This window comes from Streptomyces geranii, from assembly GCF_002954775.1.
GTDB classification, from domain to species: domain Bacteria; phylum Actinomycetota; class Actinomycetes; order Streptomycetales; family Streptomycetaceae; genus Streptomyces; species Streptomyces geranii.
Map to the genome: position 1 here is coordinate 1 of NZ_PJME01000069.1, position 42638 is coordinate 42638.

Sequence of the window (42638 nt, forward strand, 5' to 3'; positions counted from 1 at the left end):
GAAGACCCAGGGCACCACCCTCGAAGGCATCAACGGCGAGCAGTTGCTGGACATCTGGTCGGACATCGACGGCGATCTGTCCGGGGGCGAGGACGACTGAACCGGGCGGCCCCGCGCCGCCCCCCCCCGGACCGGCCCCCCCCCCCCCCCGGGGGGGGGGGGGGTTCGGGGGGGGGGGGGGGGGGGCATGATCGGCCTGGACGGCCTCGTCCTCAAACGCCGGACGGGCTGAGTGATGCCGGCCGGGGCTTGAGGGTGCGGGCTGGGGCTTGAGGGGCGCGGGCCGTGGCTTGGGGGGTGCGGGCTGTGGCCCTGCGGTGCTGGCCGGGGCTTGAGTTTTCAGCGCCGGCCGGCATCTCCAGCCCGTCCGGCGTTTGAGGACGAGCGCGTTCAGCGCGATAGGCGGGGGTCTGGGGGCGGCAGCCCCCAGGGATGGGAACGGGTAGGGGCGGCGGGGGCGAGGAAACTCTGGTCAGGTCGGCTCCCCCGCCCCCTCCACCAGCGCCGTCTGGATCAGTGTCGCCTTCCGCCGGACCACGTACTGCGCCCTGCCCGGAGGCAGGTTCCGCGGCTTTGTGTTGCCGAAGACGTAGCCCTCACTCGGGGGGCAGGACAGCAGGACGCCCGGTGTGTTCACCTCGTCCAGGCGGCGTAGGAGCTGGTCGTTCAGGCCTCGGCCCGCTCCTGTCGCCGAGCGGACCGCGATCACGTGGAGGCCCAGTTCGTGGCCCAGGGCCAGGTGGTCGAAGAGCGGGGTGAAGGGGTGGTCGTAGTTGTTGCTGCCGACCACCATGTCGTAGTCGTCCACCAGGACGAACAGGCGCGGGCCGTTCCACCAGTCCGCCAGGCGCATGCGTGCCGGGGTGATGTCCGGGCCGGGGAGGCGGGTCTTCAGGGCGCGGGCCGAGCCGCCCACCAGTTCCTTCAGGGCGTCCACGGAGACCGCGTGGCCCAGTTGGTATTCGGTGGGGACCGCGTCCACCAGGTCGCGGCGGTAGTCCACCACCAGGATGCGGGCCTCCGCCGCCGTGTAGCGGGCCGTGATCGCCTGGGCCGCGAGGCGCAGCAGGTTCGTCTTGCCGCTTTCCGTGTCGCCTACCGCCACCAGGTGCGGGGTCCGGCTGAAGTCGTGCCAGACCGTCGACAACGTCTCCTCGTCCTGGCCGAGGGGGAGGCGTAGGCCTTCCGACAGTTCCGGGGTGGGGAGTGTCGACGCCAGGAGGCGGTGCGGGAGCATGCGTACCGGTGGGGCCGGTGGGCCCGTCCACGCCGTCGCGATTTGGTCGACCAGGGCCGTCACGCCCTCCGCCAGGTCCTCCGCGTTGTCGCTGCCGTCGATGCGCGGGAGTGCCGTCAAGAAGTGGAGTTTGTCGCCTACCGTGAGGCCCCTGCCCGGGGTGCGGGGCACCGTGGCCGCCTTGCGTACGTCCACCACCGAGTCCATCGTGTCGCCCAGCCGCAACTCCAGGCGGGTGGCGCTCTGGTCGCGGATCTGGGCCGACAACTCCACCCAGCGGGTGGTGGTGACTATGAGGTGGATGCCGTAGTTCAGGCCACCGGTGGCCAGTTGATTGAAGGTCGGGAGCAGGCTGTCGAAGTTCTGCTTCACCTGGGCCCAGCCGTCCACCACCAGGAAGACGTCGCCGTGTGTCTCGTCGGCGAACTCCCCCGCCGCCCGGCGGCGGCGGTAGGTGGCCATGGAGTCGATGCCGTTGTCGAGGAAGAACTGCTCGCGCTGGTTGAGGACGCCGGTGACCTCGGCCACCGTACGGCTGATGCGTTCGCTGTCCAGGCGGGCCGCGACCCCGCCGACGTGCGGCAGGCCCGCCAGGGAGGAGAGGGTGCCGCCGCCGAAGTCCAGGCAGTAGAACTGCACTTCGGTGGGGGTGTGGGTGAGGGCCAGGCTGGTTATCAGGGTGCGGAGCACTGTCGACTTGCCGCTTTGTGAGCCGCCCGCTATCGCCACGTGGCCGCCGCCCGCCGACAGGTCCACCACCAGCGGGTCCCGGCGCTGGTCGAAGGGCTTGTCCACCAGGCCCACCGGGACGCGTAGGCGGCCCGCGCCCGGCCAGCCGGTGGCGCTCAGGCCCCGGTCGGGGGTGGGGGTCAGGCCGGGGAGCAGGGCGTCCAGGGCCGGGGGTGCGCCCAGTGGGGGCAGCCAGACCTGGTGGGCCGTCGGGCCGTGGTCGCGCAGGCGGTCCAGGGCCACCGTGAGGAGGCTGTCGGCGGACTCCGTCTCCTCCTCCTGCTGGGGGTCGGGGACGGCCGCCGGGGTGCGTGGCACGACCCAGCCCGCCGACCAGGGGACCACCTGGCTGGCCACCCGGGCCTGGACGACGGCGCCGCGCCGGTGGCGGTACGGGCCGGAGACGTACGCCGCCCGGAAGCGGGTCAGTGCCTCGACGCCGCTCTTGAGGAAGCCCACGCCCGGCTGGGAGGGGAGTTGGTAGGCATCGGGGACGCCGAGGACGCCTCGGCTCTCCATCGCGGAGAAGGTGCGCAGGCCGACCCGGTAGGAGAGGTGGCTCTCCAGCTGGTGCATACGGCCCTCGTCCAGGCGCTGGGAGGCCAGGAGCAGATGGACGCCCAGGGAGCGGCCGAGGCGGCCGATCATCACGAACAGGTCCATGAACTCCCGGTGTGCGGCCAGGAGTTCGCTGAACTCGTCGACGACGACGAAGAGGCTGGGAAGGGGGGCCAGCGGGGTGCCTGCTGCTCTTGCCTTCTCGTACTCCAGGGCCGAGGAGTAGTTGCCCGCTGCTCGCAACAGCTCCTGGCGGCGGATGAGTTCGCCGTGCAGGGCGTCCTGCATGCGGTCCACCAGGGCTACTTCGTCCGCGAGGTTGGTGATCACCGCTGAGGTGTGCGGGAGTTCGTCAAGACCCAGGAAGGTCGCGCCGCCCTTGAAGTCGACCAGGATGAAGTTGAGGGTCTCGGAGGAGTTGGTGAGGGCTAGGCCCAGGACGAGGGTGCGCAGCAGTTCGCTCTTGCCGGAGCCGGTGGCGCCGATCAGCATGCCGTGCGGGCCCATGCCGCCCTGCGCGGACTCCTTGATGTCGAGTTCCACGGGTGCGCCGTCGGCGCCGATCGCGACGGGTACGCGCAGCCGGGCGGCGCCGGTGTGTTTGCGCCACAGGGTCGGCGGGTCGTGCCGGTAGAGGTCGGGGATGCCGAGCAGGGTCGTCAACTGGACGTCGGCGGCGAGGGGTTCGGCGGAGTCGGCGGTCAGGCCCATGCGGTACGGGGCGATCAGCCGGGCCAGCGACTCGGCGGCGGCCGGGCCGACGCGGTCCGGACGGCCGAGGAGGGTGGTCTGTTCCTTGCGGGTGCGGTCGGTGCGTACGAGGCGGACGGCGGACGGGGTGACGTCCAGCCGCAGGGTGGTGCGGCCGGGGCGCCAGGTGAGGGCGCCGGACAGGTCGAGGACGATGGTGTTGCGGAAGCCGGGGCCGTCCAGGCGGTGACCGGCCGGGACGGTGACGCCGTCGACGACGATCACCGTGAACGGCTCGTCGCGGCCGGGGACCGCCTCGGGGTCGAAGACCGGGCGCTCGGTGAACTCGGCGCCGAGCAGGTCCTCCAGGTCGTTGAAGGCGGTGGCGATCATGCGGGCGGGTCCCGCACCGTCCTGTTCCTGGGGGTGCAGGTTGTGCGGCAGCCACTTCACCCACTCCCACTCCGCGCGCCGCTCGTCGGACACGCACAGCGCCACCCACAGCTCCTCCGGCGGGTGGAACAGGGCGAGTTGGCACAGCGCGGCCCGCACCATGGCCCGTACGGCCGCGTCGTCGCCCCGGGTCAGGACGCGGGACCAGGAGCGGAGGTAGAGGGCGATGGGCTGCTCGGGGACCGTGCTGTAGGCGCGGACGAAGCGGCGCAGGGCGTGGGCGGAGAGGGGTTCGAGGTCCTCAACGGGCTTGGTGGAGAGGGGGTTGAGCCGCATGGCGAACTGCTGGTCGCCGACGGCTATCCGGACCTCGCCGAAGTCCTCGTCCTTGACGCGCCGTTCCCACAGGCGGGTCGTCCGGACCATCGTGCGCAGGACCCTGGGGTCCGGGTGGCGCCAGGCCAGCGCCAACTGCTGTTCCACGACGGCCCGGTGGACCTTGCGGCGGGTCTGGGTGAGGTAGCGGAGGTAGTCGCGGCGCTCACCGCGCAGACGTTCCTTGCGCTCGCCCGCCTTGCGCATCACCTGGCCGACCATCATGGCGGCGGAGGCCATCACCATCATGCCGAGGGCGATGTACATGAACGCGCCGTTGCCGCCGCCGGGCCGGATGAACATCAGCATCATCGACACGGACATCATGGCCATCGGGAGATACGTCCAGATGGCCGAGCTGTCCGCGACGACCTCGGGAAGCGTCGGCGGTTCCTGGAGAGTGAGTTCGCCCTCGGGCATGTCCGGGCCCCGGCGGCGGGCCGGCCTGCGGAACAGAACCACGCTCAACGCACATGCTCCTTCAAAGGGTTGAAATGCCGTCCGGGCCGAAAACAGGTCGTAATTCGGCCAACGGGGGCGTGCCCGCGGGTACTTGTGACACGCGAATGAAACGGGACCCATAATTCCGTTCGATCGGCGGTCAGTAGTCTGCATGCCATCAACTCGTACGTCCAAGTGGACGTGGACGAGTTCACCGCCCGGAATCTTTTTGGAGACGTGAACCCCACGATGACCGACAGCTCCGTTGCGGGTCTGTGCCGCCTCACGGTACGGGCCCCGGCCAGGACCATCGATCTGGCGGTGCCCGCCGACGTGCCCGTCGCCGATCTGCTGCCCACCGTGCTGCGTTACGCCGGTGAGGAGATCGAGGAGAGCGGCCTGGAGCACGACGGCTGGGTCCTGCAACGGCTGGGCGGGGCCCCGCTGGACGAGGAGAACACCCTGGAGGCGCTCGACCTCAAGGACGGCGAGGTGGTGTACCTGCGGCCGTTCACCGAGGCGTTGCCCGAGGTGCGGCTGGACGACCTGGTGGACGGGATCGCCAACGTCACCCGGGACCGGCTGCACGGGTGGAACGAGGCGGCCGGGCGCCGGCTGCTGCTCGGCATGACGGTGGCCGCCCTGACACTGGGCCTGCTGGTGCTGGCCTGGCCCGGCGGCCCGGCCTCGGTGCGGATCGGCACGGCGGGGGTGGCCGGGCTGCTGCTGCTCGCCGGGGCGGCCTCGGCGAGCCGTGCGGTCGGGGACGCGGCGGCAGGCGCGACCCTCGGGTTCATGGCGGCGCCCTATCTGGCGCTCGCGGGCTGGCTGGTGCCGGGCGGGGAGATCGCCGGTCCGGACGCCCACCAGGTGCTGGGCGCCCGCCTGTTGGCCGCGGCGGCGGCCGGAGCGGGCGGCGCCGTGCTGGCGCTGGCCCTGGCGGCCGTACGTACGCCGCTGTTCGTGGCCTCGGCGCTGGTCGCGGTGGCCGGGGCGCTGGCGGGCGGGCTGATGAGCGTGTTCGACCTGGCCGTGGACGGCGCGGCTGCGGCGGTGGCCGGGCTGGCGGTGCTGCTGGGCGGTTTCGTGCCGTCGCTGTCGTTCAAGCTGGCCGGGATGCGGATGCCGGCGCTGCCGACGAACGCGCAGCAGCTCCAGGAGGGCATCGAGCCCTACAACGGGCGGGACGTGGCCACCCGTACGGAGCTGGCGAGCGGCTGGATGACCGGCCTGTACGCGGCGACGGGCGTCCTGTGCGCGACCTGCCTGGTGCCGCTGACGCGGAACCCGAACCTGCCGGAGACCCTGACAGCGGTGGTCCTGGCGCTGCTGCTCCTGCTGCACGGGCGGGGCATGGTCAACGTGTGGCAGCGGCTGGCGCTCGTACTGCCGGGCTCTCTGGGTGTGGCCCTGCTGGCGCTGGCCCTGGCCGTGGACACGGCCCCGGCGGACCGTCCGCTGCTGGTGGTGGGCCTGCTGGCGCTGGCCACGGTGCTGGCGGTCGCGTCGTGGACGGTGCCGGGGCGGCGGATGCTGCCGTACTGGGGGCGCGCGGCGGAACTCCTGCACTCCCTGCTGGCGATGTCCCTGCTGCCGCTGACCCTGTGGGTGCTGGGCGTGTTCGCCGCGCTGCGCTCGCTCACCGGTTGAACCGGCGCGGCCCCTCGGCCGTGTGAGAGCTGTACCGCCCTGTCGCCGGCCCCGGCGGCCGGCCCCCTCGCCCATGCCCACCCCCGGTTCACCGGAAGGACCCGCAGTACATGCAGTCCAAGCGCGATCAGGTGCAAGCGCACACCTTCATCATGAGCAGGCTCACCTCGGGGATGCTGCTCGCCGATCCGGACGCCCCGGAGAGCCCGCTGGGGCGGACCACCCGGGGGGCCGTGGCCGGGGTGCTGATCACCGTGCTGATCGCGGCGGGGGCCGTGGTGTTCGGGCTGATCTCGCCCGGGGGAAACGATTCGTGGCGCAGTGGTGAGTCGCTGATCGTCAACCGGGAGACGGGGGCCCGCTATCTGTATCTCGACGGGCGGCTGCGGCCGGTGCGCAACTACTCCTCCGCGCTGCTCATCGGCGGCGCGGACCTGGAGACCACCGATGTGAGCACCGCCTCGCTGCGCGGGACGCCCGTGGGGGCCGCCGTGGGGATCGCGGGGGCACCGGACTCGGTGCCCGGTGCCGGGGATCTGGAGTCCGGGGCCTGGCAGGTCTGTTCGGCGCTGGGCAGCGTCACGGCCGCCGACGGCACGGTCACCACACGCGCGGTGACGGCTCTGGTGGCCGGGGCCGAGGTGGCGGGCACCGCGGTCGGCGTCGGGGACGCGGTGCTGGTCAGCGGCCCGGACAAGAAGACCTATCTGGTGTGGCAGGGCAGCCGGCTGCCCCTGGACACCGAGTCCGGCGCGCTGCTGTCGCTGGGGTACAGCTCGGTGACCCCGCGGCCGGTCTCCGCCGCCTTCCTGGACGCCCTGGTGCCGGGCGCCGCGCTGGCCCCGCCGCAGGTGACGGGGCTGGGGTCGGCGGGTCCCGCGCTGGGCGGTACGGCGACCAAGGTGGGGCAGGTCTTCCAGGTCACGGTGCCGGGCGACGCCTCGGGCGGCGACTCGGGGGACGGCTCCGGCGGGCAGTACTACCTGCTGCGCGACGAGGGGCTCGTCCCGGTCACGGCCACGGGTGCCGCGCTGCTGCTCGGTGACCCGGACGTCCGGGCCAAGGCGTACGGGGGTGCCTCGCCCACCGCTCTGCCGGTCGGCGCCGACGTCCTCAAGGACCATCAGGCGCCCGGCAGCACCGGCGTCGACCCCTCGGCCTCCGGGCTGCCCGACACCCCGCCCCGCGCGGTCCGGGTGCCGGTCGGCTGGACCGCGTGCGCGCAGGTGAAGCCCGGCTCCGACGGGGTGCGGGTCAGCTCCCTGCTGGTCCGGGCGGGCGACCTCGCCCCGGTCACCCAGGCCAGTGGCGAGCCGGTGGCGGCGCCCTGTCTGCCGGTGGACGCGGTCGTCGTACGGCCGGGTCACGGGGTGCTGGTGCGGGCGCTGAGCGCGGGCGGCGGCGCGGTGGGTGCCGCGACCTACCTCGTGGGCGACGACGGGGTGAAGTACCGGGTGGCGTCGAAGAAGGCGCTCGCCTCGCTCGGGTACGCGGAGTCCGACGCCCGCAGGCTCCCCTCACCGCTGCTGGCGATGCTGCCGACCGGGCCCGACCTGAGCCCCGAGGCGGCGACCGGAGCCGCGGCGGTTTCGGCGGCGGGACCCTGCGGGTTGCTTTCAGGTAAAAGCAGTTGATCTGTGGCCGATCCAACTACCGCCAGGAGGCGCCGTGTTGCAACCATTTCACGGGCAACTCTAGTCTCTTGAGGTCGAGACAGTAACGACGCGTACCCAATCCCGAGGACGGAACGATGGCAGGCAACGGCCAGCAGTCAAATGAACAGGCCACCCGCAACGGCATTCAGGCACTGGAGTCCGCGTTCAGCGGCATCCTGAAGTCGCGGCAGGACGTCGACCAGACGCGCGCCACTCTCTCCAGCGGCTACCAGGGCAGCGACGGCGGCCAGTTCGGCTCGCTGCTCAAGCAGTGGGACGACCAGTGCAACAGCATCCTGCGCAGCCTTGAGGACATGGTCGACAAGCTCAACCAGAGCCTCAGCCAGCACGGCAAGACCCAGGGTTCGTCCAACGAGCAGATCAACGCGGCCTACTCGCAGTCGCAGGCCGCCTTCGACCAGCTCGCCGGCTGACACCCGCTCACGCACGCCCCACATTCCCCCCAGCGCAGGAGAGGTCTCTCATGGGTGACAACCTGACCGACGGTTACATCTACGTCGACTACAACCACATGAACAACGCCGCCGACGACATGGTCCAGCAGACCAAGGCGATCGCGAACACCCTCGCGTCGCTGGAGGCCGAACTCGGTGAGCTGGTCAAGTCCTGGTACGGCGAGGACGCCAACATGTACCGGCAGAAGCAGCAGGCGTGGGACACGGCGGTGAAGAACATGGAGACGCTGCTGACCTCGCACTCCTCGCTGCTGACGGACATCTCCGACAGCTACCGCTACAGCGAGAACTCGCTCTCCCAGCTCTGGTCCGAAGTCCAGATAGGCCGCTGACGCCGGACGAACCGGACGGCCGGCCGGCGGGGCCGCGGCCCGTCCGGTTCCCCCGTCGTCCCCGACACCCCAGCAGGAGGAAGCCATGGCGGATCTGACCCGTCTGGACGCGGCGTCACTGGGCACGTTCAGGACGAACGACCTGGCCGATTTCATCGCCGATCTCAAGGCCATCATGAAGGACGACGCGAACGGCGTACGGTCGCTGCACAGCGTCGTCAAGGGCCTGCTCCCGCCGGAGCACTTCGGTGAGAACGCCGTCCTGGGCATCGGTCTCATGGGGGCCGACGACGTCACCTACGGCAAGACCCTGGTGTCCTCGGTCCTGTCGTCCGCGACGTCGATCGACACGATCCTCGACCTCCAGGGCGACCTCTTCGACGACATCGACGACAACCTGGAAACCACCATCCGCACGCTGCTGAAGACCCAGGGCACCACCCTCGAAGGCATCAACGGCGAGCAGTTGCTGGACATCTGGTCGGACATCGACGGCGATCTGTCCGGGGGCGAGGACGACTGAACCGGGCGGCCCCGCGCCGCCCCACGCCGTACGTCCCCCCTCCCCCCACCTCACCCAGCGGAGCCCGCCATGCCGGCCAAGCACGACCCCGACGACACCTGGGGCCAGGCAGTCACCCTCGTCACCGGCTACGCCGTACCCAGCCGGAAGACGCTCTTCGACACCCTGAGCAGCAAGGATCACATCCCGCTGATGCGGGGCGGCCTGGAGATCCTGGTGTCGACCTCACTGACCGCGAACAACTTCACGGCGCTGGTCGGCTGGCACACCCAGCAGGGCGAGGACTACGACCTGGCGTTCGTCGACGCCGGCGGTGACGGCAAGCACGACTACGGCACCCTCTACCAGGCCACCCTGGTGTTCATCGGCGTACCGGTGGACGGGAACGGCCGGGCCCGGCTGCTCGACGGCGGCGAGTCGATGAGCGGCGGCAAGTTCACCGGCAGCCAGGGCGACGAGTGGGACTTCACGCCGCTCGGGCAGTACGCGGGCGGCTCCAGGGCCGCGCTGCAGAAGCTGCTCACCGACGGGACCACCCGCGGCTTCTCCTACAACGGCTACGACGTGCTGAACGGCGAGGCCGTGGACGCCAACTCCTTCGAGCGGACGGGGCTGGCCTTCGACCGGACGATGGCGTTCTTCAAGAACCACGCCACGACGCTGGCCCAGTGGGAGACCTCGCTCGGCGAGGAGAACTCGGCGTGGCGGGGCCAGGCGGCGGGCCTGTTCTGGCATCTCATCCACCAGCTGCGCACCAACTACGACGACTACGTCGACCAGTTGGGCGGCACCGGCTTCACAGCGGCGCAGAACTTCAGCAGCGGCCACGCCCCGCAGTCGAAGCTCAGCGAGGCACTGGCCAAGGCCGAGGCGGCCCTGCGGACGGCGGCGACGGATCTCAACACCGCGTGGACCACCTGGGCCAGCGACGGCCGGCACGATCCGCACCGCATCCTGATGGAGGTCCTCGACAAGGTCTCCGCGTGGGTGCTGGAGAACAACATCAAGCAGACCACCGTGTACGCGGACGAGTCGACGTACTCCTATCGGACCAGCGACAACTTCAAGCAGAACCACCCCACTTACGGGAATCTGAAGGACTACCCCGGGGCCTGGAAGAAGATGGCCGACGACGCCGTCGCCGTCTGGGACCAGCATGTGGAGGACGTCCTCGTCGCGGCGGCGAGCACGGTGCTGACCAACCTCAAGACGGCGTGGAGCGAACTGGAGGACGCCTTCGAGGAGTTGGAGACGAAGGACACCTCCACGCTGACCGAGCAGTACGAGGAGGACCGGCGCGACATCCTTGAGGAGCAGGCGAACCAGAACCAGGAGAACCTCAACAACTCGCTCACCAACCTGGGCGAGAACCTGAACAACCTGGGGAACGGCCTCGGGGACGGCCTGAACAACCTCGGCGACAACCTGGGCAACAGCCTCAACGGGCTGGGCGACGGGCTCGGGGACAGTCTGAACAACCTCGGTGACGGACTGGGCGACAGCCTGGGCGGTCTGGGGGACGGCCTCACGAACCTGGGCAACGGGCTCGGCGACGGACTGAACCTCGGCGGGCTCGGCGACGGGCTCGGCAGTGGCCTGGGCGACGGACTCGACACCGGCCTCGGCACGGGCCTGGGGCTCGGCCTCGGGCTCGGCGGCACGGACGACGGCAACGACGCGACCAAGGGCTCCACGGTCACCAACCCGGACGGCAGCACCACCACGCTCAATCCGGACGGCACGCTGACCACGCGCTACCCCGACGGCACGACCCAGCTCCTGGACCCCGAGACCGGCATCATCAAGACGACCGCGCCCGACGGCACCGTCACCACCGGCGACCTCACCGTCCCCGGTGGCCACACCAACCCCGACGGCAGTGTCACCAGCCTCAACCCGGACGGGACCATCACCACCAGGTTCCCCGACGGCACCGTCACGACGATCGACCCGGACACCGGGCAGCTGACCACGACCAACCCGGACGGGTCGGTCGAGACCGGCAACATCAGCACGTCCGGCCTCGGCGACGGCCTGGGCGACCTCGATCTCACCAGCCCGCCCACCCTCATCCCGCCGACCACCAGCAGCAGTTCCCTGGACCTGAGCGAACTGGGCAACCTGGGCGACGGCCTGGTCGGTTCGTCGAGCAGCCTCGGCTCGTCCCTGGGGGACGGCACCTCCGGGCTCACCTCCAGCAGCCTGCTGGGCGGCGACTACGGCAGCGGCAACTACGCCGACTACGACGACGGCGAGGACAGCACCAGCGACCTGCTGTCGGGCGGTGCCCTCGGCGCCCCGCTCGGCGCGAGTGCCGGTGCGGGCGGGTCGGCGGACAGCTCGGGCGGGGCGGGTTCCGGCGGGACTCCGCTGTTCCCGGGCATGGGCGGGATGGGCGGCATGGGCGGCGGCGGGGCCGGCGGTGGCGGCAACGGCTCCTCGGAGCGGGTCCGCAACGTCCTGACCGAGCCCGGCGGCACGGGCGGCAGGCGCGGCGGCGGCCGGGGCGGCAGCCGCCGGGGCGCGACGGAGGACGAGGAGCTGACCGTGACCCGGGGCCGCGGCACGTCCACCAGCTCCGGCGCGGGCTACCCGGTGGGCGGCCCCGGCGGCGCCGGCCAGGGCAACCGCTCCACGGAGAGCGGCGACCGCGACCGGCAGAGCTGGATGGCGGAGCCGGAGGACGAGGACGTGTGGGGCACCGACGAGGGCGGGGCGCCCGCGGTGATCGGGCGGTGAGCGCGCTGGTGGGTGTGGTGCGGGTGCTGCGGGCGCTGAGCGGCCTGAGACGAACAGTGGTGGAGGAGGAGTCGCGGTCATGAGCGACATGCGGGAGACCATCGAGCAGCGGCTCGCGCAGGCCATGGCCGATCTGGAGTCCACCCAGACCGCCGTGGCGCGGGCCGAGCGCGAACTCGCCGATGCCAGCGCCACCGTGCGCTCGCCGGACCGTTCGGTGCGGGTGACCGTCAGCGCGCAGGGCGATCTGACCGAGCTGAAGTTCCTGGACGACAAGTACCGCACGATGTCCGCCACCCAGCTCGCGGCCAGCGTCCTGGCGGCGGTCCAGGAGGCGCGCGGGGTGATGGCACGCCGGGTGATGGACACCTTCGAGCCGTTCACGCGCCCGAGCGACGCGGTGCCCGAGATGACCGGCGTGAACGTCGACTGGCAGAAGATCTTCGGCCCCGGAGTACTGGACGGTCCGAGGGCCGGGGACGGCCGCTCGTCGTCGAGCCGGCTGCGCGACGAGATCAACGAGGACACGGAGGACTGACCCGACATGGCTGAGGGAAACGCGTACTACGCCGAGCCGGACCGGCTGGCGGCGGGGGTCCGGCAGATCGACGCGATCAGCTCGCTCGCCCACGAGATGCTCCGTGACTTCACGACCACCGTGAACGACACGCGGGGCTGGCCCGGCAGGGACGACAGTTTCGCGGAGGAGGTCATCCCGGCGGAGCTGAGGGAGCGCGAGACGGCCGTCCAGACCGGGTCGTCCCTGGTCGAGGCCGTGGTGAGCGTCGCCGACGGCACGATGACCAACCTGGAGAACATCCGCAACACCCAGATGGGTGTCATCGACTCGATCAACTCCGCGGGCAACCGCGGCGGAAGGCACTGACCCTGCCATGAGCATCATGGTCTCGCCCGAGCTGAACAACCTGCTCTTCGTGCTCATCGGCGAGAAGATGCTCCAGGCCGACGAGGATCTCGCGTACGCGAGCCACAAGCCGTACCGGCGGCTCGGCAAGAACGTCCGCGACCTCTCCGACCTGATCGAGGAGTCCGTCAGGGGCGTCGGCACCGCGCTGCCGCCCCAGGTCGGACAGCAGTACGTGCGGGCCATGCGGCTGTTCGTGGACAACGGCGGTACGAACTATCTGCGGGAGTTCGCCAAGCAGTTGGACGACGTCGGCACCGGCCGGGTGAAGACCTCCATGGACATCATGGAGTCGAAGTGGCAGATCATCGCCGAACTGGTGCGCCTGCTCATCGAGTTGGCGATCATCACCGCGCTGTCCTTCTTCACCGGCGGTTCGTCCGCCAGCCAGATCGCCACGGCGAAGGCCCGCAGCCGCGTCTCGATCCTGGCCACGCTGGACCAACTCCTCAAGCGTACGCATGTGATGCCGAGCCTCTCGGAGGCGTTCGACGAGGCGTTCCAGACGTTCGTGGTCCGGCTCGCGATGATGACGATGGCCCCGGAGGGCCGCCGTCCGGACGGCTTCGACTGGGGGCAGATCCTCCAGGACGGTGTCTTCGGCGCCTTCACCGGCATGTTCCATGGTGCGTTCGACTCGATCACCAAGAACCTCGGCAAGAACATCAAGAACTGGCTCGACGGCCCGGGCACCAACCCCTTCGACAGGCCCAACACCAAGAACATCACCGACGACATCACCTCGAAGTTCGACGATCCCCCGAAGCTGTCCCCGGGCGACAGGTTCGGCCGGGGCGTCGGGGACGGCGCCAACGAGTTCCTGGTGGCGGGCGGTGCGGAGGCGGTCGCGGAGATCTTCGTCAACGGGATCTTCAACGGCAAGTGGGAGGGGAGCTGGGAGACCTTCGTCGGCGCGGGCGTCAGCTCCGTGGTCACCTCGGCACTGTTCGAGGGCGCGTCGTCGATGGGCAACAAGTTCGGCTCCAACTTCGACTTCAGCAGTGTGAACGTGCTCCCGGTGACCGGGGACGAGGACGGCAAGAGCGTTACGGGCAAGGGCAGTTCGACCGGCTCCGACAGTGGTGAGAGCGACTCCGAGACTGGTCCTACGACGGTTGTCGGGGCCCTCGGCGGGGTGGGTACGGTGTCCACCGCGTCCTCCGGCGGCACTGGGACGCCGTCCACGGGAGGCAGCGGGGCATCCTCCTCCGGCGGGGCTCCGGCGAACAACTCGGGCAGCAACTCGACCTCCCCGGGCGGGACTCGGGGCAACCAGTCGTCCGACAACGGCACGGACACCGACCGGCGGGACGCCGACCAGGAGACCGACGGCTCCGCCGACTCCCCGGCGGCGTCCGGGTCCACCGAGTCGACCGAGCCCACCGCCACCGGCTCTCAGGGCAACTCCACCCAGCAGACGCCGGGTGCCGGATCGGACACCCCGACGTCGTCCTCGCCATCCGTACCTACGACCGGTTCGGCGACACCCAGCGGGAGCGGGGCTCCGGAGCCCACTCGTACGACGTCTGTTGATGACGGTACGCAGGAGCAGACGGAGGGGGCGGAGGGCACGGACAGCGCGTCCGAGGCCGAGACCGGCTCCGGGTCCGGGTCCGGGTCCGAGACCGGCTCCGGGTCCGGGTCCGGGTCCGGGTCCGGGTCCGGGTCCGGGTCCGGGTCCGGGTCCGGGTCCGGGTCCGGTTCCGGTTCCGAGTCCGGGTCCGGGTCCGGGTCCGGTCTGGGGGCGGTCGCGGCCTCCCCGGTCCCGGCCTCCGGTGCTCCCACCACCGCCCCCGTCTCCAACTCCGCTTCCCCGACTGCCACTTCCTCGGCCCCCGCGCCCACTCCCGCCTCGACTCACGGCTCGACGACTCACGGTTCGCAGCAGCAGCCTGCCGCGTCGCCCTCGCAGCGGGGATCCGGTGCCGACGCCGGTACGTCCGGTTTCGACGTACGCCGGTCCACCGCCGCCGACGGCGACCCGGTCACCGAGGTGACGGTGGAGGTGGACTTCACCGGCGCCGGCCTCGACAGCCTGCCGGAGGCGGAACGGCAGGCAGCCCTGGACCGGATGGCCGCCGGTGCGGAGGGCGTCTTCAACACCGCCCCGGGGCACCGGCTCGCCAACGGCGACCGCGTCCAGGTCACCGTCGTACCCGTGCCTCCCGGCGGGCGCGCGCACCTCAAGGCGGACTCGGAGCTGGATCTGGTCGAGCGGATCGGCGACCGGCTGGGCCTCGGCCCGGACCAGGAGGACGTCCCCGGACCGGAATCCGTCCGTACGGTCGGCACCCCGGATGCCGACATCGACGTACCGTCGCGCGTCTCCACGGAGTCCGGCCGGACCGTGGACCTCTCGGACGCGGATGCCAAGGTCTCGGAAGAATCCCAGGAGTCTCAAGAGTCTCAGGAGTCGCGGGAATCCCAGGTCTCCCTGGGCGCCGATCCGCCGGCCCCGGTCCGGGTCACGGCCACCTCGCAGGCGTCGTCCGATGTGCTGGCCGGGCTCTCCCCGGCCGCGCCCTCGGCGGCGGCCGACGGCGACAGCGACGACGGTGACGGTGACGACACCGACGCGGTGCGGCCGTCCGCCGTGGACAAGGGGAAGGGCCGGGCGGTTCCGGCAGGGCCCGTGGACGGTGACGACGTGTCGGTGGAGTATCCGGCCGAGTCGCCCGACGCCTACCGGCGGGAGCTGGCGGAGTACGACGCCGAGCGGACGCTGGCCGAGTACGGCTCGGCGCTGACCGCGCTGGGGCAGGCGCAGGCGGCCTTCGAGGAGGCCGAGTCGCGGCGGGCCTCGGGCGAGAGCACCTCGCACGGCGAGGAGTGGACGGACGCACAGGGCCGGTTGCACGACGCGCGGTCCCGGGTGACCGATGTGATCAACCACATGACCGTGCTGGAGGTCGACGCGCCGTCGCAGGAGATCGACGACGCGGGCCTCGTCGAGCGGCCACGGATGCGGGGCGGGGCCTTCGGTTTCCTCCGGAACCAGCCGCGGCAGGATCTGCTGGCGAACCCCGCCGGGCCCTCGCTCGTCTATCCGCCCCGGCGGAACATCGTGCACAAGGCGTTCCGCTGGATGAAGCCCGACCGGGCGGAGACCGCCCGGCTGACCGCGATCTCCCAGGCGATCAACACGACCGGGCCGGTGCCCGGCATCCGGATGAACGGGGCCGGGACCGCCTTCAAGACCGACTGGGACCCGGTCACCTTCGGCAATCTGGACCAGTTGACCCGGATGACGCTCAGGTCGGAGATCAGGGACTCCATCAACGAGGCCCATCCGGGCATGCAGCAGCTGGACACCGCCGAGTGGTGGCAGCGGGTGGGGCAGCTCGACCACCGTACGGAGGGTTTCTGGCGTGGCCAGGAGGCCCGGACCCAGGCCATGGCGGCCGAGATCACCCGGCAGCTGGACAACCGGACCCCCTCGCTGACCCCGGCGGAACTCGCCACGGTGGACACCACCCTCCAGAACGCGCCGGACGCCATCGGCGGCGCCACAGCGCTGCTGAACACCCACCCGGGTCTGATCCTCGGGGAAGCGCACAGCGCCTCGACCAGCTGGCCCTTCCTGATCACCAACATGGCCGCGCTCCAGGCGCAGGGCGTGGGAACGCTCTACGTGGAGGCGCTGCGCGGCGACAGCTTCCAGCCCTCGATCGACGCCTATCTCCAGGCCCCGGCGGGCACGCCCATGCCCGTCGAGCTGCGCAGAATGGCCACGCTGTACGACGCCTCGCACAACTCGCTGCCCGGGAACGGGCTGTTGGCGACCCTGGAGGCCGCCCGCGCGCACGGCGTGCGGATCGTCGCCCTGGACGGTGTGCCCGCCGCCTCCTCGATGACGGGAGGCTGGGGCAGCTACGAGCGGGCGGTGAAGTTCAACGCCTACGCGGCCCTCACCGTGCAGCGCGACCGGGCCACCCGCAACGACGGCTATGTCGTCGTGATCGGCAAGGCCCACTCGGACTGGCACCTGCCGCCCGCGACGGCCCACCCGGCGAACGGCCCGGTGCTGCCGCCCCACTACCCGGGCCTCTCCCAGCTGTTGCACGTCCCCTCGGTCGAACTGAACGCCCAGGCGACCGACTTGAACCGCCTGCTGCCGACCGCCGTGCTCCCGCCCGGCGTCTACGACCCGACCATCGACCCCGACGCCCCCAACTCGCAGACATCGGAACCCGGTTGGGACGCGGCGCGGGCCGAGGCGGCGCCCGAGGCGCGCTCGCACACCTGGGTCGACCCCGTGTCCAGGCCCAGGGGCGCTGACGGCAAGGTCACGCAGTACGTCGTACGGTCCGGATTCGACGTACGCCGCTTCACCCACGACGGCGAACCGGTCACCGACCTGACCGTCCACGTCGAGTTCACCAACGCCGACTCCGTGCCCGAGGAACAGCGCAAGGCGGTCTGGGACCGGATGGCAGCCGGGGTCGAACGGGTCTTCAACACCCCCGGACACCGGCTCCCCGGCGGTGGCGGACGCATGCACGTCACCGTCGTACCGGTGCCCCCGGGCGGACAGGCCCACCTGAAGGTGGAGTTGGCGGCGCCCGCGGACGGGCGCGCGACGTCCCACCATGTGTGGCGCACGGACGGTTCGGACCAGGACTTCGTCCACGAGATCGGCCACCAGTTGGGGCTGCGCGACGAGTACCGGGACGCGACGTCACCCCAACGTCCGCGTGTCGAGGGCAGTTTGATGGGCGACTACGGGCGTCCCGTGCCGGGCTCGGTCACCACCGAGGCCGCCGCGACCGAGACCGAGGAGCACTACGCCCAGGGCGGTCTGCGCCCCCGCCATCTCGCCCTCATCGACGCACTCGTCGGCGACCCCGACACCCAGCCGTCCCGCCCCGGCACGGGTCCCTACACGGGTGCCGCTCCCGGCGCCGATCCGCTCGCCCCCGTCGCGGGCACCCCGGAACACAAGCTCTGGCACCAGCTTCTCGACGCCCCCGCCGACGAACGCCCGGCGCTGCTCGCCGCGATCGGCGAGGCGCGCGGCGGGTCCGAGCCGACCTCCGACGAGGTCGCCCTGCGCGGCCATGTGCGGGACGGGCTGAGGGAGTTGCCCGGGGTGACCGTGACCGTGGAGGACGCGGCGAACTTCGGGCACCAGGCCGCCGCCACGATGATGATCGAGTCGCTCGGTGAACTGGGCTACGAGGGCCGGATCACCATCATCGCACCCGGGAACGTGCAGGACCGGCTCAGGACCCTGCTCTCCCCCGCGACGGCCGAGCGCGTCGACTGGGTGGCGGACACCTTCGTCACGACCAGGGAATACGACACCGGCACCCGGCGGCGCGACGGCCACTTGGTGCTGGTCGCGGCCAACGACGCGCTGGTGGGGGACGACGAACTCGCCGCCGGTTTCCTCAACTACACCGGTGCGGACCAGGCGATCGTGCTGCGGCCGTACGCGTGGGACAACGGCCACCGCTACCTCTACACCCGGGGCGGCCCTGACGAGGACACCACCGTCACGGACCTTGAGGACAGTACCGGCATCGCGAAGAACGCCCTGTTCCGGTTTGAGGTCTCGCCGGTGACCGGTCCGGCGCTGGACGAGCTGATCACGGCCGCGAACCTGTCCCCGGCCCGGGAAGCGGGTCTTACGGCCGTGGCGCACGCGGTCGACAGCGACGCGATGGAGCTGATGCCTGCGTACGGGCTGCACAACCTGCATCCCTCGGAGCGGGCGTCGACCCTGGCCGCCCTCGCGGAGGGCGTCCACGCGGCGCGGCTCGACAAGCCGGCCGTCGTCCTGGCCATGGGCAACGCCACGGTCGACTTCGCGCCGCGCCATCAGGCGCCGTGGCTCACTCAGTTGAGGCTCGACGACCCCGCGCTGTCCGCGCGGATCGCGGCGGCCGGTGCGGGCGAGGTGATCGTCGTCGAGGCGGGGAACCTCTCCCAGGACCTGTTCCGGCAGGTGTACGCGATGGGCTCGCTGCCCGCCGTCGTCGAGGGCGCCAACACCACCAACACCCTTCAGGTGCAGGGGCGTCCGTATTTCTCGGTGCGCACCAGCAACACTCCGTACGATCTGCTCGGCCACCAGGCGCGGTCCGTGGCGCCGGAGGTCGCCGGGGCGGTGGCGACGCTGAACAGCGTCACAGAGGCGCTCACCGCCGAGAGCGAGTGGGGGTCGCGGCTGGCTGAGGCTCCCGCGTGGGCTCGGGCGGGCCGGGCGGAGACCATCGTGAAGGTGTTGCAGGGTCTGCATCGGGGGCCCGACGACCACGGCGTGGAGAAGCTGTGGATGGGCGTCGACGAGATGGACCGGCTCACGGAGGCCTTCGGCCAGGGGGTCGACGCCATGGTGGCGAACGCCCTGGGGCCCGACCACGCCGAACAGGAGCGGATCGAGGCCCTGTTGTCCCCGCCCGAGCTGGGTGAGGACGCTCACAAACGGAAGCTCAGGCTCGCCGAGACGTGGGTCGCGCTCACCGACGCCGACCGGGACGCCCTCGTGGCGGCGGCGGAGGGGGCGCGCCAGCGGAGTCTGACGGATCTGGGGACGGACTCGGCGCAGTACTCGGTGGCTCCCACCGCCAAGCACGTGAAGGCCATCGCGTCGGCGATCACCCAGGCGACCCGGCCGGACACCCAACTGGGCGGCTACTTCGCCCGGTTGACCGATCAGGCCCGTAATCCGGGCAACGACCAGGTGCTCCAGTCGCTGGGCCGGGTGTTCCCGGCGGCACGGGAGTTCGCCACGCCGGCGAGCGCCTTGAAACCGGCGACGTTCTCCCCGCGGCCCACCGTGGGCACCTCGTCCACGAACCGGGCCCAGACCCCCGTCACGGAGCCGGAGCCGGAAACGGCCGCGGGCAGCACGTCCACGGCCGACAGCCCGGAGACGAGCACTCCGACGCCGCCCCAGCCGCCCCTCGCCGCACCGGCGACGAACGAGGCCGAGGACAGCGACGGCGAAGTCTTCGGCGACTTCACCGACTTCGACCCCACCGAACCCTGGGCGACCACCGCCCCCGCCACAACCGGCCAACCCGCAGCGAGCACGGACACCGCTGAGGACAGCGACGGCGAAGTGTTCGGCGACTTCGGCAACTTCGACCCCACCGAACCCTGGGCGACCACCGCCCCCGGCAACACCGTCACCGAGTCCACGGCCGACCAGCCCACGCCCACCGCAGACACCGCCGAAGACAGCGACGGCGAGGTCTTCGGCGACTTCACCGACTTCGACCCCACCGAACCCTGGGCGACCACCGCCCCCGCCGCGCAGGCCCCCACGCCCCAGGAAGTCGCCGCGAGCGACGCCCGTGCCGCCCTGACGGATGCCGAGAACCGCGTCGTCCAGGAGGCCGCCGAGATCGCCCGTCTCGACGCGCGGGCCGCCGAGCACACCGCGCGCATCCTCACCCTCGACCGGCACATCCCCGAGGCGAGGAGCCGTACCCGGAACGCCGACGCGGTCGTCGCCCGGATCGACGGTGTCCGCTCGGCCCGCCGGAACCCGCCCGCGTCCTCGGCCCCCGCCCAGGAGCGTCCGGACCAGACCCGGGCCAGGCAGGCCCACCAGGCCCTGGCCACGCTCCAGGCCGACCGGGCCGCGCAGGAGCGGTCCCTCCGGGATGTCCGGGACGCGCTCGCCCGTACACGGACCGCCATGGAGGACCTGGAGCGGCGCCTGCCCGAGTTGCGCGCCGCCGACCTGCGTGCCCAGCAGGCCCTCGCCGCCGTCGGCGCCGATCCGCTCGCGCCGACCGTCGGGTCCCGCGACGGGCGCCGTGAGCCCGCTCCGGTGCCGGTGCCGCCGGCGCCTCCCGGCTGGGAGGACGCCCGGGGCGCGGCGGCCCCCGAGAGGCGGTCGCACTCCTGGGTCGACCCGGTGTCGACGCCCAAGGCGGCGGACGGCAGGACGACGACGCAGTACGTCGTGCGGTCCGGGTTCGACGTACGACGCTTCACGCACGACGGTGAACCCGTGACCGACCTGACGGTCGAGGTCGAGTTCAGTCACGCGGACGATGTCTCCGAGGCCGACCGGCAGCTGGTCCAGGACCGGATGGCGGCCGGGGTGGAGCAGGTGTTCAACGCGCCCGGGCACCGGCTTCCGGGCGGCGAACGGGTCCATGTGACCGTCGTGCCCGTGCCGCCGGGCGGGCACGCCCACCTCAAGGTCGAGCTGGTGGCGCCGTCCTCCGGGCGGCCCACCTCGCACCATGTGTGGCGCACTGACGGTACGACGCTCGACTTCACCCATGAGATCGGCCACCAACTCGGCCTGCGCGACGAGTCCCAGGACGCCACCGCACCCCAACGCCCGCAGATCGAGGGCAGCTTGATGGGTGCGTACGACCTGCCCGCGTCCGAACTGCCCGGGTCTGATCTGCCCGGGTCTGATCTGCCCGCGTCCGATTACGCGCAGGGCGGGCTCCGGCCCCGTCACCTCGCCCTCCTCAACGCGCTGATCGGCGAACCCGATCAGACCCCGGCCCCCACCCCGGGCACGGCTCCCGCCTCCCCTGACACCACCCTCGGCGCCGACCCCCTCGCCCCCGTCACCGCCGCCGAGTTGGCCCTGCGCCGACGTGTGCGGGACGGGCTCTCGGAGTTGCCCGGCGTGACCGTGGTCGTCGACATCGCGGCGAACTTCGGGCATCAGGCGGCGGCCACGATGATGATCGACTCGCTCACCGAGCTGGGCTACGAGGGCCGCGTCACCGTCATCGCGCCGGACGATGTGCGCCGACGGCTCGACCTGCTGCTCTCCGCGCCGATGCGGGCACGCGTCGACTGGGTGACCGGCTCCTTCGACCCCACCGCCTCCTACGAGAGCGGCAGTCAGCCGCGGGCCGGGCACCTGCTCCTGGTCGCCGCCAACGACGCGCTCGTCGACAACGCCGAACTCGCCGCCAAGTTCCTGGACTTCGCCGGTGCGGACCAGGCAGTGGTGCTGCGGCCGTACGCGTGGACCGGCGGCCACCGCTACCTCTACACGCGTGACGCGTCCGACCCGAGTCGAGCCGCTGTCACCGACCTCCAGGGCCCGAACGGCATCCCGGACAGCGCCCTCTTCCGCTTCGAGGTCCCGCGCGTCACCGGGGCCGCCCTGAACGACCTGATCACCGAGCAGGTCGCCTCGCCGGAACGGGCGGCGGGCCTCAGGGCCATCGCCACCGAAGTGGACGGCCAGGGCATGGAGTTGATGCCCGCGTACGGCCTGCACAACCTGCACCCGGCGGAGCGGGCCTCGACCCTGGCGGCCCTCGCGGAGGGCGTGCACGGGGCCGGGCTCGCCAAGCCCGCCGTCGTACTCGCCCTCGGCAACGCCACCGTCGACTTCGCACCCCGCCACAACGCGGCGTGGCTCAGGCAGTTGTCCCTGGGCGACCCCGAACTGCCGCGCGTGCTGGCGGAGTCGGGACCGGGCGACGTAGTGATCGTGGAGGGCGGGAACCTGTCCCAGGAACTGTTCCGGCAGGTGTACCAGATGGGTTCGCTGCCCGCTGTCGTAGAGGGCGCCAACACCACCAACACCCTTCAGCTGCAAGGGCGTCCCTATTTCTCGGTGCGCACCAACAACACCCCCTACGACCCCCTCGGCGACACCCCCGAGGACTCGGCTGCGGTCGAGGAGCTGGAGGCGGTCACTGCAGCGATCGTCGCCAGGAGCGCTTGGGGGGAGGCTCTGGAGGATCTCCCCTCGTGGGAGGCGGCGGGCAGGGCCGAGACCGCGATCAGTGTGCTGAACGCCCTGCCGCAGGACACCGAGTCCGAGTCCGAGGACGTCGTGCTGATGCTGGGGCCCGACGAGGCGGAGCGCCTCCGCAGGGCCTTCGGCGACGAGGCGGCCGTCACCGTCGAGGGCGTTCTGGGACCGAACCACGAGAACCTGACCGAGGCCCGGGAACTGATGGAGCCGGACCGGCCCCGGGAAGCCTCGTACAAGCGGATGGACCGGCTGCAGAACCACTGGGTCTATCTCAGCCCGGCCCAGCGGGACGCGCTGGTCGCGGCCGTCGAGGTGATCCACGGGCGGTATCTGGCGAAGCTGCGGGAGGAGTCCGCCGGTTACTCCGTGGCCCCGGACCCGGAACAGGCCGCCGTCATCGCCTCGGCGGTCGCCGACGCCAACCGCCCCGACTCCCAACTGGGCGGCTATTTCACCAGGTTGACCGAGCAGGCCCACCGCCCGGACCACGACCAGGTACTCCAGGCCCTGGGTACCGTCTTCCCGCCGCGGACCGCCGACGGTGCCGATCCGCAGGCCCCGACGACCCGTACGGCCGACGGCACCGGCCGACCCGACGTGCCGCCGGCCTCCGTACCGCCGTCGCCTCCCGGCTGGGACGACGCCCGGCGTGCGGCCACGCCCGAGAAGCGGTCGCACACCTGGGTGGACCCGGTGTCCCGGCCGAGGGGTGCGGACGGCAAGGTCACGCAGTACGTCGTGCGGTCCGGGTTCGACGTACGGCGCTTCACGCACGACGGCGAACCGGTGGCCGATCTGACGGTCGAGGTGGCCTTCACCGGCGCCGACGGTATTCCGGAGGCGGACCGGCAGGCCGTGTGGGAGCGGATGGCCGCCGGGGTTGAGCAGGTGTTCAACGCACCCGGGCACCGGCTGGCCGGTGGCGAGCGGGTCCATGTGACCGTCGTGCCCGTGCCGCCGGGCGGACAGGCCCATCTGACCGTGGAGTTGGCCGATCCGGCGACCGGGCGGCCCACGTCCCACCACGTGTGGCGCACGGACGGTACGGTGTTCGACTTCGCGCACGAGATCGGCCACCAACTCGGCCTGCGCGACGAGTCCCAGGACGCCACCGCACCCCAACGCCCCCAGATCGAGGGCAGTTTGATGGGCGTGTACGACCTGCCCGTGCCCGACCTCGGCGGCGAGCCGGAGTCCGGCTACACGCAGGGCGGGCTCCGGCCCCGCCATCTGGCGCTGCTCACCGCGATGGTGGGCGACCCCGATCCCGATCCCGTCTCGACCTCAGTCCCGGACACGGATACGAATACAGACGCGGGCTCAGACTCGGCCTCGGGCTCGCACTCGGACTCGCACTCGGGCTCGGGCTCGGGCTCGGGCCTGGACACCGCCCCCCGCCCGAACACGCCTCCCGGCACCCCCAGCTCCACCCCCCTCGGCGCCGACCCCCTCGCCCCGGTCACCCCAGCCGAAGCCGCGCTGCGCCGACGCGTGCGCGACGGCCTCGGCGCGCTGCCCGGCGTCACCATGGTCGTGGACGACGCGGCCAACTTCGGGCACCAGGCCGCCGCCACCATGCTGGCCGACTCGATCGGCGAGCTGGGCTACGAGGGCCGGATCACCGTCATCGCCCCTGAGAACGTGCAGCGGCGCCTGGACGTCCTGCTCTCCGCTCCGCTGCGCGCCCGTATCGACTGGGTGTCGGACACCTTCGACCCGAACACCGCGTACGACACCACCAGTCGGCCCCGCGCCGGTCACCTGGTCCTCGTCGCCGCCAACGACTCGCTGGTCGACGACGCCGAACTCGCCGCGAACTTCCTGCACTTCACCGGCGCGGACCGGGCGGTCGTGCTGAAGCCGTACGCCTGGACCGGCGGCCACCGTTATCTCTACACCCGCAGCGGGCCTGACGCGGACGCCGAAGTCACCGATCTCCAGGACGAGGACGGCATCCCGGACAGCGCCCTGTACCGGTTCGAGGTGCCGCGTGTCACCGGTGCCGACCTGGACGACCTGATCACCGAGCAGGCCGCCACCCCGGGGCACGCGGCGGGGCTGACGGCCCTGGCCCACGCGGTCGACGGCGACAGCATGGAGCTGATGCCCGCCTACGGGCTGCACAACCTGCATCCGTCGGAGCGCGCGTCCACGCTGGCGGCGCTCGCGGAGGGCGTGCACGGGGCCGGGCTCGGCAAGCCCGCCGTCGTACTGGCCCTCGGCAACGCCACCGTCGACTTCGCGCCCCGCCACAACGCGCCGTGGCTCAGTCAGTTGAGGCTCGACGATCCCGCGCTCCCCCAGCGGATCGCCGCCGCCCGACCCGGTGAGGTCATCGTCGTCGAGGCCGGGAACCTCACCCAGGACCTGTTCCGGCAGGTCTACCAGCTGGGCTCGCTGCCCGCCGTGGTCGAGGGCGCCAACACCACCAACACCCTTCAGACACAAGGGCGTCCGTACTTCTCGGTGCGGACCAACACCACCCCGTACGACCCCCTCGCCGACACCCCCGAGGACTCGGCTGCGGTCGAGGAGCTGGAGGCGGTCACCGCGGCGATCGTCGCCAGGAGCGCGTGGGGCGCGAGCCTCGACTCCTTCTCCGGGTGGGAGCGGGCCGGTGACGCGGAGACCGCGCTCAGTGTGCTGGGGGCGCTGCCGCTGGACACCGAGTCCGACGACGGCCGGCTGTTCATGGGGCTCGACGAGTCCGACCGGCTGCGGAAGGTCTTCGGCAAAGACGCCGGTGACATCGCCGCGGACATCCTGGGGCTCGACCACGCCGACCTGATCACGATCCGCGAGCTGATGGAGCCCGACAGGCTGCCGAAGCCGCCCAAGAAGCCGCGGTACGACGAGGACTCGGAGTCCGAAGGCGAGGTGTCCTCCGACGAGGAGACGGATACCCGGCCGCCGCCGGAGCCCTCGTTCAAGCGGATGGCGCGGCTCGCCGACCACTGGGTCTACCTCACCCCGGCCGAGCGGGACGCGCTGCGGGCGGCGGTGGACAAGCTCCACCGGCAGGCCCTGACGGATCTGCGGGAGGAGTCCGCCGACTACTCGGTGGCACCGGACCCGGAGCAGACCGCCGTCATCGCGTCGGCGATCACCGACGCGAGCCGCACCGGCTCCCAACTCGGCGACTACTTCACCCGGTTGACCGACCAGGCCCGCGATCCCGCCAACGACCAGGTCCTCCAGGCCCTCGGCCGACTCTTCCCGCCGGACGCGGACCAGGGCGCCGACCCGCTCGCGCCCTCGGTCACCGGCCGGGAGTCCGCCGAGACGCCCGACGCGATACCGGCGGCTCCTCCGGGATGGGAGGCGGCGCGGGCCGAGGCCGTGCCCGAGGCGCGCTCGCACACCTGGGTCGACCCGGTGTCCCGGCCGAGGGGCGCTGACGGCAAGGTCACGCAGTACGTCGTACGGTCCGGGTTCGACGTACGCCGCTTCACCCACGACGGCGAACCGGTCACCGACCTGACCGTCCACGTCGAGTTCACCAACGCCGACTCCGTGCCCGAGGAACAGCGCCAGGCGGTCTGGGACCGGATGGCAGCCGGGGTCGAGCGGGTCTTCAACACCCCCGGACACCGGCTCCCCGGCGGTGGCGGACGCATGCACGTCACCGTCGTACCGGTGCCTCCGGGCGGACAGGCCCACCTGAAGGTGGCACTGGCCGATCCGGCCTCCGGTGCCCGAACCTCCCACCACACCTGGCGAGTTGACGCGGCGGGTCAGGATCTCGCCCACGAGATCGGTCACCAACTCGGGCTGCGTGACGAGTCCCGGGACGCCACCGCGCCCCAACGGCCCCAGGTCGAGGGCAGTTTGATGGGCGACTACGGACTCCCCGTGCCGGATTCCGTCCGCACCGAGGCCGCCGCGAACGACACCAGCACCGGGACCGGGACCGAGGAGCACTACACCCAGGGCGGTCTGCGCCCCCGCCATCTCGCCCTCATCGGCGCGCTCGTCGGCGACCCCGACAGCCAGCCGTCCCGCCCCGGTACGGGTCCCGGCACGGGTGACGCCCTCGGCGCCGATCCGCTCGCCCCGGCACCGCCCTCGCCCTTCGTGTCCGCCTACGGCCGCCAGCACGACGGCAACGTGGGCCTCGTCCAGGTGGAGCCGCTGCCGCAGCGGGTCGTGGACGGCGTACACCAACAGGTGCTGAACTCCCTGGGGTTCACCGGGCCGGTGGCCGAAGACCACCCGGTGCGCGTCCAGTTGCGGGACCGGCTCGGGGCCGAGCAGCTGGTGCTCGCGCTGCCCTATCTGCGCAGCAGCCTCGGCCATCGCGTCACGGTCACCGTCGGGGGCCGGGAGCGGACCGTGGACGTACGTCTCGCGCTGCGTGATGCCGTGCCGTCGGCGCGCTACGGCACCGAGGACGTCACCGATCCCGATGTGCGGGTCGAGCGGCGCGGGCTCGGCGCGCAGGAGTCGGGGGACTCCGAGTCGTCGGGCAACTACCGTACGGTGCCGGTGCCTTGGTCGTACTCGCTGCCCGTCCCGGCGGCCGGGGCGCTGCGGGGCTGGGAGTTCGGCCCCTCCCTGTCCCTGACGCACAATCAACTGTCGCTGTCCACCTCGGTCTCCCACCTCGTGCAGACCGTCACCGCCCAGCGCAGCAACGAGTTGTCGCAGGCGTTCGACTTCACGTCGGCCTGGCAGGTGCGGGTCGACACCCCCCGGATGGCGCCCAACGACGGCGGCTGGGGGCTGACGGAGACCCACGGTCCGGTGACCATCTGGTTCCCGCACCATCTGGCCGTGGAGGACACCTCCGGGGAGCCGCTGCCGCAGGCGGCCTCGCTGGACGAGCTGCCGTTGTGGGGCGTGGACACCGTCGCCGATCCGCAGTTGCTGCTGGAGTCGGTGCTGAGCCTCTTCCACGGCGAGCTGACCGGGCTGAGCGACTCCTCCGCCCAGGAGTTGGAGGCGTTCCTGTCCGAGTCGGTACTGCGCGGGACGCTGCCCATGCAGCGTTCGGGGGGCATCTTCTCGCCGGTGCTGCTGGACTCGCGGGGCCGGGCGATTGGCATGTTCAAGGTGTCCACGGTGGTCACGCCGGGGGCGCCCACGCACAGGACCCAGGACACGAAGGTCAACCTGGAGAGCCATCTGATCCAGACGGTGAAGACGGACGGCCAGGCCAAGATCACCAACGCGGTCGGAGTCGACTTCGGTACCGGCCCCTCCTTCACCGGGGACCACGCCAAGAACCACCCGAAGGCCTCGGACAAGGTCGCCGGGAGTCTCACCGGCAAGGCCGGCGCTCGCTGGCAGACCAGCGACAGCCTGGGCAGCGGCGGCAGCGCCACCCTCATGCACGCCCTGCGCACCAACCGGAGCCATCTCCTGGCCCCCGCCGACGTCCAGCACACGGTCACCCTGGTCCGGCCCGGCGGCAGTACGCGGACCGAGGAGCTGCCCAGCTGGCACAAGGGCATGCATCTGCGGCTGCTGACCAGCGAGACCGCCCAGGGGCACCGGCCCGAGGGCGAGGAGGTACGCGCGCTGCCCGCCGAGCTGGAGAACCTCCAGAGCCTCGGCATCACCGCGACCCCGCTGGCCGTGGACGGCCCGGACGCCATGTTCGCGGAAGCCGAGACATGGCTGCGCCGCAACGGCTTCCTGCCGCCGGAGACCAACACCCCGGTCCGCAACCGGGTGCTGCCCGACGAGGCGCTGGTGCAGGCCCAGTTGAACAATCTGCGGCGTTTCGAGCAGGCCAGGTCCGCGATCGGGCTGCGGGCGGCGGCGGACGCCATGGTCGACGGCGGCCACCCGCTGTGGCTGGAACGGCCCACCGCGACCGGCACCCATCGCATCAGGCTGAACCTGACCGCCGTCCGCGACACGGACGGCGGTCCCAGCGAGCACACCCTCACCCGCCCCGACATCCAGCACGTCTCCCTGGCCTCCTTCAGCGCGGGCGGCACCGAGCAGAAGGCGTCCGGCTACGGCTGGTCGCTGGGGTTCGGCGGCGGCCCCTCCGGGCCCGTGGGCCCCTACAAGAACGGCAAGGGCACCCTCGGCGGTGCCGTCGACTACTCGTACACCGGCCAGACCGGCCATGCGACGACCGTCGGTGCCGGTCTCTCGCACGATCAGCTGACCATCAGTTCCGGGCAGAACAGCGAGGTCTTCACCGTGCCGGCGCGGTTCGCGCTCGATCTGTACGACGGTCCGGGCGCCGAGCCCGCCGTCCGGTTCGCCGCGTCGATCGCGCCCCCCACCACGTTCACGCCGCCCGGCGAGGACCCGGCGCCGCCCGGACCGCCGCCCCGGACGGTGGCCGGCACCATCACGCTCGCGGTACCGCACCACCGCACCCTGGCACCGGCCGACGAGCCCGCGCCGCCCGCCGCGACTCCCGCCGCCCGGCTGCCGGAGCCCGTCGATCACGAGCGGCTGGCCATGACCGACGCCGAGGGCCACCCGGTGGACGGGGTCACCAAGCTGCCGGACGACGCGGTCGTGGACGTGTTCCGCGGTTCGGCGGCCCTCCAGGAGGCGCTGCGGCAGATCGCCGAGGGCACCCACCCGGGGCATCCGGAGGCCGGCCGGCTCGGGGCCCTGGCCACCGCGATCGCCGCGAGGAGCCACCAGGTGCTGGTGGACGCGGCCCAGGCGGTCACGTCGAGTGTGGCGGGGCAGAGCGCCACCGATCCGACCACGGTCGCCGCCGAGGTGCAGCAGGCCGCGGTGGCGCCGGGCAGTCTCGTCGCCCGCGCGCACCAGATCTTCAAGGGCGGCTACGTCGTCGAGGGCATCAGCCTGCCCGGGCTCGGTGCCGACCAGGAGTACTCGCTGGAGATCCGGGGCGTCCTGCGCAACCCCCGGCATCTGGGCAGCGCCAAGCAGTACCTGGAGAGCGGCATCGCCGCCACCGACTCCGCCAACCAGCAGAAGACGGTCAGCGGCGCCCACCAGACCGGCGTGGCCCTCACCGGGACCAGGACTCCGACGACCCCGGCCGTCAATCCCGCCCCGAACCCGAACCCGGGTACGACGGCCACCGTGCCGACCCCCGCCCCGGCCCCGGCGCCGAAGCCGCCCGCGTCCTTCGGGCCTTCGGCGAAGTACACGTACACCCGCAAGACGGAGGACTCGGGCACGGTCGCCTCCAGCACGACCGTCAACCGGACGTCCACCGAGAGCGGTACGGAGCACCGGATCGGGGCCGACGCGACGATCCTGATCACCGTCCGGCGCGGCACGCGCAACGTCGTCGGCAACACGGTCGGAGTGGGCAGCGCGCCCGCCGTCACCGTCGCCGTGGAGCTGCCGCAGGCCGTGCAGTTCCTGATGACGGACGGTCAACTCGGCCGCCACGAGGAGTGGTTCACCGGTGTCGAGGGGCTCACCCCGCCGCCCGCCGCGCCGGACGAGCTGCCGCTGCCCCAGCGTTTCACCCGTACCTCGGAGCCGGGCCTCGCGGCCGTGCTGTCCGTCACGCAGTTTGCCGATCCGCCGCCGGACACCCCTGACACCCTGGACGCCACGGACACTTCGTCCGACGCACCGCCCTCCGCACAGCCCACGCCCGCCGAGCGGCGGGACCGGCTGCGGGCCGAACTGACCGCGCTGGTCGAGGCGGAGGCGCCCGGGGTCACCCAGCCCGGGCACTCCGCGTATCTGCCCGGGGTGGCCGCCCGGATCGCCGACTACACCTCCACGGCCGGGCTGCTCGCCCTGCCGGGACGCGGCCCGCGCGGCATCCAGCGCTTCCACTTCCGTCATCTCGCGCTCGGCGGCGCCCGGCTGGTCGAGGTCACCCTGACCGCCGGGCCGCGCGCCGACGCCAACGAGCTGCGCGGGGTGCGCGGCCGAAACGCCGGGCCCGGTACGGGACTTGAGCAGTACCACGCGCACACCCCGGCCGGGATCACCACCGGCACGACCACCAGCCGACAGCACGGCCTGACCGTCAACCCGACCACCCGCTATCCGCGCCCGGAGCAGGACACGCGTACCGACCGGGGCGGTCCGACGCTGAGCGTCAGCAGCACGCAGAGCCGTGGCACGAAGGCCGTCTCCACGGCTGAGGACCGGTTCTGGCTGCGCACGGACAGCGCAGCCGACTTCGACCTCGACTACGACTACACGGCCTCCGTACGGTCCGAACTGGTCGCGGACTGGCCGCCGAACCTGGTCGGCGGCGCCCTCCAGGGCGGGCTCCTCGCCTGGCAGGACGACACGGACGCGGCCACCGCAGCCGAGGCCGCGAACTGGATCAGCCGCACGCTGAGCGCCCGTCCCTACCGCACGGCGACCGTGCCGACCTCGGTCACCCTGCGCTTCACCGGCAGCGAGGCGGCCTCCGCCGAGGAGGTGGACCCGCCGCTGCCCCCGGCGGTCGAGGAGACGGCACCCGTCATGGAGGGTGCCCGCTTCGTCCCGATGGGTCCGGCGCCGGTGTTCGAGTTCAACGCCTGGCCGCAGCTGACCACCGCCCTGAACACGGTCGCCCCGGGGCAGAACCGGGGCTGGCGGTCCCTGGAGACGTCGACGTCCGCCGAGAGCACCGCCGTCCGGCTCGGCGAACTCATCCAGGCCGGCGACATCGCCCTCGACCACCCCCGCACCACCGGCGGCCTGACCGACTCCATGCCGGGCGCGTACCCCTTCGAGTCGGCGCCCGACACCCCGCCCGCCCTGTCCGTCACCCTGCACAACCCGCGCCGGGTCACCCAGGCGGCGGACGTCACGCTCGACCGGCTGCACGTCACTTCGGTCAGCAGCGGCTCGTCCCGGAGCGGCGGCACCACCGGCGGCATCAGCTTCCAGGGCGCCTACAGCACCGACAACCCCGACCGCTCCCTCGTCGGCACCACCGTCCCGGTCCTGGTCCGCCAGCCGCAGGTGACGGGCAGTACGGCGGCCGACAGCGGCGGCAGCAGGGAGTGGCTCAAGACCGGCAGCACGAGCGCCCCGTCCGACGGCGCGCGCGGCACCCGGACGTACGAGGCACTGGTCGACACACACCTCACCGTCCAGGGCCCGCGCGGCACCCGGCACGTCACCGGCACGGCCACCGTGCGCATCGGCGAGCGGGACGCGCTCGGGTACGGGATCACTCCGCCGCGTACCCAGGCGCGGGTGTACGACCTGCCGTCGATGGTGCGGGCGGGGGCGGACGCGGAGGCGCTGCGCGAGGGCGGAAACGGCGATACGGGTACGGGTGACGGTACGGATACCGGCACCGGCACCGGCGTGGACGCGGCGACCGAGACGGCCCCGGTTGTCGCGGCGCCCGAGCTGCGCGACTGGGCCCGGCATCCGTTGCGGACCCTGCCCGGACTGCTGGCCGATCAGATCGACGCCGGCGACCCGGCCGCCCAACTGTGGCTCGCCATCGGCGACACCGGGACCGAGACCGGGCAACAGCGGCTCGGGCGGGCCCTGTTCGCCGCGTCCCGTGCCGCCGCGAGCGCCGGCAAGCCCGTCGAACTCGTCGTGCGCGCCGACGACAGCACCCTCACCTTCTGGAACTTCGGCCCCGACGGTGCCCTTTCGGGGCTGGACGATGCCGGTACGACGGCCTGGGCGGCGTTCGGCGGTCGGGTGACTGCGCTGACCGACGCCGCGGAGGCCGAACAGGGCGCCCGCGAGGAGGAGTTCACCCTCCGTGCGGCCCAGGCCGCGCACGGTCCCGTACTGGCCGACGCCGAGATGCAGGCCGAACTCGCCGCCGACGCGGTGGAGTTGGCGCGCACTGCGGTGGAGACCGCCGACGGGGCCGTCACCTTGGCCCGGCAGGCTCGGGAGGAGGCTGAGCGGGAGAGCGAGCGGTGGCAGGAGGAGGCCGACCGGCTGGCCCCGCTCGCCGCAGCGGCGTCGGCACGGATGGACGCGCTCGACACGCCCATCGACACCGCCCGGCGCCGGGTGCGGGAGGCGGACGCGGTCGTCGCCACCGTCAACCGCAACCACCCGGCGCCCACCGAGGGTGGCGCGGAGCGTCAGGACGAGACCCGGGCCCGCGAGTTGCGGGAGGAGCTCGACAGGCTGCTGGAGGCGGCGGACGAGCACCGGACGGCCCTGGACGGGATCAACACCGAGTTGCGGACTGCGCGGGAGGCCGTCGAGGAGGTGGAGCAGCGGGTCCTGCCGGGGCTGCGCGCCGCCGAGGAGGGGGCCCGGCGTGCCGCCGAGGAGCCGCGCGCCGCGCTGACCGGGGCCGTCGAACGCCACGGTGTCGCCGTGGCGACGCACGAGGAGGCCCGTAAGCGGGCCACGGACCTCGCGACCGGGATCACGGCGGCCAACAACCACCAGAAGGCGCAGGCCGCCGCCCAGTCGACCGCCGAGCAGGCCCTCTCCGGCCTCGCCGCCCGACTGGCCGTCGCCCGCGCGGAGTCGGTCGTCGACGTGCCGACGGGCTCGCTGTCCACCACCGCACCCCGCTGGCCGAACCCCACGCCCCAGACCGCCCTGTCCCGTGGCGTCCGCCCGACCCCGAACACCGCGACACCGACGACGGACGAGACGAACGAGACCGATGAGACGGACGAGGCGACGACCCCCGTACCCCCGCCGCCACCCCCGTCCGACCAGGGAGGCATCCCGCCGCTTCCGCCGTCGACCACGACCGACGACGAGACGACCACCCCGCTGCCCCCGCCGCCTCCGGGTGGCGGCGGAAGCACGACGACCGGCCTGGGAGGCATCTTCCTGCCCCCGCCACTAGCCACCTCGGACGACGAGACCGCGACCCCGCCCAAGCCCCTGCCCACCTCAAGCAAGAACGCCTTCCCCGGAGTTCCGCAGCCCAAGGCCAAGGATGCCGTTCAACTCCGGCCCGCGAGCGGCAAGTTGGTGCGGTCGCGGAAGAACGGGGAGTGCGTGCTGTACTCCGTGCTCGCCGCCGATCCGCTGCACATCCGCAGCCGGCTCGACAGTCTCAAGTCGCCGGACCCCGACGTGCGTCAGTGGCTCGGTTCGCCCGTGACCGTTCGGCAGGAGCTGGCGGCCGTCGCCGCCGGGCAGAGCAAACCGGTGGCGGAGGCGGCCGTCGCGCAGTTGCGGGAGCTCGTGTCGGACCACCTCGATCAGAGCACCAAGGCCGGGACACTGGCCTATGACGTGATCGGGCAGTTCCGCAGGAGCCGTATCAAGGAGTTCGGCGACACGCTGGAGCCGATGTCCCGGCGGGAACTCGAAGACCTGCTGCGGGTGTACGGCATCAGCGAGGTGACGGTCCCGCAGACCTTCACCGACCAGGAACTCCGCGACCTCTACCGGGCCGCGCTGGAGGAGGAGCACACGTCGGGCGGCGGGCTGCCTGCCCAGTCGGCCGACGTCGACACCGCCTCGCCCGCCGCCATGCTCGACTACCTCCGCGACCACGAACGGCTGCCCGCCCTCGCGGAGTTGACCGACGACCAGCAGCGCGCCCTGCTGGCCGCCGCCTACGCGGACAGCACCGTCCAGCTCACCAGCGAGGAACTCGCCGAGGTGCTGGACGCGGTGGTGAACTGGGAGCGCAGATGGATCGCCCTGGGCGGCGAGGTGTTCCTGCCCCTGATCGCCCACGCGCTCGGCGTCGCGGTCGACGTGGCCCGGGAGGTGGCGAAGCGCCCGGGACGCTGGGTGACGGGCACCGTCGGCCCGCGCAACGCGACCCGGGTCGTCGAGGTCCACTACAACGGCGACACGCACTACGACGCCAGCGACGCGTCCCCGCGCTCCACCAGCGTCCCGGACCGCGTGCCCCAGGACGGCACCTTCACCGCCGCGCTCCTCAACTCGCTGCCGACGGGGGTCACCTCGGAGAGCACGCCGGACCCGCTGACCGCCGTCAACAGCGCCGACGCCCTGCACAAGTGGATGCGCGAACGGCTGATGGCGCCGGACTCGGCCGGTGCTCCGCCGGGTGCCCGGCTGCCGGGCGGCGAGCACACCCTCTCGCTGGACGAGGTCGGCTCGCTGGGCATCGAGGTGACGACGGGCATGGCGGCGGAGGCCGCGCTGCTCGGCGGTCAGCTCACCGTCTCGCTCAACCTCGGACAACAGCTCCAACTCCTCCTGAAACAGCCCGACTCGGAGGATTACGTCGCTACGGTGGCCGCGCTGGTGGCGCAGGCCGTCGGCCGGGATATCGTGATCACCGGCCCGGGTGTCGCCGAACGCCGGTTCGGTTCCGTCCCCGGCGCACCGATCCGCATCACGTTCGACAGCGTGGGGAATCCCGCGTCCCTTCAGTACAAGCCGGCGGGCTGAGGCATGGCCCTGGCGTGTACGGCTCCGCAGCAACGCCCGTACCCGGCGCCCCGGCGCCCGGTGTCCCGGCGCACCCCTACCCGGGTGCTACCCGCTCCCTCATACCCCAGTACTCCCGTGGGCACTGCCCCCCACCGCCGCTCCGCCAGGAGGACGTCATGACCACCTCACAGAACGCCGCCCAGCAGCAGCCCACGGCGACCGGCGAACCGGGCCCCGAGGCCACCGCCCCGGCTCCGAGTCCGGCACCGGATCCGACTCCGGCTGCGGCCCCGGCTCCTGACCCGACGGCAACCGTCCCCTCCCTCAGTGCCGTTGCCCCGTCCGTGGCCGAGCCCGCATCGAGAGCACTGCTCACACCGGGAGCGGCAGCCGAGCCCGCGTCGGCCCCCGCCCCGGATCACGAACCGGACCCGGAGACCCAGCCCGACCCGGAGGCCCAGCCCGACCCCGAGGCCCAGCCGGAGTCCGAGGCCCAGTCGGCCGCCACCGCCGCCGCCGCCACCGCCGCCACTTCCGCTGCCGGAGCCGCCTCCACAGCCGAAGGCGCGGCCTCAGCCTCAGCCGAAGGCGAGCCCCCCGCCGGTGCCGACGCGGCCAGCGCCGCCGCCGACCCCGATGTCGTCACCGCGGGCGACGACTCCGACGGTGGCACCGCCGCCACCGCCCGGGACGGCCACCCCGGCCGCCCGTCCAAGGCGATCCTGGCCGCCGCGGCCATCGCGGGCGCCCTCCTCGTGTCCGTGCCGTTCCTGGTCAGCACCCGCAACAACGACTCCACCACGGTCCGTTCGGCGAACGGCAGCACCGCGGACACCGTGCTGGGCGACTCGCTGGACGGCGCGGCCCCAGGCGCCTTCGAGTCGGCCGAGCCGAAGCCGGGCACCGGAAAGGCGTCGCCGTCGAAGGCCTCGCAGAGCCCCGCCAAGTCCGGTGCCAAGGGCGCGGCGGGCGGCGCGGCCCCGGTCGCCGGTGCGGGCGGGAGCGGTGCCGGCACCGGGAGCAAGGGGCAGAGCACGGGCTCCGGCAGCGGCTCGGGATCAGGCTCGGGTTCGTCCAAGGGTTCCACCTCCTCCGGTTCGAAGAGCAGCACCACGTCCGGCACCAAGGGCACGACCAGCGGCGGCACTTCGACCGACAGCGGCGGCACGGCCGCGAAGCCGACCCCGACCGTCGTCCCGGGCGCGATCATCTTCAGCCACGCGTCCAACAAGTGCATCGACGTCGTCGGCGACAAGGGCAAGGACGGCGCCGCGCTGGAGATCTGGACGTGCAACGGCAAGGCGCAACAGAAGTGGATATTCCACTCCGACGGCACCGTGCGCGCCTTCGGCCTGTGCATGGACGTCGCCTGGGGCTCCACGGCCGACGGCGCGGTCATCCAGCTGGCCAAGTGCAGCGGCAACCCGGCCCAGAAGTTCATCCTCGCCCAGCCGAACGACCTGGTGAATCCGCAGGCGAACAAGTGCGTCGACGTGAAGGACCAGAAGACCGCCAACGGCACCCGGCTCCAGCTGTGGACGTGCAACGGCCAGCCCAACCAGAAGTGGACCGCCCGCTGACCCCGCCGCCGGTCCCGAGCCACTGACCCATCAGGCGTTTTTCGCTCTGCGTGGGCGGCTTTTCGCTGTGTGTGGGCGAAATCTCGTCCTTCCTGGTGGCCGACGAAGATCACCAGGTCAGGGGCGTCGGCCCCGGATCCGACACGCCCGGAAAAGCCCCTGTACAGCGGCCCCGCGTGGCAGACCGACTGGCGCGAGCCTAGCCTCGTACTAAAATTTCCGGCTTGTTACGGAACGGAGCTGGAGCAGGACAACCCCAGGCAGACCTGCGGGCCCCCGCCAGCGCCCCGGAATGTCTCCGGGAACGAGACGCGAGGACTGATGGCAGCCATTCACGAGAGCAGTGCTCTCGGTCTGCTCGAAGAAGAGATCCGCGAGCGGTTCGGCGACACGGCACGTTTCTCCGCGGGGCCCGCCGCCTCGCCCCGCACGCTCGTCGACGTCTTCGACGCCACCGTACGTTCGTACCCGAACGAACCCGCCCTCGACGACGGCACGACCTCTCTCACCTACCGCGCGCTCGCCGTCGAGGTGGAGAGCGTACGACGTCGGCTGAGCGCCGCCGGTGTCGGGCTCGGGGACCGCGTCGGGGTCCGGGTGCCGTCCGGGACCAATGAGCTGTACGTCGCCATCCTGGCCGTACTGGCCGCCGGCGCCGCCTATGTTCCCGTGGACGCCGAGGACCCGGACGAGCGGGCCGAGCTGGTGTTCGGCGAGGCCGAGGTGCGGGCCGTCGTCGGGGCCGGGTGCGAGATCACCGTGCCCGGCGGGCGCAGCGAGCTGCCCGCACGCCGTCCCGGCACCGAGCACGACGCCTGGATCATCTTCACCTCCGGCTCCACCGGCAAGCCCAAGGGCGTCGCCGTCAGCCACCGCAGCGCCGCCGCCTTCGTGGACGCCGAGGCCGCCCTCTTCCTCACCGACGACCCCGTGGGACCCGGCGACCGGGTCATGGCGGGCCTCTCCGTGGCCTTCGACGCCTCCTGCGAGGAGATGTGGCTGGCCTGGCGCTACGGCGCCTGCCTGGTGCCCGTACCGCGCTCCCAGGTCCGCAGCGGCGCCGACCTGGGTCCCTGGCTGGTCGAGCAGGAGATCTCGGTCGTCTCGACCGTGCCCACGCTGGCCGCGCTGTGGGAGCCCGAGACCCTCAACGACGTACGCCTGCTGATCTTCGGCGGCGAGGCCTGCCCGCCCGAGCTGGTGCAGCGGCTGGTCACCGAGGGCCGCGAGGTGTGGAACACCTACGGGCCCACCGAGGCCACCGTCGTCGCCTGTGCCTCCCTGATGACCGGCGACGAGCCGATCCGCATCGGGCTGCCCCTCAACGGCTGGGAACTCGCCGTCGTCGACGAGGCCGGGGAGCCCGTCGCCATGGGGGCCAGCGGTCAGCTGGTGATCGGTGGAGTCGGGCTTGCCCGCTACCTCGACGCGGAGAAGGACGCCGAGAAATACGCACCGCTCGAATCCCTCGGCTGGGAGCGGGCCTACCGCAGCGGTGACCTCGTCAAGGCCGAGCCCGAGGGGCTGATCTTCCTCGGCCGCGCCGACGAGCAGATCAAGCTCGGTGGCCGCCGGATCGAGCTGGGCGAGGTCGACTCGGCCCTCCAGGCGCTGCCCGGGGTCGCCGGTGCCGCAGCCGCCGTACGGACCGCGCGCAGCGGCAACCAGCTGCTCGTCGGCTATGTCGTGACGCAGGACGGCTGGGACCAGGCCGCCGCCGTGGAGCGGCTGCGCGCCGAGCTGCCCGCCGCCCTGGTGCCGCTGCTCGCGCCGGTCGACGACCTGCCGACCCGTACGTCCGGCAAGGTCGACCGCAACGCCCTGCCCTGGCCGCTGGAGGGCATGGAGACCGGTCCCGCCGCCCAGCTGTACGGCACGGAGGCGTGGCTCGCCGAGCAGTGGAGCGAGGTCCTCGGCATCCCCGTGGGCAGCGCGGCCGACGACTTCTTCTCGATCGGCGGCAGCAGCCTCGCCGCCGCCCAGCTGACCACCCGGCTGCGCACCCGCTACCCGAGCGCGGCCGTCCTCGACATCTACCAGCAGCCCGTGCTGCGCGCGCTCGCCCGCCACCTGGAGGAGTCCGCGCAGGACGACACCAGCGGTCGGATCATCGCCCCGGTACCGCTGCGCGCCAAGGCGCTCCAGCTCGTCCTCCTGGTCCCGCTCTTCACGCTGCTCGGCCTGCGGTGGGCGGTCGCGCTGGCCGCCGCCGGGAACGTACTGCACTGGTTCGGTGCGTATCCGTGGGCGCCGAGCACGTCGTGGTGGGCGGTCGCGGCCGGGGCGGCCGTGTTCTTCTCCCCGCCCGGGCGGCTCGCGCTCGCGGCCGGTGGCGCGCGCCTGCTGCTGCGCGGCGTGAAGCCGGGGCGCTACCCGCGCGGTGGCAGCGTGCACCTGCGGCTCTGGACGGCCGAGCGGCTCGCCGAGTTCAGCGGCGCGACCTCGCTGACCGGGGCCTGGCTGGAGCGGTACGCGCGTGCGCTGGGCGGCAAGGTCGGGGCGGACGTCGATCTGCACTCGCTGCCGCCGGTCACCGGCATGCTCAAGCTGGGGCGTGGCGCGGCCGTCGAGTCCGAGGTGGATCTTTCCGGCCACTGGCTGGACGGGGACCGGCTGGAGATCGGCACCGTCAAGGTGGGCGCCGGTGCCGTGGTCGGCACGCGCAGTCTGCTCTTCCCGGGGGCCCGGGTCGGCAAGCGGGCCGAGGTGGCACCGGGTTCGGCGGTCGTCGGGACCGTGCCGACCGGGCAGCGCTGGGCCGGGGCTCCGGCCGTCAAGCTGGGCAAGGCCAAGCGGAACTGGCCGAAGGAGCGTCCGCAGCGCGGGCGTGCCTGGCGGGCCATGTACGGCATCACCGGTTTCGCGCTGAGCGCCCTGCCGGTCGCGGCCGGTGTGGTCGCGCTGCTGGTCACCAGCCTGTTCGTCGACCCGAGCGCCGGGCTCGGCGCCGCTCTGCGGGGCGTCGCGCTCGCTCTCGTACCGGCCACGCTGGCCTTCGGTCTCGCGTACGCGCTGGTGCTGCTGATCTCCGTACGGCTGCTGAGCCTGGGCCTGCGCGAGGGTACGCATCCCACGCACAGCCGGATCGGCTGGCAGGCCTGGACGGTCACCCAGCTCATGGACCGCTCCCGCGAGACCCTCTTCCCGCTGTACGCCGGGCTGATCACGCCGGTGTGGCTGCGGCTGCTCGGGATGCGCATCGGGCGCGGTGCCGAGGTGTCGACCGTGCTGGCGCTGCCGAGCCTGACGACCGTCGGCGAGGGTGCGTTTCTGGCCGACGACACGCTGACCGCGCCGTACGAGCTGGGCGGTGGCTGGCTGCGGATCGGGCGGGCCGAGATCGGGCGGCGGGCCTTCCTGGGCAACTCCGGGATGACCGCGCCGGGCCGCTCGGTGCCCGACGGCGGGCTGGTCGGGGTGCTGTCGGCAACGCCGAAGAAGGCGAAGAAGGGCAGCTCGTACCTGGGGCTGCCCCCGGTGAAGCTGCCCCGGTCCACCTCCGGCGGCGACCAGAGCCGTACGTACGACCCGCCCGCGCATCTGCTGTGGGCGCGGGCGCTGGTGGAGCTGTTCCGGATCGTGCCGGTGTTCTGCTCGGCGGGTCTTGCCGTGCTGACGGTCGCCGTGTTCAGTGTGCTCGGTGGCTGGTTCTGGCTGCTGGGCGGAGTGGTCCTGCTCGGCGTCGGCGCGCTCGGCTGCGCCCTGTCCATCGTCGCGAAGTGGGTGCTCGTGGGGCGCCACCGCGCCGGTGAGCACCCGCTGTGGAGCGGCTTCGTGTGGCGCAACGAGCTGGCGGACACCTTCGTCGAGGTCGTCGCCGTGCCGTGGCTCGCGGGTTCCGTGCCGGGTACGCCGGTGATGTCGGCGTGGCTGCGCGGGCTCGGCGCGCACATCGGGAAGGGGGTCTGGGTGGAGAGCTACTGGCTGCCCGAGACCGACCTGGTGACCATCGGGGACGCGGCCACCGTGAACCGTGGCTGCGTGCTCCAGACACACCTCTTCCACGACCGGATCTTGCGGACGGATACTGTGGTCCTCCGTGAGGGCGCGACGCTGGGTCCTGGCGGGATCGTCCTGCCCGGTTCCACGGTCGGGGCCCGGTCCACTCTGGGTCCCGCGTCGCTGGTCATGGCGGCGGAGTCCGTTCCCGACGACACCCGCTGGCTGGGCAACCCGATCGAGTCATGGCGTTCCTGAAGGCGGTGGGCGCGGCTCGTTCGGGTACCGGGGCGGGGGAGGGTGCATCTCCGGCACCACGTACGAGCACAGCGCAGGGAGCAGACTCAGCAGTGAGCGTTCAGCAGACAGTGGGTTCGGACCCGTACTTTCCGGCAAACGGTGACGCCCGTTACCGGGTGCACCGGTACGAGCTCGCGCTGGACTACCGCCCGGGACCGAACCGGCTGGCGGGCACGGCCCGGATCAACGCGATAGCGGGCCGGTCCCCGCTCGTCGAATTCCAGCTGAACCTGGGCGACTTCAAGATCGGCCGGGTCCGGGTGGACGGCAAGGCGGCGCACTACACGCACCGGGGCGGCAGGCTCCGTATCCGCCCCGCGAAGCCGCTGCGGACCGGGGCCGCGTTCACCGTCGAGGTGCACTGGGCGGGCAACCCCAAGCCGGTCAGCAGCCCCTGGGGCGGGCTCGGCTGGGAGGAACTGGAGGACGGGGCGCTGGTCGCGAGCCAGCCGATCGGGGCGCCCTCCTGGTACCCGTGCAACGACCGGCCCGCCGACAAGGCGTCCTACCAGATCTCGATCACCACGCCCTCGGCGTACTCGGTGGTGGCCGGCGGCCGGCTGCTCACGCGGACCACGAAGGCGTCCACGACCACCTGGGTGTACGAGCAGTCGGCGCCGACGTCGAGCTATCTGGTCGGGCTGTCGATCGGCAAGTACCAGACCGTGCTCCTCGGCGATCCGGGGCTCGGCGGGGTGCCCCAACACGGGCACATTCCGGCCGAGTTGCTGCCCGAGTTCTCCCGGGACTTCGCCCGCCAGCCCGCCATGATGGAACTGTTCCAGGAGCTGTTCGGGCCGTACCCCTTCGGCGAGTACGCGGTCGTGGTGACCGAGGAGGAACTCGACGTCCCCGTCGAGGCACAGGGGTTGTCACTGTTCGGCGCCAACCACGTGGACGGCGCCCGGAGTTCGGAACGGCTCGTCGCGCACGAACTGGCCCACCAGTGGTTCGGCAACAGCGTGTCCATCGCGGACTGGCGGCACATCTGGCTGAACGAGGGGTTCGCCAAGTACGCGGAGTGGCTGTGGTCCGAGCGCTCGGGCGGACGCAGCGCACAGCAACACGCCGCCGTGGCGCACCGGTTGCTGTCCGGACGGCCACAGGATCTCCGACTGGCCGATCCCGGCCGGAAGTTGATGTTCGACGACCGGCTGTACCAGCGGGGCGGACTGACCGTGCACGCGGTGCGCTGCGCGCTGGGCGACGAGGCGTTCTTCAGGATGCTGCGCGGCTGGGCGGGGCTGCACCGGGGCGGGTCGGTCAGCACGGCCACGTTCACGGCGTATGTGGCTCGCTTCGCCTCCGAGCCGCTGGACGAGCTGTTCGCCGCGTGGCTGTTCCGGGGGGCGCTGCCCGCGCTGCCCTCGGTGGCGGCGGCCGGGCCCCGGATGCCCGCACGGCCCTCCTATCCGCCGTCCACCACCGCGTAGGCCCGCGCGTCCGGGCGGCGACCGGAGGGTCGGGCGGTGCGGTGGGATGCGGTGGGGTGCGGTGCGAATGGTGCGGGAGAATGATGGCCATGTCCCGACGCCCCGTGCGGCCCCGACGCCAGCACGCCTCCGCCCCCGCTCACAGCTCCCCGTGTCCGTGCGGTCTCCCGGGCGCGTACGACGACTGCTGCGGCCGTTTCCACCGGGGCGAGGGCGCGGCGCCGACCGCCGAGGCCCTGATGCGTTCGCGCTACAGCGCCTTCGTGCGCCGGGACGAGCCCTACCTGCTGCGCACCTGGCACCCGCGCACCCGCCCCGCCGAGGTCGCGTTCGACCCGGGGCTGCGGTGGACGGGCCTGGAGATCCTCGCGACGGACGGCGGTACGGCGTTCCACAGCACCGGCACCGTGACCTTCCGGGCCTCCTACCGGGGCGGCGCGCTGAGTGAGCTGAGCCGGTTCGAGCGGGTCGACGGGGCCTGGGTGTACGTCGACGGGGACATCGACCCCGACGTCTAGGTCCTGTCGTCAAATTCCCGTCGTCGCCCGTAGGGCGGCTCCGCGGCGTCCGGTGCGTGCTCTCGGCGTGCCGGGCGCCGCGGGGCAGGCGGGAATTTGACGACAGGGCCTAGTAGGGCTTTGTTAGGTCTCTTGTCGCGGCGGCAGGCTGGTGCTTCTCTGCAGGGATGAGGGCAGATGAACTCTCAGCGTGTCGTGGCCGGTTGGAGGAGTTCGCCGGGGAGGTGTTCGCGCC

The 42638-nt window shown here is 72.3% G+C and carries 14 protein-coding genes; 13 read left to right on the forward strand and 1 reads right to left on the reverse strand.

The annotated features are described in order from the left end of the window. Nucleotides 1-472 precede the first annotated feature (472 nt). A complete protein-coding gene (gene eccCa, locus CW359_RS41410) occupies nucleotides 473-4402 on the reverse strand; it encodes a type VII secretion protein EccCa (protein ID WP_105975435.1) in 3930 nt (1309 codons plus the stop codon). 270 nt (nucleotides 4403-4672) lie between these two features. Between eccCa and eccD the strand changes: the two genes are divergently transcribed. From eccD to CW359_RS41480, 13 genes are all read left to right on the forward strand, one after another. Next, nucleotides 4673-6073, forward strand: coding sequence for a type VII secretion integral membrane protein EccD (eccD, locus tag CW359_RS41415; RefSeq protein ID WP_105975436.1), 1401 nt, complete (start codon nucleotides 4673-4675; stop codon nucleotides 6071-6073). 110 nt (nucleotides 6074-6183) lie between these two features. Then, the gene (gene eccB, locus CW359_RS41420; protein WP_105975425.1) at nucleotides 6184-7707 is read left to right on the forward strand and encodes a type VII secretion protein EccB; all 1524 of its coding nucleotides are present in this window, start codon (nucleotides 6184-6186) and stop codon (nucleotides 7705-7707) included. Nucleotides 7708-7823: 116 nt separating this feature from the next. After that, entirely contained in the window at nucleotides 7824-8162 is a 339-nt protein-coding gene (locus tag CW359_RS41425) for a hypothetical protein (RefSeq protein WP_105975426.1), read from the forward strand. Between the two features lie 50 nt (nucleotides 8163-8212). Then, nucleotides 8213-8536 (forward strand): WXG100 family type VII secretion target, encoded by a 324-nt coding sequence (locus tag CW359_RS41430; protein ID WP_105975427.1) that lies wholly within the window; start codon nucleotides 8213-8215, stop codon nucleotides 8534-8536. 85 nt (nucleotides 8537-8621) lie between these two features. Next, nucleotides 8622-9059, forward strand: a complete 438-nt coding sequence (locus CW359_RS41435; RefSeq protein ID WP_105975428.1) for a type VII secretion system-associated protein — start codon at nucleotides 8622-8624, stop codon at nucleotides 9057-9059. Between the two features lie 69 nt (nucleotides 9060-9128). Beyond that, a complete protein-coding gene (locus tag CW359_RS45625; RefSeq protein ID WP_157968739.1) occupies nucleotides 9129-11798 on the forward strand; it encodes an AAWKG family protein in 2670 nt (889 codons plus the stop codon). Nucleotides 11799-11877: 79 nt separating this feature from the next. Continuing rightward, nucleotides 11878-12336 (forward strand): YbaB/EbfC family nucleoid-associated protein, encoded by a 459-nt coding sequence (locus tag CW359_RS41450; protein ID WP_105975429.1) that lies wholly within the window; start codon nucleotides 11878-11880, stop codon nucleotides 12334-12336. 6 nt (nucleotides 12337-12342) lie between these two features. Continuing rightward, nucleotides 12343-12684 (forward strand): hypothetical protein, encoded by a 342-nt coding sequence (locus tag CW359_RS41455; RefSeq protein WP_105975430.1) that lies wholly within the window; start codon nucleotides 12343-12345, stop codon nucleotides 12682-12684. Between the two features lie 7 nt (nucleotides 12685-12691). Beyond that, the gene (locus CW359_RS41460) at nucleotides 12692-34651 is read left to right on the forward strand and encodes a hypothetical protein (RefSeq protein ID WP_105975431.1); all 21960 of its coding nucleotides are present in this window, start codon (nucleotides 12692-12694) and stop codon (nucleotides 34649-34651) included. A 158-nt stretch (nucleotides 34652-34809) separates the two neighbouring features. Continuing rightward, the gene (locus CW359_RS47245) at nucleotides 34810-36213 is read left to right on the forward strand and encodes an RICIN domain-containing protein (protein ID WP_269805625.1); all 1404 of its coding nucleotides are present in this window, start codon (nucleotides 34810-34812) and stop codon (nucleotides 36211-36213) included. Between the two features lie 321 nt (nucleotides 36214-36534). Further along, on the forward strand, nucleotides 36535-40410 hold the full coding sequence (locus tag CW359_RS41470; RefSeq protein WP_105975432.1) for a Pls/PosA family non-ribosomal peptide synthetase: 3876 nt from the start codon (nucleotides 36535-36537) through the stop codon (nucleotides 40408-40410). A gap of 92 nt (nucleotides 40411-40502) precedes the next feature. Then, on the forward strand, nucleotides 40503-41885 hold the full coding sequence (locus CW359_RS41475) for a M1 family metallopeptidase (protein ID WP_105975433.1): 1383 nt from the start codon (nucleotides 40503-40505) through the stop codon (nucleotides 41883-41885). A gap of 89 nt (nucleotides 41886-41974) precedes the next feature. Continuing rightward, on the forward strand, nucleotides 41975-42403 hold the full coding sequence (locus CW359_RS41480; RefSeq protein ID WP_232838829.1) for a YchJ family protein: 429 nt from the start codon (nucleotides 41975-41977) through the stop codon (nucleotides 42401-42403). Nucleotides 42404-42638 lie beyond the last annotated feature (235 nt).

What these genes read in the sequence shown, in the direction of transcription:
- eccCa (WP_105975435.1), bottom strand. Translation starts at nt 4,402, where the DNA reads ATGCCCGAGGGCGAACTCACTCTCCAGGAACCGCCGACGCTTCCCGAG.
- eccD (WP_105975436.1), top strand. Translation starts at nt 4,673, where the DNA reads ATGACCGACAGCTCCGTTGCGGGTCTGTGCCGCCTCACGGTACGGGCC.
- eccB (WP_105975425.1), top strand. Translation starts at nt 6,184, where the DNA reads ATGCAGTCCAAGCGCGATCAGGTGCAAGCGCACACCTTCATCATGAGC.
- CW359_RS41425 (WP_105975426.1), top strand. Translation starts at nt 7,824, where the DNA reads ATGGCAGGCAACGGCCAGCAGTCAAATGAACAGGCCACCCGCAACGGC.
- CW359_RS41430 (WP_105975427.1), top strand. Translation starts at nt 8,213, where the DNA reads ATGGGTGACAACCTGACCGACGGTTACATCTACGTCGACTACAACCAC.
- CW359_RS41435 (WP_105975428.1), top strand. Translation starts at nt 8,622, where the DNA reads ATGGCGGATCTGACCCGTCTGGACGCGGCGTCACTGGGCACGTTCAGG.
- CW359_RS45625 (WP_157968739.1), top strand. Translation starts at nt 9,129, where the DNA reads ATGCCGGCCAAGCACGACCCCGACGACACCTGGGGCCAGGCAGTCACC.
- CW359_RS41450 (WP_105975429.1), top strand. Translation starts at nt 11,878, where the DNA reads ATGAGCGACATGCGGGAGACCATCGAGCAGCGGCTCGCGCAGGCCATG.
- CW359_RS41455 (WP_105975430.1), top strand. Translation starts at nt 12,343, where the DNA reads ATGGCTGAGGGAAACGCGTACTACGCCGAGCCGGACCGGCTGGCGGCG.
- CW359_RS41460 (WP_105975431.1), top strand. Translation starts at nt 12,692, where the DNA reads ATGAGCATCATGGTCTCGCCCGAGCTGAACAACCTGCTCTTCGTGCTC.
- CW359_RS47245 (WP_269805625.1), top strand. Translation starts at nt 34,810, where the DNA reads ATGACCACCTCACAGAACGCCGCCCAGCAGCAGCCCACGGCGACCGGC.
- CW359_RS41470 (WP_105975432.1), top strand. Translation starts at nt 36,535, where the DNA reads ATGGCAGCCATTCACGAGAGCAGTGCTCTCGGTCTGCTCGAAGAAGAG.
- CW359_RS41480 (WP_232838829.1), top strand. Translation starts at nt 41,975, where the DNA reads ATGTCCCGACGCCCCGTGCGGCCCCGACGCCAGCACGCCTCCGCCCCC.